Below are 55,446 nucleotides of genomic sequence, written 5' to 3'. Positions count from 1 at the left end.
CTCCCAGCCGACGGGCGATCGCCTCCGCCTCCCGCGCCGCCCGAAGTCCACGGTCGGTGGGGACGCCGCGCAGTTCCAGGGCGAGGGTGCTCAGCAGACGGCTGCGCTGTGCCGCCTGGCTCTCGGGCAGGGCGGTCAGCGTGCGTTCGATCGCATGGACGATCTGCCGGGCGAGGTCCTCGTCGTCGTTGCGGGTCCAGATCGCGGGCACGTCGAAGGCGCTGATCACCTCGGCGGTCAGCTGCGGGTCGCCGAGTTCCTCGGCTGTGGTGATCGCCTCCGCGCGGTACTGCCTGGCGCTTTCCAGGGAGCCGGTCACGGCCAGTGCCCGCACCATGCCCATGACCGCCTCCAGCCGGCTGCGCACGTCACCCTCCGCTGCCCGGTCGTGGGCGGCGAGGGCCTGCCGCCACAGCCGTGCCGCCTCGTGCGGGGCGAATCCTCGCTCGGCCCGCAGCGCCGCCGCGCGGGCGTAGCGGGCGGCTCGGGCGGCCGTGGACCGGCTCTCGGCGTGGCCGAAGTGGTGGGCGAGTGAGGTGATGTCGTCCGGGTGCAGCCGTTCGATCGTCTCGGCGACGGCGGCGTGCCAGCGAGCCCGGCGTGGCCCGGAGATGTCGTCGTAAAGCGTGTCGCGCACCAGGGCGTGGGCGAACCGCAGCCGGCCCGGTTCCCGCTCGGTCAAAAAGCCCGCGAGCAGTGCGGACTCCAGAGCGTCGACCACGAGGTCCTCGTCTGCCGCGAGGGCGATCAGCACGTCCACGTCGATGTCTCGGCCGATCACGGCCGCCTGCCGCAGCACCGCCCGTGCCGGTTGCGGCAGCCCCTCCAGGCGGTGGCGGATGACGTCCCGCACGCCCGCGGGAACGGCGTCGAGCGCCGCGGGGCCCTCGGTGTTGACCAGCCGCGCGAGCTCGCGGACGAAGAACGGGTTGCCGCCGCTGCGCCGGTGGATCACCTGCGCGGTCCGTGCGTCCACGTCCCGCTGGACGACGGCACGGACGAGTTCGCCCGTGGCCGCCTCGGACAGGCCGCCCACGTACACCCGGGCCGGCTCCACGCGGGCGAACCCGGCGAGTGCGTCGGTCAGGGCGGGGGAGATCTCGGTGGCCCGGTAGGTCCCGACGAGCAGTATCGGCCCGGCGGCAGGTTCCGTGACCAGGGTGGCCAGCAGGTCCAGGGTCTCCGCCGCCGCCCGGTGCAGGTCGTCGAAGACCACCATCACCGGTGCTCGCCGCGCTACCGCGGCCAGATAGGAGGCGGCCGCGTGGTGCATGCGAAACCGGGCCGCGGACGGTGTGGTCGCCGTGCCCTCCGGCACAGGAACCAGGGCCGGGGCGGGCTCGGCCCCGGCGGCGGCCAGGTTCTCGACGATCTGTGTCCACGGCCAGGTGCCGGGCGCCCCGTCGTGCTCGGGGCTGCGGCCCCACGCCGTGGTCCAGCCCCGTGCCGTCAGCGTACCCGTGAGCGCCTCGGCGAGCGCGGTCTTTCCCGCGCCGGCGTCGCCGGAGACCAGGGCCAGGGCGGGCCTGCCCTGCCGCACGGCGGCTGCGGCGGCCTCTTCCAGCTGATCCAGCTCCCGCGCGCGTCCGACGAACGGCCGTCCGGCGGGATCAGCGGGCGCCGGGTACGACACCGCCGCCTCCCGCGGTGACAGCATGACGCCGGTGTCGCCGCCGGCCTTGGCGGGGGCGGCGAGGTGGGGGGCCTGGGCGAGGATGTCGGCCTCCAGCCCTCGCAGCCCAGGGCCGGGATCCACGCCCAGTTCCCCGACCAGCACCTCCCGGGCCCGGCGCAGGACGGCCAGGGCGTCGCCCTGCCGGCCCGACCGGTACAGCGACAGCGCCAGCAGCCTCCAGGCGTCCTCGCGCAGCGAATGACCCGCGGCGTGGGCCTCCAGGTCAGGCACCGCCTCGGCGGCCCGCCCCAGCTCCAGCAGGGCCTCCGCACGCCGCTCCACGGCCAGCAGCCGCAGGCCGTCCAGGCGGGTGATCTCTCCGCGTGCCCATGGCTCCTCCGCGAACTCCGCGTACGCCGGCCCCCGCCACAGGGCCAGCGTCTCCTCCAGGCCGGCCAACGCCTCCCCGGCCCGCCCCGCCGCCAGCAGCGAGCCGGCCGCACCCGCCGCCGCCTCGAACCGCCAGGCGTCCACCGACCGCCGCTCCGCCCGTAGCGCGTAGCCGGGGGAGGCCGTCACCAGCAGCCGGGCGGGCTGCCGGGGAGGACGGTCGGGTTCCAGAGCGCGGCGCAGCGCGGAGACGAACGTCTGGATCACCCCGACCGCCCCGTCCGGGGGCCGCTCCCACAGATCGTCGACGAGGCGGCCGACCGGGACGACCCCGCCCCTGGCGATCAGCAGCCGCGCCAGTACCGCTCGGTGCCGGGGACCTTTCAGCGGAAGCGGACCGTGCTCGTCCGAAGCCTCCAGCGGACCCAGCACACCGAAGGTCACCGCTCGTGCCGTCGCCTCGCTGGTCATGTCACCCAATGTTATCCGGCCGCCTCGCGTGGGTCCTTGCCGGCAGAGCCGCTCAGCCGCCGCTGACCGGCTGCTGACCGGCTGCTGAGCGCCGACGGGCAGGCTGGTCGCAGTCACCCGACAAGAACAGACATGCCTAGCGGAAAGGGTCCTCACCGTGGAACCCAGGATCACCGGATTCGACTACCAGCGCGTCACCGTCACCGAAGGCGTGTCACTCAACGTCGCCGTAGGCGGCTCCGGCAGCCCCGTCGTGCTGCTGCACGGATTCCCCCAGACCCACCTGATGTGGCGGCACGTCGCCGCCGACCTGGCCTCCGATCACACCGTCATCTGTCCCGACCTGCGCGGCTACGGTGACAGCGACAAGCCGGCCGACACCGATGGGCACACCTACTCCAAGCGCACCATGGCCGCCGACATCGTCGCCCTCGCGCGCGCCTTCGGCCACGAGCGCTTCGCCCTGGCGGGCCACGACCGGGGTGCCCTGGTCGCGATCCGTGCCGGCCTGGACCATCCCGATGTGGTCACTCATCTCGCCTCGCTCGACGTCCTGCCGACGCTGGACATGTGGGACGTGATGCACGGCGCCTCCGCCGCCATCGGCTTTCATCTCTACCTGATGGCCCAGCCGCCCGGCCTGCCCGAACAGATGATCAGCGCCAGCGCGGACGTCTTCTTCGGCTACTTCCTGGACATCTGGACCCGGAATCCGGAGGCGATTCCCGCCGACATCCGCGCCGCCTACCTGAAGGCCTCCCGCCAGGCCGTCCCCTCCATCGTCGCCGACTACCGGGCATCGGCCGCCATCGATATCGAGCACGACCAGGCAGACCGCCAGGCCGGGAACCTGTTGCGCATGCCGGTGGCCGTCCTGCAGCAGGACTGGGGGGCGGCCCTCGGCTTCGACGCCGCCGCCCTGTGGGAGGCATGGGCACCCCACCAGGAACATGCCACCGTCTCCTGCGGCCACTTCATGGCCGAAGAGGCCCCCGCCGATGTCGTCAAGGCGCTGCGCGACCTTCTGGCCAGGTAAGCCATCGCCGTGGAGGCGGGGATCATCGTGGACGGCCACTGTGGTGATGTGCGCCCGCACCTGTCAAGGGATTCAGAAGGAAACCGGCTTTGGGCACATCGCAACACGAAGAGTAAATGCCGGATTTGATTTACTTCGTAAAGGAAGCGGGGTGGTGAACAAAACAGTCACAACCGCCCAGGACACCAAAACCGCAGCCAGCGTCGGCCCGGCAGGTGGCCCTGAGCACGGAGCCGGTCAGGGGGCCGCTCATCGTCGTCCTGATCGGAGGTCCGTGGTCGCCGACCCGCCGCATGGGGCCACGGCGGTGTACGGCCCCAGGTGACGATCTGTGCCGGTGGGTTGCTCACTGCCATAACCGTGACGATGATCGTGTGGATGGTACCTCAGCAATGGCACCACGCCGCCCCAGCGACAGATCGCTGATAAGGAGCACCCCCCATGGCTCTTGCCGGAACCCTCCTGCCCATCGCGTTGGCGATCATCATGTTCGGCCTCGGGCTGAGCCTGACGATCTCCGACTTCCGTCGTGTCGTCGTCTATCCGAAGGCCACCGTCGTGGCGCTCGGCTGCCAGATCCTGGTACTGCCCGCGATCTGCTTCGGTCTGGTGGTCGTCTTCGACCTGCCGCCGGCGCTCGCCGTCGGCATGATGCTGCTGGCCGCCTCACCCGGCGGCACGACGGCCAACCTCTACAGTCATCTGTTCGGCGGTGATGTCGCGCTCAACGTGACGCTGACCGCGATCAACTCGGTGCTGGCGGTCGTGACGCTGCCGCTGGTGACCAACCTGTCGCTGTCCTACTTCGAGGTCGGCTCGGGCACGCTCGGCCTGCAGTTCGACAAGAGCCTGCAGGTGATGGCGGTCGTGCTGGTTCCGGTCGCCATCGGCATGGCGGTCCGCGCCGTGGCACGGCGCTTCGCCGAACGGATGAACACGCCCGTGAAGATCGCCTCGGCGGTCATCCTGGCACTGGTGATCGCCGGTGCCCTGCTTCAGGAACTCGACAACCTCAGCGGCTACATCCGGTCGGTGGGCCTGATCACGCTGGTTTTCAGCGTGATCAGCCTGGCCGTCGGCTACTGGGCGCCGCGCCTGGCCGGAGTGAAGCGCGGCCAGGCCGTCGCCTCCTGCATGGAGATCGGGATCCACAACGCCACGCTGTCGATCGCGGTGGCACTCTCCCTGCTGAACAGCTCCCAGATGGCCGTCCCGGCCGCCACCTACGGCGTGCTGATGTTCTTCACCGCGGCAGGAGCCGGATTCCTGCTCAGATCTCGCACGGCAGAGCCGATGCCTTCGGACCGGTGACCGCCGCGATCGTCCTGGCGGTCACCGTCGCTCCGCTCGCCCGTGCCCGGGCAGGTGAGGTGGACGTGGCCCTGGGCGATCCGGACCGTCTCAGCGGAGAGTCATGGCGGTACGGCACCGGGAACCGGTGCCGTACCGCCGTGAGCATGGGCGCCGATCGGGTGTGACCGGTCACGCCATGTCCCAGAGCAGGCGGTAGTAGGCGATGCGTTCCGGGTCTGGGGCGATCCCGTATGCGTCGTACACGATGCCGTCGTACCCCGGGCCGTGGTTCCACTCCATGCTCCACGCGGCCACCGCGAGGTCCGCCCACCGGTCGGCCACCCCGAGCGAGCCCAGGTCGACGTGCGCGGCGAACGTGCCATCGTCGTGCAGCAGGGTGTTGGGGGCGCACGCGTCCCCGTGGCAGACGACGAGGCGGTCGATCGCGGGCGGCTCGCCGATTCGCGCCCGGGCTTCGGCGAGTTCCAGATGCCGGTGCTCGGGGAACCGGTCGGCCGGCCCCTCTCCGTCGGTTATGCGCTCGTCGGCGCGGGCGAGCCGTCGATCGATGGCCCAGTCGAACGGGCACTGCTCCACGGGCAGGGCATCGTGGAGCAGGCGCAACCCTCGGCCGATCGCGGCCGCCGAGGTCGGCGGGTCGGCGATCCATCGGGGGTCCACCGCCGAGCGGCCGGGGACCGCCGCCGTGACCAGCCACGTGCCGTCGGTGTCCGTACCGTGTTCGATGACCCGCGGGACGGTCACCCAGCGCCGCGCCCAGGCCAGGCGTTCCGCCTCGCCGGGGAGATCGATCTCCGGAGTGCCGGCGGCGACCCACTTGACGTACCTGACGCCGTCACGCCCGTCTTCGAGGCGGAAGGTCAGGCCGCCGAGTTCGTTGCGCCACACCGGGGTGACGGTGTCGCCGTCGGCGAGCGCCGCGACGACGGCGGGGACGGTCACCGGACCGATCGGGACCTCGGAGATGACAGGGCGGCTCATGAAGACAGGATTCTCCCGAGGAAGCGGCGCCGACGACAAATGGATTTCCGAGCACGAAGCCGCGTCGTCTCGACGGCCGGAGGTCTGGTGCGCCTCGTCGGACGAGTGTTCAGCCGCGCTCGAACAGCCGCACCACGCGTGGGAAGAACGCGACGAGAACGGTCGCGGACCGATGCGCCTGTCTTCCCCCTCCTCGGCGAAACCGGCACCACCGTGGAGATCGTCGAACTGCCGGCCAGGACCCGGGACTGACGGGCGCCGGCCGAGTGGGGCCAGGCGGGAACGAGGAACGATCCCGGTAGGGCAGTGCCTTTTGCCGGGGAGTCCCGACCGGCCTACTCGTACGGCTCGTCGGGGGGCTCGATCCTCGCGAGACCCTTGCCGGTGAGCTGGGGGTAGACGACCCCGGCGGGCATCTTCTTGAACGTCTGCGGGATCCAGGTGCCCGTGACCTCGACCCACGTGTCGGTGGGCGGTGCCTGCAGCCCCCTGACGGCGACCTTCAGTGGGAACGCGTCCGCGGCGCAGCAGGCGATCTGCATGCGGGTGACGTACCACTGCCCCTTTTTCTTCGCGGGGACGACGAAACCGGTCAGTCTGACCTCGCGACCGGTGAGGGACCTCCTGTCGTCGTCCCAGGCTCGGCCGATGAACTCGCCGATCGGCATGTCCACTGGACCGTCGTCGGCCAGCGGGGGGAAGGCGCTCAGGGGCTGGTCGAGGGGCGGCGGGGTGTCGTCCCGGGACGCGGCGAACGAGCCCAGTGCAGGGGGAGCGATCAGGAAGATCGCGAACACCGGCAGGCACAGCAGCCACGCGACCCGGGGGCCGCCGTGCGGGTGCCCGTGCACGTTTTCGTCGGACCGGCCGTGCTCGTTCGAGTTCTCGCCGGGCCTGCCCTTCGTGTCCTTCGTCGTCCTCGCCGCGTGGAACAGCCCGATGACCCCGAGGATCACCAGCGCCGTACCGGCGCCGATGAGGAAGGGCTGGAAGCCGGGTTTGACATAGTTGAGATAGGTCGTGGAGAACGCCGAGATCCGGAGCACAGCGCAGCCCAGCAGGGTCAGGACGAGGTTCTGGGTGACGCGGTTCATCGGAGTTCGTGAGTTCCCTTCGTCGGCTTGAGCCTGGGCCGACGATCCTTCGAAGACCGGGAGGACATCACAGCAGCAACCATCCGAAAAGCGTACTGACCAGGACGGCGAGTGCGAAGGTCAGCGGGACGAACCGGGCTGTGAAAGCGCCACCGAACGTGCCGGCCTGCAGCGCGATCAGTTTCAGGTCGACCATCGGCCCGACCACCAGGAAGGCCAGCTTCGCGGTAGGGGAGAACGCGGTCATCGAGGCCGCCACGAACGCGTCGGCCTCCGAGCAGATCGACAGCAACACCGCCAGCAGCGCCATGACCAGGATGGCCAGCCAGGGCACCTCGGCGATCGTGGTCAGCCACTCGCGGGGAACGGCGACGTTCAGTGTGGCCGCGGCCAGCCCGCCGACGATGAGGAACCCGCCCGCGTGCAGCAGGTCGTGCCGCATCGCCTCGCCGAACCGCACCCATTTGCGGCCGTCGCCGTGCGGGTGGGAGGGAATCCGCAGCCACTGGCTGCGGCCGAACCTCAGCCAGAGCCAGCCGACGAGCACCGCCACGGTCAGCGAGGCCCCGAACCTGGCCAGCACCATCAGCGGCTGCCCGGGAAAGGCGACGGCGGTCGCGACCAGCACGATCGGGTTGATCGCGGGAGAGGCGAGCAGGAACGCCAGCGCGGCGGCCGGGGCCACCCCTCGGGCCATGAGTCCCGAGGCGACCGGGACGGACGCGCACTCGCACCCCGGTAGCACCGCCCCCGCCACCCCGGCGACCGGCACGGCCACGGCGGGGTTACCGGGCAGCGCCCTGGTCCAGAACGACGCCGGGACGAACGCGGTGATCGCCGCTGACAGCGCCACCCCGAAGACCAGAAACGGCAGCGCCTGCACACAGATCGCCACGAAGATCGTGGACCAGGTCTGCAGTGCGGGCGCCGTCAGGTGTGGCGTCAACGTGAACCGGCCCACCACCAGCAGCACGATGACGAGTGTGAACCCCCACGGCAGAGCGCCTCTCGCGGAGCTCGCGCGTCCCCAGGAGTCAGGGGGGAGCGGGCTGTCGTCGTCGGTCCACACGCTCCGCGGACCGGTTCGAAGCTCAGACATGCGCCCTATCGTGTCAGGCCGTCCCAGTGCTCCCGACGGAATCCTGTCCTGGGCGGCCGGGTCACATCCAGCGGCGTGACCAGCCGCCAAGCAGGAAGGACTTGAAGCCGATCGAACGCGGCGGTCAGGGTAGCCGGGCCACCTACTTGGTCAGGGGTGAAAGCTGTGAGTTGTCCGAACGGCCGTGAGCGGTGCGGTCAGTCATGCTGCTCCCCGCCGAGGCCGAGTTCTTGGGCGACGCCTTCCATGTTCTCGTAGGTGCGATCGGGCAGCGACCGGATGGCCGAGAGCACCTCGTCGGGTGCCGACTGGGCGCGCGCCCGCTTCAGTAAAGTCTCGCGGTCGGCCGGAAACGCGTGCGTGCCGCTGATCCAGGTGGCCAGGTCGCTGCGGCTGTCCATCTCCTGCGCGCTCAACCCTTCGGGTGATCCTGGCTGGTGCGCATGATCGATGCCCAGACTTTGCCTGGTGTTGTCGTCGTCCCGTGCCATCCGCTCTTCCTTTCGTGCGTTGTGGCAGGGGCATACCCGTCTTACGGTGGGCAAACATCTCCGCACCTCGAAGCTCCTTCGCGACTTCGCAAGCTGGACTCGTGGGACGGGAGCGGCTCGTGTTTCCCCCTGGCCGCCCTGGCCCGAACCGGGTCAGCGGGGCGGACCGAACGAGTTGTGCGAGTCGATAAGGGATCGTTCATGAGAGTTGGGGAGCGTCGCCGGGGCGTGTGCTGTTCTCCTTCGTCTCGCCACTTGCGAAAGCAACGTGCATGGGAAGGAGGTTCGGGCGTTTGGCTGTGCGGCCGTCGCCGGAGGAGCGGCCGCGCAGGCGCCTGCCGAGCCAGGGGCCGAGGAAGGAGGCGGCCCATCGTAGTTCGCCGGCCGCGGTGCGCCAGCCGGCGGGGACGGCTGCTCGCGGGTCGGCCAGCGGGTGGGTCCAGGAGTCGTCGCTGTCGGGCAGGTCGAGGGCGTGGGCGATGGCGGCGGCGATCCGTTCGTGGCCGAGCGGGCTGGCGTGCAGCCGGTCCGGGCACCACAGCCGGGGGTCGGTGACCACCGGATGGTGGGAGGTCTCGGCGACGACGACGTGGTGCCGATGTGCCGCCTGCCGGATGCGGTGGTTCAGGGCGGTGACGCGGGAGCTGATCGGGCGGGCGAGCGGGGTGATCTGTGCGACGTCGGGGAAGGTGAGGGTCGCGACGCGGGCGCCTTGGGCGGTGAGCGCCGCGAACATCGCCTCCAGGTGGCCGGCGACCTCGTCGGCGTTGAACCGGGGTCGCAGCAGGTCGTTGACTCCGGCGACGACGGTGGCCAGGTCGGGGCGTAGCGCGAGGGCGGGGGCGAGCTGTTCCTCGTGAACCTGCGCGGCGAGGCGGCCGCGTACGGCCAGGTTGGCGTACTGGATGCCGGCGTTGTGCAGCGCGAGCCGTTCGGCGAGCCGGTCGGCCCACCCCCGCAGGCCCACGGTGTCGTCGCCGTCGCCGAGCCCCTCGGTCTGGCTGTCGCCCAGGGCTACGAAGCGCAGGTGGTCATCGCCGGGCATGGGCCGCCAGCCTCTCTCGCAGGATCGCCACGGCGCGTTCGCACCAGTCCCGGTTGCCCCGTTCGAAGTCCAGGCCGCGCAGGCAGGTCAGATAGGGGCCGATCCGCTCGCCGTGGCGCAGGAAATCCTCCTCGCTGCGGTCGCCGCGGATCTTCCGCAACAGTGCGTCGAACAGCCCGATCTTGGCCTCGGCGAAGGCGGCCCGTTCGGTGAGCTGCGCGATCAGTGTCTCGGTGTCGACGTGGTCGGCGGTCTGGACCTTGACGAGCAGGTCGTCCCGGATGAAGGAGGGCTTGGGGGTGCTCGCCGCGAACTGTTCCAGCTCGGCCAGCCCGGCGTCGGTGACCCGGAACAGGCGCTTGTTGGGCCGGGTGTCCTGGACCACCTCGCGGCCGGTGATCAGCTCTTCCTTCTCCAGCCTGGTCAGCTCGGCGTACAGCTGCTGTGGCAGTGCGTGCCAGAAGTTCGCCACCCCCAGGTCAAACGCCTTGGCCAGCTGGTATCCGCTCAGCTCCTCGTCGAGAAGCGCCGCCAGCACGGCGTGCCGTAAAGCCATCAGGCCGCCTCTTTTCCACCTCTGTCCACGGAACTCACGCCCATGATAGTAAAGAAACTGACTAATCACATCCATGACTATCCGGGAGAAGCCATGGCCACCGCGGACCGCTTCCGCGCCGCTGTCGACAGCCGCGACCTCACCGCTCTGGACGACCTGTTCACCGAGGACGTCCGGCTCTACAGCCCGGTGAAGTTCAGTCCCTTCGAGGGCAGGCCGATGGTGTTGGGGCTCTTCGGAGTCCTCCTGCGTACCTTCGAGGACTTCCGCTACATCGGGCACTTCGACGGCACCGCCGAGACCTGCGCCGACGGTACCGAGGCCCCGTCGGTGGTCCTGCTCTTCCGGGCCACCGTGAACGGCAAGCAGATTCACGGCATCGACCTGTTGCATCTCGACCACGAAGAGCGGATCAAGGAGTTCACCGTGATGGTCCGTCCGCAGTCCGCGGTGCAGGCCCTGGGCGAGGCGGTCCTCGCCGGTCTGGTCGCCGACGGTCTCGTGGAGGCCCCGGCCGATCACTAGCTCCGCAACCGGCTCCGCACCAGCCCGGCGGCCGGCGGTCAGGTCAGGTCAGGTCCGCGAAGGCCGATCGGTGTGGTTGGCGGAGATCCTGCGACACGGATCGGGTCCGTCCGCGAGCAGGGTGGTCAGGACTCGGACGGCATTCTCGCTCCCGCTGACGGGACTACCGGTTACGGATGAGGTCCAGCAGCGCGGTGTGGGTCTCCCGGTCGGCCGCCACGATGAGCCCGCCCGTGCCGGTATGCGGCGGCCGGCCGTCAAGGCCGGTCAGCACACAGCCGGCGGCCAGGCACAACGCGATCCCGGCGGCGAAGTGCACGTTGTCATGGAGTCGGCCGTCGGTGACATAGGCGGCTCGCCGGCCGGCGGCGACCCAGGCCACCGCCAGGGTGGTGGAGACGACGCGCGGGCGGAACCGCTCGGTGAACCCCGGATCGGCGAGCAGGGTGGTGGCACGGAAGGCGGGTGAGTTCGGGAACGGTGGGTCGAGGTTGACGTCCACCAGCCGCGAATCCGGCGACGGTTTGAGCGGCTCGTCCACACCGCCGCGGCGGATGTAGGCGCGGACGCCGTCGGTCCAGAACACCTCGTCGGCGAACGGGTCGGCCGAGGCCGCCGCCGTGAGGTCCGAGCCCACGCGCAGGGCGACGTTCACCGCCACCAGCATGGTGTGCGCGGCGTAGTTCAGCGTGCCGCACAGAGGGTCGACCAGCCACATGCGCTCCGTCTCGGCCGCGCCCGTACGTCCGCTCTCCTCGCCGGTCACGGCATCACCGGGCCGGGCGGTGCGAATGACATCAAGGATGGTCCGCTCCGCTGCCACGTCGGCGGCCGTGGCGAAGTCACCACCGGATTTCTCCAGGCGCGTCAGCGATGCGCCGAACATGGTGCGCACGACGGCTGCTCCCGTCTGCGCCGCCGTACGGGCCAGCTCAACGTCAGTGATCGGCATGAGCCGCAGGATAGCTCAGGCGGCCTTTGGGGAGGATCGGTGCGGATTTTGACGGTGCCGCCAGACGGCAAGGTCAGTAGAGGCTGATTGTTGCGAACTCGAACGACGGCGTGACGACGCGGCTCAGCCAAGCAGGTTCTTCGCGAAGTTCCAGCCCAAGCCGTCCTCACCGGCGATGTCGAGGTGTTCAGCCCGTACCAGGCCGGCACGCACTGTCACCCGTTGAGAGGCGGTGTTGGCCGGGCGCACACGGGCGATGACCCGTTCAACCACCGCGGTTGTGGCCTCGCCGGTCACTTGTTAGGATACGACTGTATCCATTCGGGAGATGAGGTCACCATGCGAATGCCTGACCGGCCGTCCGCCTTCACCAGCGACTCTGCCCGTGACAAGTACTACGCCGTCTATGACCGAGTGCTCGGCGAGCTGTGGCCGGTGCCGGTGGACGCCATCGACGTGGAGACCCGCGCCGGCATTGTGCGGGTCCACCGGGCCGGGCCCGCCGAGGGGGATCCCGTGGTGCTCCTGGCCGGTGCCGGCGGGAACGCGTTGGCCTGGTACCGCTACATCGAGCCGCTGGCGCGCACGCGCCGGGTCCTTGCCGTCGACCCTCTCGGCGAGCCAGGCCGCTCGGTTCAGAGGCGGCCGCTCGCGACCGGTGCCGAGGTCGGTGGCTGGGTCACCGACGTACTGGCCGCAGTCGGAGCCGAGCACGCACACGTGGCGGGTTTCTCTGCCGGCGGCTGGGCCGCAGTGGAACAGCAACTCGGCGGGGGCGGCCGGGTCGCGGCGCTGACGCTGGTGGACCCGGGCGGCTTCGCGCCGCTGCCCAGGCGGTTCATCCGCTGGGCCCTTGCCGGCGCCATCGCCTCCATGCTTCCTCGTACGTTGCGACACCGCATGGCCGGCGTAGTGGACAACGGGGTGCTGCGCGAGGATGGGCTGGTGGAGCTGATGCGGGCCGGATGGTCCTTCCGCCGGCGCGTGCCCATCCCGCCCGCCTACACCGACGAGCAGATACGCGAGGTGCCCGTGCCCGTGCAGGTGCTGCTGGGCGCCCGCAGCGCACTGCTCGACGCGCAGGCGCTGGCCGCGCGGCTGGCCGACATCGCGCCGTCCTGGCGTGTGGAGATCGTGCCCGGCACCGGACATTCGCTGCCCGTCGAAGCTCCGGACCTGGTCGCCGAGCGAATCCTCACCTTTCCCGGCCAGGCGCGGTCCAGGACCGCAATGCCGAAGCACAGCACGAACAACAGGTAGGAAACGGGCATGCCCCGACAGGTGGATCATGATGAGCGGCGGCGCCAGTTGACCGAGGCGCTGCTGCGCATCGCCAGCACCCGCGGCCTGCAGGCAGTGTCGATGCGTGAGATCGCCGCCGAGGCCGGGGTCTCGCTGCGCGTCGTCCAGTACTACTTCACGAACAAGCAGGCCCTGCTCGAGTCCGGCCTCACCGAGCTGGGTGCCCGCATGGACCGCCGGGTCAAGCAGCGGGCCGCCGTTGCGGCGGGCGAGCTGACACCGCGAGGCGTTTTCGCCGCTGTCCTCGGCGCGATCCTGCCCTTCGACGAGCAGAGCAAACTGGACTCCATGGCCTGGACCGCCTACTACACCGCCGCCCTCACTGACCCGGCGCTCGCCGCGGTCGGGGTCACCCTGCCCAACGCACTGGAAAACTTCCTCACAGTACGGTTGACCGCCGCGCAGCAGGCCGGGGACATCGCCCCCGATCGTGACCCGCGTATCGAAGTCGCCGGCCTTCTGGCTCTCGCCAACGGCCTGACCTCCAGTGTCCTCAGCCGACAGCGCAGCCACGAGGCCGCCATCAAGATCATCGACTACCATCTGGACCGCCTGTTCGGACCGGCGGCGGCTTGACCCAGCAGGACCGCGTCGCTGGTTGGCGGCTGAGGACACGTTCGTGAACTATCAGGAAAGGCGCCAATCGCGTACCGGCCCCATCAGGTGTCGATCGGGGCCGTCGCTGCCGTGGCGGCCTGCCGGAGTGCGTGGCGGCATGCCCTGATGGCGGGGTGCCGGCTGCGACCTCGGCGTACCGCGGTGAAGATGCGGCGTGTCCGCTGGCCGCGGGGAAGTCGCAGCAGTGTGACGGTCGGGGACTGTCCGATCCATACGAGGTCGGGAAGCAGGGCGACGGCGTGGCCCTGTTCGACGAGGCGAAGGTGGATCAGAAGGTCGGCGGTCTCGAACCGTACGTCGGGTTCGAAACCGGCGTTCCGGCACAGGGTCATGGCCCAGTGGCGAGCGGTCGTACCCTCGGGTTCCATTGCCCACGGACGGTCGGCGAGTGAACGCAGCGACGCCGTGGGACCGTCCGCGTCATCGGCCGGTTCGGGCAGCGCGAGGCGGAGGGAGTCGTCGAGCAGGTCTTCCTGCTCCAGTTCGGCGGGCCGGGGGTTGGGGTTGCCCGGGTATTCCTCGGCGATGACCAGGTCGAAGTCGCGGGCCTGAAGCGCGGGCAGGGCCGTTTCCGGTGGCATCTGTGTGACGTGGGTCCGAAGGCCGGGGTGGAGATCGCGCAGGATGCTCAGTGCGCCGGGTATCAGGGCGAGGGTGGCGGTCTGGAACGAGGCGATGCGCAGGGTCCCGGTCAGATCGGTCAGGGAGGCGGCGATGTCCGCCTCGGCGCGCTCCAGGCGTTTCAGCACCGCTTCGGTATGGGCGACGAGGATCTCTGCCTGTTCGGTCAGCCGCACGCGCCGCCCGATCGGCTCCAGTAGCCGGACGCCGACCTCTGCCTCCAGCTGGGAGAGCTGCTGGGAGACGGTGGAAGGGCTGTAGGAGAGGGCGGCGGCGACGGCCGCGAGGGTGCCGCGATGTTTGAGTTCGCGCAGCAGGCGTAGTCGGTGCAGGTCGAACATCGCAGACCGTTCTCTTCGTCGTCGCGGCGAGCCTTCGACTAGTTGGTTCCTCTGACGAATATAGGTCGGAAACATCCGCTGGACCGATTGGAGTGTGTGTCGCACACTGGCTGCGATGTCTGAGACCGCTTCTTCCGTCCGTACGCTGCCGTGGTTCGCACGGCCCGCCGCCAGGTCCTGGACCTGTGCGCCCGCCCCCGCTGAGGTGCGGGACTTCCACGCCTCCCTGTTCGAGTACGCCCCTACCTCGCTGATCGAACTTCCCTGGCTTGCCGACGAGCTGGGGGTTGGGCGGGTCTTCGTCAAGGATGAGTCGTCTCGTCTGGGGCTGCCCGCTTTCAAGGTGCTGGGCGCATCCTGGGCGGTGCACCGTGCCCTTGCCGAGCGGGCAGGACGCGGTGGGGCGGGTCCGGTCACGTTGGTGACCGCCACCGACGGCAACCATGGCCGCGCTGTGGCTCATATGGCACGTCTGCTCGGCCAGCGCGCCCGCGTTTTCATCCCGTGGGGTGTTCATCCGAGGGCTGTGGCGGCCATCGCCGCCGAGCAGGCCGAGGTCGTTCAGGTCGCGGGCTCGTATGACGAGGCGGTGCGTCGGGCGGCCGGGGCTGCTGTCGCGCCGGATACGGTTCTGGTCCAGGACACCGCCTGGCCGGGCTATGAGCAGATCCCTGGTTGGATCGTCGAGGGCTATTCCACCCTCTGTGTCGAAATCGACGAGCAGTTGGCGGCCGCTGGAGTCGAAATGCCCGATCTTGTCGCCATCCCGGTGGGCGTGGGCTCGCTGGCCCAGGCCGTCGTCACCCACTACCGCAGTCGTCCGGCGGGGCCGGCCCCGGCGTTGTTGTCGGTGGAACCCGTGGCCGCCCCCTGTGTCATCGAGAGCCTCATACGTGGCGAACCGGTCAGCGTCACCACCGGTGAGACCATCATGGCCGGTCTGAACTGCGGCACACCCTCCGCCATCGCCTGGCCTTACCTGCGTGGTGGGCTGGATGCCGCTGTGGCCGTCGCCGATGCCGACAGCGCCCGCGCGGCCGGCGACCTCGCCGCCCTCGGTGTTTCCTGTGGTCCCTGTGGCGCGGCCTCGCTCGCCGGCGCCCGCGCCGTGCTCACCGGCGACGGCGCCGGCGAGCGCCGTACCGCGCTGGGTCTTGGCTCTGCCTCGACGGTGGTGTTGCTGTGCACCGAGGGCAGTGCGGCCAACCCGCATGTGGCTCCGGGTGTCTGAAGCTCAGGGCGGGTGGCTGACCGGGGGCCACCTCACCGACTGTGGCGCCGCAAGCGCCAGTCGCCGTGGCCAGGTCACGCCGCGGATCAGTCGATCTGCATGACGACGGCCTTCGGCTCGGTGAAGAACTCGCGGCTGAAGGTGCCGCCCTCGCGCCCGACCCCTGAGTCGCCCGCCCCGCCGAACGGGGCACGCAGGTCGCGGACGAAGAAACAGTTGACCCAGACGGTCCCGGCCCGCAGGCGGGCGGAGACGCGGTGCGCCCGGGACAGATTCTCGGTGAACAACATCGCGTTGAGCCCGTAGCGCGTGTCGTTCATCAGCGCCACGACCTCGTCCTCGGTGTCGAACGGTGTCACCGTGACGACCGGGCCGAAGATCTCCTCACGCTGGTGGCGGCCGGTGGCGGGCATGCCGGTGATCACCGTGGGGCGGACGAACCAGCCGTCGCCGAGGCCGCCGGAGCGGACGGAGCCGCCCTCCTCGGGGACGGTCTCGACGTAGCCGCGCACCTTTCGGTAGTGGGTCTCCGAGGCCAGCGGGCCGAGTTGGGTGGAGTCCAGCTTGGGGTCGCCCAGGCACATCGCCTCGGCCGCTGCGGTGAAGCGGGCGATGAACTCGTCGAACACCGGACGCTGGACGTACAGGCGCGAACCCGCCAGGCACACCTGCCCGGCGTTGGTGAAGATCGCTTTGATGGACCAGCTCACCGCGTTGCCGAGGTCGGCGTCGGCGAAGACCGCGTTGCCGCCTTTGCCGCCGAGCTCCAGGCTGACCGGCACGAGGTGCGCCGCCGCCGCGGCCGAGATGACCCGGCCGGTCGCGGACTCGCCGGTGAACGTGATCCGGTCGATCCCGGGGTGCTCGGTGAGCGCCTGCCCGGCGGAGTCCGGGCCGTAGCCGTGGACGACGTTGAGCACCCCGGGCGGCAGGCCCGCCTCCAGTGCGAGCCTGGCGAGGATGGTGGCGGAGGCGGGGGTGTCCTCGGCGGGCTTGAGCACGACCGTGTTGCCCCAGGCCAGTGCGGGCGCGATCTTCCAGGTCTCCAGCATCAGCGGGAAGTTCCACGGGGCGATGGCGGCGGCGACACCGACGGGCTCGTAGCGGGTGTAGGCGTGGTGGCCGGAGTCCATCGGCAGCGTCTCGGCCGTGGTCAGCCGGGCGTGGTCGGCGAAGAAGCGGAAGTTGTCGGCGGCGCGGGGCACATCGTTGCCGCTGCTCTGGGTGATCGGCTTGCCCATGTCGCGAGTGTCGGCCAGGCCGAGCTCGCCGGCGTGCTCAAGGATGAGGTCGGCGAGGCGATGCAGCAGCCTGCCGCGCTCGGCGCGGCCCATGCGCGGCCACGGCCCCTCGTCGAATGCCCGCCGCGCCGCCGCCACGGCCCGCTCCACCTCGGCCGCGCCGCCGAGCGCGACCTCTGCCCACGGCTCGCGGGTGTAGGGGTCGACGCTGGTGAACGTCTCGCCGCCGGAGGACTTCACCTCATTGCCGTCGATCACGTGTCCGAAGAATTCCATGTCAATCACCTTTGTTGATCTCGTCGCGTTCGGCGAGCGTCTGGTCTCCGGCCGCCCAGTGGGCGCGCGGCACCTCGCGTACGATCACCCGGATGCTCTGAGCGGGGGCGCCGAGCGAGCGTTCGACGGCGGCGTGCACCTCGTGGATGAGCGCCCGGATCGCGCCGGGTTCGCGGCCCTCGGTCAAAGTCACCTCGATCAGTGGCATGTCGCACCCCCGCCGCGGAGCCGGCGCGATCCGCGCTGGCAGGCGGTGGCCAGGACCGGCCCCGGCCGTTCTTCGATGACGGGGCCGTGGTCGGCGCGGTTCCGCTCGGCCTCCGGTGGCACCTCGGCGGTGCGTTCCATGGTCCGTTCACTCATGCGATCGATCACTTCCTGTGGCCGTCGTTTCGGCCGGGTGAGGCGCGGGGGAGAGGGCTCAGCTCTGGCCGAGAGGGCGGCGGATCTGGGGTTGGGTGTGGACGCGGCGTGTGGGGCCCTGCCACATGTCGATCGAGCCGGGCTCGGCCGGGTCGAAGTAGCGGGGCCGCCAGGCGTCCTCGTCGGTGATGAGCCGCACGCCCCAGGAATACTCGTAGGTGATCCCCTCCGGTCCCTTGAAGTAGACGAACACCGCCGTCGACTGCGGATGGCGACCGGGGCCCATCTCGATCTCGACCCCGTTGGCCTCCAGGAAGTGATGGTTGCGCATCAACGCGTCGAGCGAGTCGATTTGGAAGTTGATGTGGCACAGTCCCGGCTGGCTGCCCTGGAACACGGCCAGCTTGTGGTGGACCTGGTCGATGCGCATGAGGCAGGCCCAGTCGCCGATCCAGTCCGACACGCGGGCGTTGAACAGGCCGGACCAGAAGCGGTACGCCTCGCGCACGTCCGGGGCGTCCAGGCACAGGTGCCCGAACTCGGTGATGCCGGCCTCGCGTCCGTAGCGGACCGGTGCGGTCAGCGTCACCTGGTCGATCACCAGGTCGATGCGGTTGCCGAACGGGTCGTCGAACGACAGGAAGTCCCGGACCCGGCGTGAGTGGGCCTCCTTGGCGTCACCCCGTACGACGGTGACGCCGGCCTTCTCCAATTCGGTCTCGGCGGCGGCAAGCGCGTCCTCGTCCCGGACGGTGAACCCGGAGCTGATGACCCCGGACTCCCCTTCGACCAGGGCAAGGCAGTGGTGGCGCTGGTCGGCGCGCAGGTAGGCGACGCCGCCCTCCTGAGCGGTGAGCTCCAGGCCGACGATGTCCACGGCGAACCGTAGGGCGGCGTCCAGGTCGGCGGCGCCGGACCGGACGTAGGCGATGTCTTCGAGCTCGATCATGACAACTCCCGGAGATAGGACCAGATGCGGTTGGACAATTCGGATCGCACGGCCCGCCACGACTCCTGCTCGGCGGGCGTGAGGGGGGTGGGGGTGCCGGAGGCGGCGGCGGTGGCGTTCAGGCGGGCGGAGGCCTCCAGCACCCACATGAGGGCGACGGCCTGGCCGACGCTTTCACCGACGGTCACGGCACCGTTGCCCCGCATGATCAGGGCGGGCGCCGCACCCAGACGCTCGGCCAGCGCCCGCCCGCGCGCGCGGTCGCGTACCAGCGTCGCGTCGTCGAACACGGGCACCTCGGGCCCGAGGAACGCCCCTTGCCCGTGCAGCGGCAGGATCGGCACCCCCGCCGAGGCCAGAGCCGTGGCAGTGGGCGGCTGTGCCCGGCAGACCGCCCGCACGCCGGGTCGCGCCCGGGCGATCTCCAGATGGATCCACGCCTCGCGCGGCGTGCCAGCGGGCAGGTCGGTGGCATCCAGCGGGACCTCGGTGTGCTGCGTGTCAGGCCCGAGCGTCCCGAGCGGCACCGGCGGGGTCATCAGCAGCCGATCGTCCCCGACTCGCAACGACACGTGCCCGAACGCGGTGACCAGCCCGGCCGCTGCCAGCGCCCGGCCGGCGTCCGCCAGCTCTGCGTTCACACCAGTACCTCTCTGCCCATGCGCATCTGCAAAAACAGGCAGGACAATACAGGTATATTCGTACATGTTCTAGGGCAAGTAGGACGCCCCTATGCTGGAGGCATGTCGCTTCAGCACGCACTGCTCGGCGTCCTGGAGGCGCGCCCGATGAATGGGTACGAACTGACCCGCTTCTTCGATGCCGCCCCGCGCTGGGTGTGGTCCGCGCCGCAGAGCCAGATCTATCCGACGCTCCGTCAGATGGAGCAGGCCGGGCTCATCGAAGGTCAGAAGGAGATCCGTGGCACGCGGCTGAAGCGGACGGTGTACTCGATCACCGAGCGCGGGGTTGAGGAGCTGAGGACCTGGCTGGGCACCAGCCACGCCCCGGCCCCGATGCGCGACTCGTTCTCCCTGCAGGCACTCTTCTTCGACATGATCGACGCGGATCGGGCCGCGCCCGTGCTCAAGGCGTACATCGCCGAGCAGGAGCAGTTGATCACGGAGTGGCGTGCGCACCGGGAAGCGTTGCTGGCCAAGGACACCGACCTGCTCAAGGAGCGGCTGAAGAACCGTCCGCCGGCCGAGCACGACCGCATCGCCGGGTTGAAGGCGAACGTCTTCGCGGGCCAGGTCGCCGTCGCCCAGGCCCGCGCCGACTGGGCCCGGGAAAGCCTCCGCCTCCTTACGGAAGGCGTCTGACCGAGCGAGGGACGCCCAGGCGGCCACAGCGGAGCCGGAAGACTGCCGGCACCAGGTACGCGCGTTGACGTCTGCGCAGGTAAGCGCAGCCACGTGGCGGGTACCCGTCCGGATCGGCGCCGGTTTCGGCCTGCCGACACCCGACGCGTTCTGGTACGGCCCGACCGTCTTCGATCTTCCCGATCACGGCGGATCGCCCGGCCTCGCCTTCGGCATAGAGGGTGCGGTCGGGCGATACGGCGATCCTTACGGCCTTTTGGCATCTAGACTTCTAAAGTAATAGTTGGCTAGGTAAATGGAGGAGCAGTGATCGAGTTCCATCTGGACGGCCGGTCCGGTGTCTCGCCGTACCTGCAACTGGTCCAGCAGGTACGGCACGCGCTGCGGCTGGGCATGCTGCGGGAAGGTGACCGGCTTCCGACGGTCAAGGAGGTGGTGGCGCGGCTGGCGATCAACCCCAACACGGTGCTCAAGGCCTATCGGGAACTCGAGCACGAGGGCCTGGCGGCCGCCAGGCCGGGGGTCGGGACGTTCGTGACGAAGACACTGACCAATGCCTCTCTGGCCGCGCACGGCCCGCTGCGTCAGGACCTACGGCGCTGGCTGGCCAAGGCCCATCTGGCCGGCCTCGACGACGAAAGCATCGAGGCCCTGTTCATGACCACCTTTCGGAACGCCTCTCAGGAGGACATAGCGTGACCGAGCGAAGCGAGGGCACCCACAGGCACCGCACCCCGGTCATGAGAGCTCCGAAGGAGCTCTCATGACCGGGGTGCGGCAGAACCGGGCAAGAGGTACGGCAAGCGACGGGCGCTGAGAGACCGCACCATCGACATCCCGGCCCGGCACGAGGTCGACAAGCTCCTGGCCACCCATCACCGGCTCACCGGCCCGCGCCGCGACCCCGATCGGCTCCCCGCCGACCAGCAGAGCGCCCTCGTCGTCCGCACAGATGCCCCGATCCACGATCCTGCCTGGACGGTCAGCCGGCTCAGCCTGGAAGACCTGGTCCTGGCCCAGTGCTGGACCCGCGCGGCAACGGCGGCGTCCCGGGCGAGCTGTCCGCGGCCCGCTCCGTAGAGATCACCCGCACGTACGGCCGAGCCTTCTTCGACCTGCACCTGCGTGCCGACCCCTGCTGGACAAACCGTCGCCACGCTACCTGGAGGTCGAGCTCCGCGCTCCGGACAGAAAAACCTGCGAGTAGCAGACCGCCACCAGGTCCTCCACCACCAGGTGCGCGCCGGCCGCGAGCAGCCGCGCCCGGTTGCCGGTCCGGTCCACGCCGACGACCAGGCCGAAGCCGCCACGTGCACCGGCCCGTACGCCTGCCTCCGCGTCCTCTACGATCACCGAGCACGCGGGATCGACCCGCAGCCGGCGCGCCGCCTCCAGGAACATGGCCGGGTCGGGCTTGCCGGCCAGCGAGAGCCGTACGGCGTCGCTGCCGTCGACCCGGGCGTCGAACAGATCACCGACGTTCGCCGCCGTGAGCACCGCCTCGCTGTTGCGGCTGGAGGTGACCAACGCGGTCAGCAGACCGTCGGCACGTAGCCGCCGTAGCAGCGCCACCGTGCCGGGGAAGGCGGTGACCCCGCCTTCGGCCAGTCGCCCGGCGAACAGTTCCTGCTTGTGAGCCGCCAACCCGTGCACGGTGCGCCGTCCGGGCGGATCTTCGGGACTCCCGTCGGGCAGTGCGATCCCGCGCGCGGCCAGGAACGACCGCACGCCGTCCTCCCGGGTACGGCCGTCAACGTAGCGGCGGTAGTCCTCTTCGACGTCGAATCCGGGAACCGGCGACTCGGTCAGGTCCGGCAGCACCTCGTCGAACAGCGCCTTCCACGCCGCGGCATGTACGGCCGCGGTGTCGGTGACCACGCCGTCCAAATCGAAGATCACCGCCTTGTAGGCCGGAGGAGTGAAGCCTGCCCCGCCCTGATCCGTGAGGTGTTCGACGTTCACGACTCTCTCCGTTCTGTGTGCGGCCGTGACCTGTGTCGATTCCGCAGTCCGGCCGGAAGACCGCCCGAGAGCCCGGCGACCGCATCACGATCGGGATGGAGAACAGGTGATCAAGACCGGGTCTCATCTTCCTCCGGCGGCTCGTTCGGCTCCTTCCCCTCACGCTGGTCGTACGCACCCGGCGGGCATAGGGCCGCTCGGCACACAGGGCAGGGACCAACGTCTCCGAACCTTGGCCGGCCTGGACCGGAACGACCGTTGATCAAGCCCGGAGCCGGCGGGTGATGGTGGCGTCGGCGGTCCGCGTGAGCAACCGCGCCCGCAACGCTGCCGTCCGCCCTTCGGCCTCACCCCGCCCGAAGGGGGAGGTGGGCTTGTTCCGGACGTCAAGGCCCACGTCGGAGTGGTACACGCCTACGGTCGTGTCGCCACCCCCGAACCGTGGTCGACGTGCGCCTGCTCATCGGATCGAGGGCGGCGTGCCGGTTGCGGCGTTGGCGTAGCGGCCGGCCAGGCGCGCGAAGGCGTCCTTGAGCTCGGCCGGGCCGACGACCTCGATGTCGGCGTCGAACCCGCCGATGGCGGCGGCCAGACCAGGCCATGACCACGAGCCCAGCACGAGCCGGCAGCGGTTCGGGCCGAGTTCCTCGACGACTCCGTCGCGGGTGTGGCGGGACACGACGGCGGCGGGTAGGTCGAGGATCACCTCGCCGTGGCAGGGCCAGTCGCCGGAGCCCTCGGAGCCCCGGAATCTGCCGACCATGAAGGCGCCCACCTCGCCTCCGGGCAGTTCGCGCGGGGTGAAGCGAGGCCCCGTAGGGGTGCGGGGGGTGATCCGATCGGCACGGAAGGTGCGCCAGTCCTCGCGGTCGAGATCCCAGGCGAGGAGGTACCAGCGCCCGCCCCAGGCGACGAGGTGATGGGGCTGCACCCGGCGAGGCGGCGTCTGTGCGCCGTTGTCGTCCGCCCCCGGTGGGGAGGCGGGGGTGTAGTCGAAGCGCAGCACCTCGCGGGCGTGGACGGCGGCGCTGAGTGCCATGAGCACGCCGCTGTCGACCTGTGGGCGCGGTCGGAGGGCGGGCCGCTCGACGGCGGTGACCTGGAGGGCGTCGATCCGGTGGCGCAGTCGTGCGGGCATGACCTGCCGGACGGTGTTCAGCGCGCGCGCCGCGGCCTCCTCGATGCCGGCACCGGTGGTGGTGGCGGCGATCTGGAGTGCGATGGCCAGAGCGACGGCCTGCTCGTCGTCGAACAGCAACGGGGGCAGCTCCGTGCCGGCGTCGAGCCGGTACCCGCCGTCGGGCCCCTTGAAGGCCACTATGGGATAGCCGAGCTCGCGCAGGCGGTCGACATCACGGCGCACGGTGCGCGGGCTGATGTCCAGCCGCTCGGCCAGCAGCGCCCCCGGCCAGTCCCGGCGCGCCTGGAGCAGCGAGAGTAGCGACAGCAGCCGCGCTGAAGTCTTCGGCATACTCCCCATATTGCCCTGAGAAGCGGCCACTCCCTGACCGCTTCCCCTGCGACTGTTCTCTCGGGTCGAACAACGAGAACGACCGGAAGGACCCGATCACCGAGACCGCCCCACGCCACCCGGCGTGATTCCGACTCCGCGGTCGACAGTTCGGTCCGGGCGCTTCACGGCGTCCAGAAACGACAATCGAAGGTTGGGAACCGAAAATGTCCGTCAAGTCAGTGACTCATTTGAACTTTCGGGGCGATGCCCGCGCGGCGCTCGAGTTCTACCAGTCCGTGTTCGATGGTGACATCGCCGCCGTCACCTACGAGGACGCTGGGAACACGCAGGACCCCGCCGAGGCGGACCAGGTGATGTGGGGCCAGGTGGTCGCGGACAACGGCTTCCACGTGATGGCTTACGACGTGCCCTCGCGGACGCCGTGGGACCGGGGTGAGAACTCGTTCTTCGTCTCCCTCCGCGGCGAGACCACGGAGGAGGTCACCGCGTACTGGGAGAAGCTCTCCGTCGGAGCGACCATCGTGCAGCCGCTGGCATCCGCGCAGTGGGCTCCGCTCTACGGGATGCTCAGGGACCGCTTCGGCGTCGTCTGGGTCGTGGACGTCGTGAGCGAATACAACGGGTGAGCGCGTGGTACGCGCCTCCCGCACCAGGCTCCTGAAAGACCCCTGTGAAGGGGGGCGTCATGGCACCAGACCACAGGCTGCGACAGGGCGGCCGGATCCAGGCCGGCGTCCGGAGACCAGCGTCGGCTCACCGGATATCGAAGGGAACAACCACAATGAGGATGCGGCCTCTGGGGCGGACCGGAATGCCCGACATCGGCCCGCCTGGCATGTCCTGTGACCTGCCGGTCATCACCCGAGCGGCGCTACGCCGGCGAGCGCGCCACGGCATGAGCCGATGACCGTTCTCGACAGCCGGGCGCTCAACCGCGCGACGCTCGCCCGGCAGTTGCTGCTCGATCACGCCGATGTGCCGGTCCTCGACGCCGTCGCGCACCTGTGCGGCCTGCAGGCGCAGGAACCGCAGGAACCGTTCGTCGGGCTCTGGTCGCGGCTGCACGCGTTCGACCCGGCGGCGCTGGACGGCCTACTGACCGGGCGGAGCGTGGTGCGGACCCACCTCATGCGCCGCACCGTCCACCTCCTCACCGCCGACGACGCCCTGGCCTGGCGGGCCCGCCACGATGTCATGCTGCGCCAACGGGTACTCGGGAACTACCGCCGCGAGCTCGCCGGGGTAGACCTCGGCGAGCTCGCGGCGGCAGGCCGGGCGGTGATGGCCGACGACGAGCCCCGCTCGATGACCGAGCTCGCGCGGACGCTGGCTGAGCGCTGGCCGGTACCGGGCACACGGGCGCTGGGCGAAATGCTGATCGCCGCCCTCGTCCCGGTGGCGCAGCTGCCGCCGCGCGGGCTGTGGCGCACGAGGGCGGGAGTGCGCAACGTCCTGCTCTCCTCCTGGCTGGGGCGCGAGATCGACCCGCCGGCCCCGGACGGCTCCGATCCGGTCGGCGAAGCGCTGGTACGGCGCTATCTGGCCGCGTTCGGCCCCGCCGCCGCGGCCGACCTGCGCGCCTGGTGCGGCCTCGCCGGACTGCCGGCCGCGGTGGCCGCGATACGTGAGGAGCTGGTCACCTTCCGCGATGAGCGAGGCCGGGAGCTGTTGGACCTCCCCGACGCGCCGCGCCCCGACCCCGACACACCCGCGCCGGTGCGGTTCCTGCCGGCGTTCGACAACGCGATCCTCGGTTACCACGACCGCAGCCGGATCATCGACGACGTCCACCGTGGCCTGTCGGTCGCCGGCGCTCGCGTTGTCCTGGTCGACGGCCGGGTCGCCGCGACCTGGAGCGTCAAGGCCGGCGCCGTGACTGTCATCCCGCTGCGCCGCTTCTCTCGAGCCGACCGCACCACCGTGGCCGAGCAGGGGCGGGCGCTGGCGTCGTTCCTCTCCGACAACGACAGCCACCGCGTACAGATCACCGAGTCCCCCCGCTGAGCGACGCACCCGCGAGTCGCCTCCCTGAGTACGGGATCGGGTGGTGCGCTCAAGGGGGCCTCACAACGGCGACCCGCGCGCCACCCAACCGGCGCCGTCGGCGTGGTGGTGCCCACTGCGGAGTTCCCGCGCTGCGGGCACGCCCCACTGCCACCCCTTCTCGTGGATGCGGCAGCCGGCGATGTCCTGGTAGAGCACATCTGGACACCGCCGGCCGCTCTGCGGGCTTATAGCCGGTCGAGAAGCTTCCGCATCTGCTCGATCTCGGCCTGCTGGGCGGTCTCGATGGCTCTGGCGAGTTCCTTGGCCTTGGGATCGGCCCCGTCGCGCTGCTCGGTCTTGGCCATCGTGAGCGCCCCCCTGTGATGGGCGACCATGAGTTCCGTGAACATCCGGTCGAACCGGGCGCCCTTTGCCTTCCGGAGCTCGACCATCTCCTTCCCGGTCATCATGCCGGGCATGACATGCCCGGCGTGGCCCTCCTCCGCGGCGGGAGCCTTCCAGAGGGACAACCAGCCGGTCATGGTGGCGATCTCCGGTCCCTGCGCGGCCTCGATCTTCGCCGCCAATTCCTTCACCTCCGGGTCGGAGGCGCGGGTCTCGGCCAGCCTGGCCATCTCCACGGCCTGCTCGTGATGCGGGATCATCATCTGCGCGAAGGCGACGTCAACGTCGTTGAAGGCGGTTCCCGGCTCCTGGCTCGCGGTAGTGGCGGGAGCGTGAGTACTGCCGGTGGTGCCGGGGTGGCCGGCCATCGCGTCGTCACCGCCTCCGCAGGCGGTGAGCAGCGCGAGGGCGCCGGCCCCCGCTGTGGCGGTCAGCGCGAGCCTGCGAAGGGTGGAGCGGTTGGCGAACATTCCCATGGTCTCTTTCCGGTCGGTCGTGGCTGTGTGTCGATCGTCGGCGGGCGGATCTTCGATGCCGTCCGCGGTGGAGATCGGCCTATAGCCGCAAAACCGAGAGACACGCCAGGCGTAGGGCCGTCCTGCGCGGGGGCGGGCGGGCGACGAGCAGCATCGGTGAGGCCTCGGCCATTCGGGCCTGCGAGATGCGCCGCGCCCACATGGACGCCGCACCGATGAGGAGGAGAAGAAGGAAGGAGGTGAGTACGGCCAGGCAGACGGAGCTCGGATCTGGGGTGAGAGGAGTGTCACCAAGCCTTGAGATCAGTTGCCCGGCCGGGGGCATCAGGGCGGGAAGGAGCACGGAGTGTGCTTGTGGCGCTCCATGCCCAGAGACAGAGGCATGCGCGAGGGCGGCAGGCGTACCGCCGTGCCCCCGCCGATGCTCCAGATGCCCCAGTGTGTGCATTCCGGCGACGCCCAAAACCAGAGCGATCAGAAGAAGCCGGTGTGACACCCGCAACGCGAACCGGCGGGTTGAGCCGCCCATCGTCCCCCCGCAGTCACGGTCTGGTCCCCTTCGAGCCTCCCCGTTATCCAGGATAGTGGGGGGCGGCACCGGCCCCCCGTATCGGAGGGCTGGATGGCGGTAACGCAGCGCGTGCCGGCCTTCCCGTGGAACAGGTCGGCGTTGGCCGGGTTCCGGTTCTCCACTGCCCGCAGGCCTTCGTGGATCTCCCGGGTGTCGGTGACGTCGAGCCGGAGCGTCAGCACCCTGTCGCCGTAAGGCTCGGCCCAGTCGCGTAGTTCTTCGGGCCTGCGGGCGGTCAGGGCGACGCGGTCGCCGGACTCCAGGGCGGCGTCGGCGAAGGCCATGCCGAACCCGCCGGGGGTGCCTCCGGTGATGAACCAGGTCTTGTTCATGGCTCGATGACCAGGTGCCGGATGAGGCCGTCGCCCAGGGTGAAGCGGAAGCGCAGGTTCACGGTGCCCCCGGGGAAGTCACCGGCCAGGTGCTGGGTGACGGTGTAGTCGCCCTCGCCGGACTGCTCGGCGGCGATCGGCGTGATCGTGTACGTGTAGGCGCCGGCGGAACGCTTCATCCATGCGGTGATGGCGATGGTCCCGGCGTGGGTATGGCCTTCGTCGACCACTGTGGCGTCGGCTGCGAACAGGCCGAGCTGAGCCGCGATGTCGCGGTCGCGGTGGGCTGCCAGGTAGGTGGTGATGGCGCCGGGCAGCGCGCCAAAGGCGATTGCCTGGTTTTGGGGCATGGCATGTTCCTCGCACGTCGATGGTGGGTGTCGCACACGCGCATCAGTTACTGCTAAAATGAAACTGACTCACTTCGATAATAGCAGTGACTGTGGGAGGGGTGTCCATGCAGGCCCGGGTCAGGCAAGAAGACCGCGAGTGCCCGCTGTCCGACGCGATCGAGCACATCGGAGAGTGGTGGACCTTGCTGCTCCTGCATGACGCGTTCGACGGCTACACTCGCTTCGACCAGTTTCAGGAGAACCTGCGCATCTCCTCCAGCATGCTCACCAGCCGGCTCAAGTCCCTGGTCGCCGACGGCCTCCTGGAGCGCCGCCCGTACCAGACGAACCCGGTGCGTCACGAGTACGTGCTGACCGAGCTGGGCCGTTCGTTGCGTCCGGTCATCGTCGCGATGGCCGCCTGGGGCAACGCCCGCCTGGCGCCCGAGGAGCGCAGCATGATCCTGGTCGACGCGGCCACCGGAGAGGAGGTCGAACCCGTCGTGATCGACGCCAGGACCGGCCGCCGCCTGGACGACAGCCGCGCGTTCGTCTTCACCGCCGGCCCGGCCGCCGGCCCCGCCATGCGCGCCCGCTACATCCCGCAGCATGACGGGCCCGCATAATGTGAAACCTCGCAGAGCAGCGAAGCCCCGTTGATCACTCATCTCCCCTGATGGGCGGAGAGGCCAAGCGTCAAGTCGGCCGGGTCGTCGCCGCCGTATTCGGCCGGGCCGCGGTCCGGTGAAACCATGCCTGCCCCGCGTTGTGTAGTGCCGGGCGCGCGATCCTGGTCACGTGGCCGGGTGACGGCGGCTCGATCCGCTCCTGGCGGCGCTGCTTGAGCAACTCCTCCCGCACCCGCTGGGTAGTCCGTCGTCGAGACGCGGGGGAGGCCGATTGTGATCAGCGGGTCAGCGTGAGAAGCGGCCGAGCAGCAACGCCAGCCGCCGCTCGTGGCCTTCGTGCCGGAGCCTGCCGCCCCGCATGAGCGTCATCAGTCCGTGCAGGCCGCCCCAGAGGGTCTCGGTGAGCAGGCCCAGGTCGTCCTCCCCGGCCAGCGGTCGCACGGCCTCGCGCAGCTCGCCGAAGGCCGCGTGCAGGGCGGCCGGCGCCTCGGGGCTGGCGAACGGCAGGTCGACGGTATGGGTGAACATCGCGTCGTACAACGCGGGTCGCTGCTCGGCGAACGCGGCGTAGGCGGCGCCGACGTCGGCGACGGCCTGGCGAGGGTCGGTCGCCGCCGTACGGGCCGCGCGCAGTTCGGCGGCCAGGTCGGCGAAGCCTTCCACCGCGACCGCCGCCATGATGGCGTCCTTGCCCTTGAAGTGGCTGTAGAGCACCGGCTGGCTGTACTCGACCCGTTCGGCGAGGCGACGGGTCGTCACCGCCTCCCAGCCCTCGGCCTCGACCAGTTCCCGGGCCGCCGCGATGATCAACCGCTCCCGCTCCGCCCGCTCACGCTCTCGGCGCGTTTGAATCGACATGAGGCGATTCTAGCATTACTAGCACTCCTATCAACGCTATGCTAGCTTCGATCGTGTTCCTAGCAATGACAGCAGCAGGAGAAGCTCATGCTTGCCCCCCTCGCCTACGGCCTGGCCGTCGTACTCAACCTCTTCGTCATCTTCATCGGTGTCCGGTTCCTCCTGGTGCCCCAGGCCGCGGCCGCCGGCTACGGCGTCCCCGCCAAGCACGACGGCGACGCCGCCTACCTGACCATCAAGGGACTGCGCGACACCGGCTACGGCATCCTCGGCCTGGCCCTGCTCGCCTTCGCCGGCGCTCACGCCGAGGCCTGGTACATGCTGGTCGTCGCCCTCCTGCCGCTCGGCGACACCGTCATCGTCCTGCGCCACGGCGGTACCAAGGCCGCCGCCTTCGGTATCCACTTCGCCACCGCCGTGGTGGTGTTCATCAACGCCGCTTTGCTCTTCGCCCTCTGAAGGTCAGAGACTGTCTTCGCACGGAAACGCTCGCCCCAGGCAAGGAGTCACAAAGATGTCGCTGATCACGCCGGACTTCAACGAGTCCGTGATCGTCCGTTCCGCCAAGGCCGAAGTGATCGGCCAGGCACCGACCACCATCCGGCTACTGGCCGACAGCAGTTCCACCGGTGGCGCGCTGTCCACCCAGCGGGTGACCCTGGCCGACGGTGCCGACGGCGCCAAGCCGCACCACCACTCCAACTCGGCCGAGCTGTTCTACATGCTGGACGGCACCGCCCAACTGCTGTCCGGCGAGCAGGTCGTGACCGCCCAGCGCGGCGACCTGGTCATCGTGCCGCCCGGTGTCGCACACGCCTTCGCCGCCGCACCGGGACAGGACGCAGACATCCTCATCGTCATCACCCCCGGCGTCGAACGGTTCGAATACTTCCGTCATCTGGAGCGCATCGCCTACGGGAAGGTGCCGCCGGAAAGCCTGCTGGAGGTCCAGGAGCTCTACGACACCTACTTCCTCAACAGCACGACCTGGAACCAGGCCAGAGCCTGAAACCACCGGCGAGCAACTGACAAGCTCAAGAAACGAGAGGCGACACGTCTTGGGTCGCTCGTCATGACCGTTCGCAACCTGTCCGAGCTGCGCGACGGGATACGCCGGCGCGCGTCCCCAAGGCCCGGCGCCGGCCTATGTGGAAGATCTCGAAGGGCCGAACGGGACGCGGTTGCGCCACTACCGGCCGTCGGGCAAGGAACGGCCGCTGGCGGTGTTCGCGCACGGTGGCACCTGGGTGATCGGTGATCTGGACACATATGACCGGACCTGCAGGCGCGTCGCCGACGCCTGCGACGTGGAGGTCCTGGCCGCCGCCATGGCTCAGCAGGACCGAGGGGCGGCCACAGATCAGCGTCACCCGCAGGGGGCGGCGGCCTTGCCCGCGGGCTCGGGCTCGCTCGCCTCAGCGGCTGTGTCCGAGGGGCGGTGCGCAGGAGTGCGGCGGACAGGACGTCGGCCTGTTCCATGGCGAGGACGCTGTGGGGGAACCCTCGAATCCAAGTGTCGGAAGAAGATCGGCGGTTGTGTCGATCCACGGCATTCCCGTTCGACCTAGGAGTGAGAGGATCCGCGAGAGGGTCCCGGACACCCCAGGGAGACAGAAGAATGAAGTACATGCTGATCATGCGCGCCACCGACGAGGCCTTCGCGGGGATGGCGGACATCGACTTCGGCAAGATGCTCGAGATCATCGGCAGGTACAACGACGAGATGATCCGGGCCGGTGTGCTGGTCGCCGCGGAGGGACTCGACGCCGCCGCCGAGGGTGTGGTCGTCGACTACTCCGCCGAGCCGCCCGTGGTCACCGACGGCCCGTACGGCGAGACCAAGGAGTTGTTCGGCGGGTTCTACATCCTCAACGTGGCGTCGAAGGAGGAGGCCGTCGAGTGGGCCAGGCGGTCGCCGATGACCGGCCCGGGCTTCAAGACCGAGATCCGCCGGATCACCACGATCGACGAGTTCCCGCAGGACAACGAGTGGGTCCAGAAGGAGCGGGCGTGGCGTGAGGCCACCGGCCAGCTCTGAGCGGATCGACAGGAGATGGCCGATCCCACCGGCCGTGAGGCCGTCGCCGCCGTCTGGCGGATCGAGTCCGCCCGGATCGTCGGTGCGCTCGCGCGCTACACCGGCGACTTCGCGCTGGCCGAGGACCTCGCCCAGGAGGCGCTGGCCGAGGCACTCGTGACCTGGCCGCGGGCCGGCGTACCCCGCAACCCCGCGGGGTGGCTGCTCACCGTCGGGCGGCGCCGCGCGATCGACGCGTTCCGCCGGCGCTCCGCTCTTGACGAGAGGTACGCCGCCCTCGCCCGCGACCTGGGCGAGGGTGACGTGGTCTCAGGGAGCGTACCCGCCGATCCGGTCCGGGAGGCCGAGGACGTGCTGTGGGATCCGGAGCAGATCGATGACGACGTGCTCGCGTTGATGTTCATCTCCTGCCACCCCGTGCTGTCGCGGGAGGCGAGGGTGGCGCTCACCCTGCGGGTGGTCGGCGGCCTGACGAGCGACGAGATCGCCAAGGCGTTTCTCGTTCCGGCCGCCACCGTGCAGGCCCGGATCACCCGGGCGAAGAAGACCCTCGGGGCGGCCCGGGTGCCGTTTGAGGTGCCGGCGGCCGAGGAGCGGGCCGAGCGGCTCGGCTCGGTGCTCAGCGTGGTCTACCTGATCTTCACCGAAGGGTCCTCGGCCAGCTCCGGTGACAGTCTGATCCGACTCGACCTGGCGAGCGAGGCACAGCGTCTCGCGCGGGTGCTGAGCCGTCTGGTGCCGGAGGAGCCCGAGGTCCACGGCCTGTTGGCGCTGCTTGAGCTGACCGCGGCGCGCTTCCCCTCCCGCACCGGGCCGGACGGCGAGCCGGTGCTGCTGGAGCACCAGGACCGCCGTCGCTGGGACCGCGCCGCGATCCGCCGGGGACGAGCCGCCCTGGCCCGCGCGGCGCGGGTCGGCCGGGGCCTGGGCGCCTACGGCCTGCAGGCGGCGATCGCCGAATGCCATGCCGTCGCTCCGTCGGTCGACGCGACGAACTGGGAGCGCGTCGTGCTCATCTACGAGGCGCTCGGCAGGCTCGCGCCGTCACCGGTGGTCGACCTCAACCGGGCGGTGGCGGTCTCCATGGCCCGGGGACCGGCCGCGGCGCTGCCGATCGTGGACGAGCTGGTGGCCGCCGAGGCACTGTCGAACTCGCACCTGCTGCCGAGCGTTCGCGGGGAACTGCTCACCCGTCTGGGCCGCACCGGCGAGGCGCGCACCGAACTGGAGCTCGCCATACGGCTGTGCGGCAACGAGCGCGAGCGGGCGGTGCTGGAGCGTAAACTCGCCGACCTCGGCCGACCGGCCAGGAAGCCCTTCCAGGGCGGACCTACGTATCCGTGAATTCGTGGCGCATCCGCCGCGAGCGAGAAGGGGCCGGATGGGGTGACGGCGACGGCGGTCAGGGTCAGCCTCCGTGCGCGGTGAGGATGTAGCCCTCGGGGCCGGTGAAGGTGAACGTGCGGCCGAAGGGACTGTCCTTGGGCGGGCTGATGATGGGCACCCCGGCAGCGGCGAGCCGGTCGTGCAACTCCTGGGCGTCCGTGGTACGGAACCACAGGGCCACCCCGAGACCGGGCCGCGTGACGTTGTCGAGATCCACGCCCGGCAGCGGCTCGCGGACGGCGAACGGGATCGGTGCGGTGGTGAACACCACCGCACCGGGAGGCGAGGCCGGTGCCCGCCGCAGTCCGAGGTGCTTTTCGCAGAAGGCGGCCGCTGCCTCGACATCGCGTACCTGCAGAGCGATGAAGTCAGGGCCGTCGACGGTGGCGGTCATGGGTCCTCCCGGAATTCCTTGATGTCAGGACTTTGACATAAGCGGAATGTACTCGCGGCGGCCCACCTATGTCAAAATACTGACATGGAAGACCGGAAGCCCGTGGACCCGCCCCACCCCGCTCGGGACGTCACCGAACACGTGGGATACCGCCTCAAACGCACCGCCGCGGCGCTGCGCGGCGCTATGGACAAAGCGCTGCGCGAGCACGGGCTGACGGTGCCGCAGTACGCATGCCTCGAACTCCTCGACCAGCAGCCCGGCCTGTCCAACGCCGAGCTCGCCCGCGGCGCATTCGTCACGCGGCAATCCATGAACGTCGTCCTTCGCGGCCTTCAGGACGCAGGCCTGATCTTCCGGCCTGCCAGCGCCGACCACGGCCGAGCCCTTCCCGCGCACCTCACCGCAGAGGGCCGCAGTCGTCTCGACGCGGCCCGGTCCGTCGTCTATGCCATCGAACGGCACATGGTCGACACGGTCCCGCAGCGACGCCTGGCCGCCCTTCTCGCCGACCTCGACCGTATGGCGGCAGCCCTTGGCGGTTGACCCGCTGAGCCGCCGCAGCCGGCCGCGCGCTCGGGCGCCTGGCCGACCCTCTGGAGCTGCACGTACGGTGATTCACATCAATGGCCGTTTATGTGAAAGCCGACAGTAGCCATGACGACTCTCAGCCGCCGGGCGGCCGGGACATCTTCGGAGAAGGCAGCCCTCTCGGAGATGGCGGCGATGCTCGGCCGGACGGCCGAGCCGGCATCCGAACGGCTCGGAGTCCTCGATGGGTTGATCGTGGCCGGTATTCCGGCTGGGCCCGGAGCTGAGCCGGTTCACTCTCCGGCGGGGCCGATCGGTGTCGCGGGCTTGCGGGCCAGGCGGGCACGTGCCCAATCGAAGACCGATGGCCCACCCGCGAAGCACCACAGCGCCACAACCGGGTCGCAGACGGCGCAGCCGAAGGAGGAATGCTCGGCGAAGGGGAGGATGGGGTTCCCCTAGAGGTGGTGCAGGACGTCCCAGGCGGTGTGGAGCAGCCAGCCGATACCGATCCAGGTCCAGCTGCTGAGCCCTCGGTAGGCGACATAGGTCATGACGATCGGCAGGACGAACTCCCAGTATCCGAGTCCGCCTCCGCTGAGGTAGGCGGCGCCCGCACCGCCGACCAACACGGCGTTGACCTGGCGTCGATGCGGCTCGGGGATCAGGGATATGAGGGAAACGCAGTTCAGTCCGATGACGATCGGCATGACGATGGACATGGAGTGTGACAATCCGTTCCGAGGTAGGGGTGTTTCGGTTGACGCGGCCCAGCCTGGCCCGCTCCGCCACCTTGTCGGGGCGCCACGGGGCCGGCAGTCCGCCGATCCCCGGCAGCCGGGCCAGGGCGGCGGCCATGAGGGTGCGCTGCGGATCGCGGGCGGTGCCTTCGGCTCTCAGGGCATCCCCGCGGCGTGCGGCACCTCGATGGCATCTAAATGTGCATGCATCAGCACCGCTCCTTCTTCGCCCGCCCGGATCTCGCAGCGCAAGGCTAGAGCGGCCGTCCTCGGCTCCCCAGGGGCTGAATCGACAATCTCCAACGGGTTCTCGCCATCTGGCCCTGGCTGCGAAGACGGTCGCCTCAGACGCTTCACCTGCCTGTTCGTGGCCGGCGGGGTTCGCTGCTGGAGCCGGTGCTGTCGTGGATCGAGGACAACCTCGCCCAGGAGGTGACGTTGGCGGAGATGGCCATGCGCGGTGGGATGAGCGAGAGGACCTTCAGCCGCCGCTTCCGTGAGCAGACCGGCACCACCCCGCTGCAGTGGCTGCTGCGAGCACGCGTACGGCGTGCGCAGTTCCTGCTGGAGACCACCGGCCACGGCGTCGAGCGCATCGCCGCGCAGGCCGGTTTCGGCTCGGCCATCGCGTTCCGGGAGCGGTTCAAGCGCGTCGTCGGCGTCACGCCGCAGTCCTACCGCTCCTCCTTCCGGACGAACGCCTCTGAGCCGTGAACGGGCTTTCGGGGCCGGACCGGCCGGGTCCGTGACGGGCGTGCCCGCGTACTCGACGCACGACTCCTGCTGCACACAGCCCCGGCAAGACACCGGCGCCCGGCCCGCCGACTCCGATCGGTGGCACACCATCCCCGCCCGGCAGCCGTCGGTACGTAGCACGGGGCCTCAGGAGTTCAAGACCTTTCGCTATCATGTGGCCATGTCCAGTCCTGAGGCGTCAAGACGCTAGCCACCGGTCCTTCGGTGGCTTCTTGTGGTGTCACGCGGCAGCGCCATCGCTGAGGCCGCGTGTTTTTCGTCACCCTCGCCGCCGGATCACCGTCGTACGGACTGAGTCTTCCCGGTAGTTCCGTCACCTTCGTCGTACCGCTGGTGGCGCCAGGCCGGGTCTCCCTCACACAGTAGGCCCCCGTGTGCCCCAGCTGAACGCACGCTTCGTGCGGCCGGTTCGGGAGTGCCGCGGTGGTGTCCCGTGTCCTTCGTGATCCCTTTCGACGTGGCTGTGGAGTTCTCTGCTCATGCCCTTTGCCATTTACATCCTTGGACTGGCGGTATTCGCCCAGGGAACCTCTGAATTCATGTTGTCCGGGTTGGTTCCGGACATCGCCGACGAACTGAATGTGTCCGTATCGGCCGCCGGCGCGCTGACGTCGGCCTTCGCCGCAGGAATGATCGTCGGCGCCCCGCTGATGGCGGTCCTCAGTCTGCGCTGGCCGCGTCGGCGGGCGCTGCTCGTCTTCCTGGTCGCGTTCATGCTCGTGCATGTCGTCGGCGCGGTCGCCACCACCTTCTCTGTGCTCCTGGTGACCCGGGTCCTCGGGGCGCTGGCCAACGCCGGCTTCCTGGCTGTGGGGCTCGCGGCGGCGACCGGTATGGTCGCGCCGAACGCCAAGGGGCGGGCGACCTCCATTCTGCTGGGGGGCATCACGCTCGCGTGCGTCGCCGGTGTGCCCGCCGGTGCCGTGCTCGGTCAGGCGCTCGGCTGGCGCGCGGCGTTCTGGGCCGTTGCCCTGATCTCCCTGCCGGCCGTCTTCGCCGTGCTGCGCTCGGTGCCCGACACGGTTCAGGCGACCGGCGACCCGGACGAGGCCCGTCCCCGTGCTCGGCGCGAACTGCGGGCACTGCGCGGCCCGCGGCTGCTGGTCGTGCTGCTGCTGGCCGCGCTGGTGAACGCCGCCACCTTCTGCACCTTCACCTATCTGACCCCGCTGGTCATCAACGTCAGCGGACTCTCCGAGCGCTGGGTGCCGGCGATGCTGGCGCTGTTCGGTCTCGGATCGTTCGCCGGTGTGACCATCGGCGGTCGCCTGTCGGACACGCGGCCGATGCGGGTCCTGATCCCGGGCGGGATCGCCTTGCTCGCCGGATGGGGGATCTTCACCGCCGCAGCCGGTAGCCCGGCCGCCGCCTTCCTGCTCGTCTTCGTCCAGGGGGCCCTCTCGTTCGCCGTCGGTTCGACCTTGATCGCTCAGGTGCTGTACGCGGCGACGCAGGCCCCCTCACTCGGCGGCTCTTTCGCGACCGCGGCCCTCAACGTGGGGGCGGCCGTCGGACCCGCCATCGGCGGCCTCACCATCGCCGCCGGACTCGGCTACCGCTCGCCGCTGTGGGTCAGTGCCCTGATGGTGGCGGCGGCGCTCGTCACAGCGGGTCTCGCCCAGGTGATACAGCGCCTGCGGAGCACGCCGCGTGAGGAGACACCGCCGTTCCGCACGACGGTGTGACCACACCACTCGGCGCGCGTCCTCGGCGGTGACGCCGGCGAGGGCGGCGAGTGCGTCGGCGGGATGGGGACCCGCGCCGTGTTGGTCGATCACGGCGCGGGTCGCCTGGAAGACGTCGAGGTCGTGGGTCCACAGCGCAGGCCGGTTCGGAATGCCGCGGCGAGGTCCTCAACCTGGCGCCTCACGGTCAGCGCAGGCGGGACTCGATGGCCTCGATGATCCGTGGGCGCAGTTCCGCGGCGCGGATGACGGCGTCGACGGAGCCGACCTCGACCGCGCGCTGGATGTTGTGCACGCGGTCGAACTCCGTGGCCACCTCACCGAGCTTCTCCGCGCGGACCGACGAGCGGAGCTCGTCGAGCTCCGCGGTCAACGCGGCGCGGTCGGCGCCGGAGGCGGCCGTGACGCGGGCCTCCAGGTCCCGTACGCGCGGGTCGGCCGCGGTGCGGGCGTTGACGTCACCGGAGAACACCACCGCGGCGGCGGGGGCGCCGCCGAGCACCGAGGCGAACGAGCCTTCCAGCGCGAGCACGGTCATGTTCGGGTTCAGCGCCTTCGAGAACACCACGAACGCGCCGCCGTGGTACCGCGAGATCACGCAGAACACGATGGGTCCGCGGAAGTTCACGATCGCGCGGCCGATCTCGGCGCCGTACTCCAGCTGCAGCTTCCGCATCGACTCCGGCGAGCCGTCGAAGCCCGACAGGTTGGCCAGCACCACCAGCGGCCGGTTGCCGCTGGCCGCGTTGATCGCCCGCGCGGCCTTCTTCGACGACTGGGGGAACAGCGTACCCGCGGTGTAGGTGTCCGGGCCGTCGGTGGGCGGGAAGCCGCGCCGGGGTACCGCCCGTGACTCGATGCCGAGCAGGCAGACCGGCATGCCGCCGAGATGCACGTCCTGCACCGCCGCGGTCTCCGCGTCGGCCATGCCCGCCCAGCGTTCCAGCACCGGGTGGTCCTGGTCGGAGAGCGCCCGCATCACGGTCCGGATGTCGAACGGCTTCTTGCGGTCCGGGTTGGCCTCGGCGGAGAAGATCTCGCCGACGGTGGTGAAGTCGCTGTCGACCAGGACATGGGGGAAGTCGGAGATGTCGCGGTCGATGGGGTCGGTCGTCTCCGCCCGCCGCGGCGTCTTTTCACCGGGTGCGACGTAGGTGTGGTCGTAGTGCGACATCAGCACGTCCCGCGCGGCGGTCAGGTTCGGCGCCCAGTAGTGCGCCTGCCCGTTCGGGCCCATCACCCGGTCGTAGCCGCCGATGCCGAAGTTGTCCTCGGCCGACACGCCACCGGAGAAGTCGAGCGACTGCTTGCCGGTGAGCACCATCGCCGAGTCCGGCGTCATCACCAGGATGCCCTTGGTGTGCATGAGCATCGTCGCCTCGGCGTTCCAGTACGGCTGCGCGCCGACGTTGATGCCCGCGACCACGATGTTGATCTCCCCGCCGTCCTGGGTGAACTCGACGATCCGCTTGAGCGCCGCGGCCACCCAGTCCATGTTCTCCGTGCCCGACTCCATGGAGATCCGGGCGCCGGAGGACAGCGCGTACCACTCCAGCGGCACCCGCATCCGCTCGGCCAGGTCCAGCGCGGCGACCACGCGGCGGCACTCCGGCTCTGACAGCGCGCCGAGCGACTTGGTCGGGTCGCCGAGCAGCGCGACCCTGGTGAGGCCCTGCGGGTGCCTGCGGGTCGGCATGGTGACCACGCCCGCGACGATCGCCGCGGTGTTGTACCCCTTCGGCCGGTCGACCGGCACCAGCGCATGGTCGTCGCCGAGGTCGTACTCGACGAAGTCGCCGAGCAGGCCGGTCAGCTCGTACGGGTACACCGTGTTGCGGCTGCTCGCGCGCAGCACCTTCTGCCGGTAGTCGTCGAGCGGCTCGATCAGCTCGTCCGACGGCTCGCCGACGGTCAGCTCGGCGCCGCCGGTGGCGTCGAAGGAGATCCGCACGGCGATCTTGGCCAGCTCGCCGGTCTTCCGGTCGCGCTGCCGCGCGATGAACAGGATCTCCTCCAGTCCGGCACCCGCGGTCGTCGGCAGCACACGCCCGGCGATCATCTCCAGCTCCGCGCGGGTGAGCTCGCTCGGCGGCCAGATGTAGACCACGATCCGGTTGGTGTTGAAGCGTTTCTTCGACGGTCGCCGTGACCGCGCGCGGCGGATCGAGTCGAGGCAGGTGGCGACGGTGTCCTCGGCCGTGGGCAGCGCGACCAGCCTGCCGTCGTGCTCGCGCAGCTCGGTCAGGTCACGCACCTGGGCGAACGCGACGAGGCGGTCGTCCGACGGGTTCTCCCGCGCCACGCACTGGAAGAGGTAGACCTCCTCGTCCGACGACGACAGCCGGGTGAGGTCGAACTTGCTCAGCCGCTCCAGCTGCATCCGCTGCGCGATGTACGGGTGCAGGCCGCGGATCAGCCGCTCCTCGGCCATCCCGGTGGTCGACGGGCGGAACGTGAAGTGATGGTGCATCACCGCGCCGCCGCTGCCCGCGACGGTGGTGGTGAGCCTGCGGACCTGGTCCGGCAGCGGGTGCGCGCTGACGACCTCGTGCAGCGCGGCGGCCATCGCCTCGGAGTCCTCCGGCTGGTTCTCCCAGGCGAGATAGATGTCGGCGTCGATGGCGTTCTCGTCGCTCGCCAGCTCCGCGAGCCCGCGCAGCGCACCGCCCAGCGCTTCGAAGCTCACCGCGGAGGAGACCACGCACGAGCCCGCGCGCTCGGCGACCACGAACGTGCAGCCCGCGACCTCGCTGGTGCGGACGCCGGTGAGATCCTTGTTGCCGTAGTACCGTCGGGTCAGCACTTCCAGCATGATCGCGTTGTCCAGGTCGTCGCGGACAAGCCGCTGGCCGAGCAGCCGCACCAGCGGCTCGGTGCTGCGCACCATCTCGGCGATGCGCGTCGCGCGGTCCGGTGCGTCCGGGTACGCGTCCAGGTGGCGCAGGTGCCTGCGGACGCTCGCATAGACATGGGCGCGGTTGCGGCGCAGCAGCGGCTGGGCGAACCAGGCGAACACCACGCCGCGCGCGAGGTCGGAGACCACGGGGAAGCGGACCTGTGTCGCGGCGACCAGCCGCTCCAGCGCGAGACCGGCGGGCTCGCGCAGCGTCTCGTCCGGCGGCGGCTCCCGCAGCCACGCGCGCAGCAGCGTCGCGACGACCGTGGCGTCGGCGGACACGCGCTGCTGGGCGAGGAATATCCGGAACACCGCGGCCTCGAGCTCGGGGGAGCGCTCCAGCTCGGTGACACCGTAGTGTCCGAGCGCCTTGGCGAGCTTGGCCTGGAACGCCTCCGGCAGCCTGGCCCGCTCGACGTCGAGGCTCTGCAGGTAGGTGTGGAAGTACTCGCGGGCGCTGTACACGTGGCCGTCACCGCCGCCGTCCTCGCCCGCCGGCCGGTTACGGCTCAGCTCGGCGAGGTCGGCGAACACCTCGATGAGTTCGAGTTCCTCGGCCAGCGGCCGGTGACCGCCCTCCGTGGCCGCCCGGCGCGCGGCGAGGTAGTCGTCGAGCACCCGGCGTTCGTCGTGCGGGTCGAGGTCGAAGCCCAGCAGCAGGCTGCGCAGGTCCTCCTGGCCGCGCGTGGTGCGCTCCCACACGGGGATCTTCCCCGGCGTGGCGGGCAGGTCCAGCTCGACGGACTCGGTGGCCGAGGTGTCCTCGGCTTCGGCGTCGCCGTCGGCGAGCGGCTCCAGCCACAGTAGGGGTGCGCCGGTCTCCACCTGGCTGCCCACGGACACGACGCATTCCTTCAGCCGCGCCTTGAACGGCGCCCGCAGCACCGTCTCCATCTTCATGCTCTCCAGCACCAGTACCGGCGCGCCCGCCTCGACCTCGGCGCCGACCTTCAGCGGCGTGGCGACGACCAGCGCGGGCGCGGGCGAGCGGACGACGCCGCCCTCGTCGCGGCTGACCCGGTGCGTCACGCCGTCCACCTCGACCAGGTGGATCGGCCCGTGCGTGTCGGTGAGCAGGCGGTACCGGGTGCCGTTGACCACGATCCGCCCGGTGTGCCGGTCGAAGCGGTCGAGCTCGACGTCGGCGGTGCGGACGTCGCCACCCGCTTCGACGCCGACGCGGAACCGATGCGCGCCGACCCGCGCGACGCGCACGCGGTAGCCGACGCCACGAAGTTTGAGATCCAGTGGCCGGCCGCTCTCGTGCTGCACCTGCGGGCGTCCGCCGAACGCCGTCGACAGCAGCCGCTGCCGCTCGACGCGTTCCTCCTCCTCGTACGCCTCGATGGCGGCGGCCGCCAGTGCTACGGCGGAGTGCCGGTGCGAGACGAGCCTGCCCTCGCCGCGGACGCGGTCGATCCAGCCGGTGTCCGCGCTGGCGTCGATCACCTCGGGCTGGTCGAGCAGGTCGAGCACGAAGCTCTTGTTCGTCGCGCCGCCCTCGATGATCACCGTGGTCTGCGCCATCGCCCGGCGCAGCCTGCCGAGCGCCTCGTCGCGATCGCGGCCGTAGGCGATGATCTTCGCGATCATCGAGTCGAAGTCGGCGGGAATGATGTCGCCCTCGCTGACGCCGGTGTCCACCCGGATGCCCGGCCCGGCGGGCAGGTCCAGCCGCGCGATGCGGCCCGGGGAGGGGGCGAAGTCGCGGTCGGGGTCTTCGGCGTTCAGCCGGGCCTCGACGGCGTGCCCGCGCTCCACCGGCGGCTCGCCTTCGAGCCTGCCGCCGGATGCCACCCACAGTTGCGCCTTGACCAGGTCGAACCCGGTGGTGGACTCGGTGATCGGATGCTCGACCTGCAGGCGGGTGTTGACCTCCAGGAACGCGAACATCTTGTCGCCGGGGTGGTAGAGGAACTCGACGGTCGCCGCGCCGCGGTAACCGACCGCGACGGCCAGCCGTTCGGCCGACGCCTTGAGCTCGGCTGTCTGCACAGGGCTGAGCACCGGCGACGCCGACTCCTCGATGACCTTCTGGTTGCGCCGCTGCACCGAGCAGTCGCGGACGCCGAGCGCCCACGCGGTGCCCTCGCCGTCAGCGATCACCTGGACCTCGACGTGCCGGGCACCGGTGACCAGGCGCTCCAGGAACACGATGCCGCTGCCGAACGCCCGCGCGGCCTCCTGGCTGGTGCGCTCGTAGGCGTCGGCGAGCTCGGCCTCGTTCGTGATCACACGGATGCCGCGCCCGCCGCCGCCCGCGGTCGCCTTCAGCATCAGCGGATAACCGATCTCGGCCGCCGCCGCCAGGGCGGCGTCCAGGGTCTCGACCGCACCGCGACTCCACGGCGCGACCGGCACGCCGACCTCCTCGGCGATCAGCTTCGCGCCGATCTTGTCGCCGAGCTTGCGCATGGCCTCCGCGCTCGGTCCGACGAAGGTGACTCCGACCTTCTCGCACAGCTCCGCGAACGCCGGGTCCTCCGCGACGAAGCCCCAGCCCACCCATGCGGCGTCGGCCCCGGTCTCCACCAACGCGCGCTCCAGCACCTTCAGGTCGAGGTACGGGCGCGCGGACGCGGGACCGAGATCGTAGGACAGGTCCGCTTCGCGGACGAAGGTGGCCGTGCGGTCGACGTCGGTGTGCAGGGCGACGGTCTCGACCCGTGTCCCGCTCTCCGCGGCGATGTCCCGTACGGCGTGGATGAGCCGCATGGCGGCCTCACCACGATTGACGATGGCGACACGACTGAACACCCGACCGAGCCCTCCTGTAGATCAACGATGTGCGCGCCGCGACACGGCGGCCCTCCCGCAGTGTCCACCCTTCCGTCTACCGACCGGCAATGCCATGTCGCAGACAGCGCACACTACGCGGCTCCAGTTGTGGAAAACGACCAAAAGCCGTCGGCCGCTCACGCCTGACCAAGGCATGTGCGAACGGAGTAACGGCGCGCTTTGCCGAATTCCGACTGTGACACGAAGCGGGCTCGATGTGGATACCAGTACATGCCGGTTGAGCAGCGAGTCATTCTTCCACCCCGGCTCGGATCTGTCTTCTCCCGGGCGCACCCGCTCGGTGCCAGGGCCGAGAAGTTGACAACCTGGTGTGAGATAGTGTCAAACGTGCTCATCCTGGCTGGATGTCCCGTGCACGAATTGCTGGAACGCCAGGCGACCAGCCTGGCCAGGCAACTCGTGCACGTCTTCGTGGAAGAGATCCCCATCTACCGGAGGCTGCCCAGGGAGGAACTCGACGGTGACATCACCAGGATCACCGAGCACAACCTGCGGATGATCTGCGAGATGTTCCGCCACAGGCGCCCGCCCGCCTCCGCCGAACTGGCCCCGCTACGTGCCTCCGCCGCGCGCCGCGCCCAGGAACGGGTACCGCTTGAGGCTTTGCTGGCCGCCTACCACCTGGGTACCCGCTGGATCTGGGACCGCCTGATCGCCACCGCCACGCCGGCCGACTTCGCCGCGGTGATCGACCTGAACCGCCTCGTCCTCATCTACACCGAGGCGGTGACCTCCGCGGTGTGCGCCGCCTACCTGCAGGAGCGCGAGGGCATGCTCTGCAGGGAGCAGCACACCATGCACGCCGCGGTCTCCGCGTTGCTCGGCGGCGATCACACGGCCCTGGCCGCGATACGGCTGGCACCCGGCTACCTGGTCATGGCGATCACGGTGGGGGAGCACCCCGATGAGAAACAGGACGAGCCCGGCAGGTCAATCGCCGGGCGGCGCAAGCTGGCCAGGATCAGGGCCGCCGTGCAGCGTCACGCCACCGAGCAGGTTCTGTCCGTGCTCGATGCGACGGGCGGGCTCGTGCTGCTCCCGTACGGCGGTGAGGTGCCGATCGTGACCGAGGTCGTCGAGGCGATGTCCAGGGCGGCGGGGGTGCCGATCTGGGCGGCGGCCGAGCAGGCGACGCCCGCCGAGGTCCCGGCCGCCGCGGGAGTGGCTGAGGAGGTGCTGGAGGTGGCGCGGATCTTCGGGCACCCGCCGGGCGCCTACCGGCTGGCCGACGTACTGCTGGAGTACCAGCTCACCCGGCCGAGCCGGGCCACCTCCAGGCTCGCGGGTCTGCTCGACCCGCTGCTGAACAACCCCGACCTGCTGCGGACGCTCAAGGTATATCTGGAGACCGGGCTCGACCGCCGCCGCACGGCCGAGCTGTTGCACGTGCACCCGAACACCGTCGACTACCGGTTGCGGCGGGCGGTGAGCCTGACCGGGCTCGACCCGGCCAAGCCGGCGCAGCTCCAGCAGATCGGAGCCGCGCTGGCGGCCAGGAGGCTCACGCCCCGTTGACGGCGGCGATCACCGCGTCCGCGAAGCCGCGCATGCCACGCGCGTTGGGGTGGAAAGGCGCGGCCGGCGAGGCGGGGACGTAGGGCTCGATCCACCGCGTTCCTGCCGAGGTGCACGGGTCGTGGCCCTTACTCGGCGTCTGCAGGTCGATGAAGGCGACACCCGCTGCCGCCGCCTGCTCTGCCACCGCCTGGTTGAAGTACTGCAGGGTGGCGCGGACGTAGTTGGCGTCCTGCTTGATGATCGGTACCCGGGGGTAACAGCCGTTGGGCGGGGCGTAGGTCCCATAGCCCACCACGAAGATCCTGGCCTGCGGTGAGCGGGCCCGGATGTCGGAGACCAAAGTGGTCAGCTTCGGCCGCAACGCATCGGTCTTGACCCGCCAGGTGTCCTGCCCGTTCTCGATGTAGTCGTCGTTGCAGGCGTCGCCGACGGGCGGCGGCAGCAGGTTCAGGCAGTCCTCGATGAACCCGGTCAGGCCCACGTCGTTGGCACCGATCTGCACGGTGACCAGCGTGGTGTCCCCGCTGAGCGCGTCCAGTTGCGGCGGCACCGAGCCGAGGTCGGTGCCCTGCGCGGTGTACATGTCCTTGGTCTTGGCACCCGAGCAGGTGACGTCGCGGAACGTGGCGGCTCCGATGGCCTGCGCGGTGAGGTGGGCGTAGTTATGGTCGGAGCGCCAGCACCCGAGATCGGGTACCACCTGGTTGGGTACCAACGGCCCTGAGGCGGCCGAGTCCCCCAGGGCCACGTACACCTCACCGGCCGAGGCATGGGCGGCGGGGGTGACGGCGGCCACCAGGACGATCGCGGCGATCACTGATCGGATCATGCTGAACTCCTTTCGAGGGGCATCGGCTCTGTCGTGCGAGACCTGAGCAGGAATCCGGCTCCTGCCGCGGTGAAGAACATCAGCACCCCGTACGCGGCGGCAGGGATGGCCATCTGGGGGCTGTTCAGCAGGGAGAGTGCCGCCGCGATCGGCGGCGTGGCGTTGTGGATCCCGATCTCCATGCCGACGGCGACCGGGATCAGCACGACCGCCGTCACACGGCGGAAGTCGGAGATCGTCGGGCTCAGCCCGAGGCCGAACGTGATGATCGCCAACGCGACGGGCGGGAGGGTTCCGGCAAGAGCCATGGGGGGCTCCTTGAGGATCAGCGGCGGAAGGGGCCGGTGATCTCGTAGGTGATGCCGCCCGTTCCCGCCCGTTCGCCGCTGGTGCCGCGTTGGGAGGAGAAGTACAGGCGGGTGCCGTCGGGGGAGAAGGCGGGGCCGGTGATCTCGGACCCGCCCTGGCCGTCGAGCCGTATGATCGGCGCGACCACCCGGTCCGGGGTGATGATGTTGATCTCCATGTTGCCGCCGTCCTCGGCGACGTAGAGGTCACCGCCCCGAGTGCCGGTGATGTTGTCGATGCCGGTGAGCGTGCCGGTGCTGTCATAGATCGCGGTTATCGTCTGGCGGCCGGTGTCGTAGGCCCACACCGTGCGGTCGCCCTTGGCGGTGAAGTAGCAGGTGCCGTCCGCGTAGTGGCAGCCCTCGCCGCCGTCGAAGTGCCTGGCGGCGCCCACCTGATGCCTGGTCTGCCGCTGCAGGACACCGGGGGTCGGATCGGGCACCGGCCGCCAGAGGTCGTCGGTGCAGAAGACCTCGAGACGACCGCTGGACAGCTCGCCCCAGGCGTCGGGAACGAAGCGGTAGAAGCAGCCGTCATCCTCGTCCTCGGTCAGGTAGACGACCCGGTGATCGGGGTCGCAGGCGGCGGCCTCGTGTTTGAACCTGCCCATCGCCGGGCGCTGCTGGGCGCCGCGCACGCCGTAAGGGTCGGTCTCGTAGACCTTGCCACGGAAGATCTCCTCGCAGGACAGCCAGGTGTTCCAGGGCGTGCTCCCGCCCGCGCAGTTGAGATTGGTGCCCGACAGGATCCGGTAGGCCCGCTCGATCGAACCGTCGGCCCTGAACTTGATCGCCGAAGCGCCCCCGACCAGCGGAACCTCCGAGTTGGACACGTAGATCCAGCCGGTGCCGTCGGCGAAGCAGGCGCCGCCGTCCGGGGCCGGATGCCAGAGGGTGCCGCCGACGGAGTGGCCCGACCTGGCCACCACCCTGCTGCCGAACCCGGCCGGCAGCGCGACGCCGTTGCCGTCGGGCTCACCGAGCGGACCGTACGGGCTCTCGCCCGCGACCACCGAGGAGGCGAGCGCGGCGTTCTGCCACAGGGTGCCGGACAGGGCGACGGCCGAGAGGGACACGATGAAGGTGCGACGCTGCATGGGGGGCTCCGATGATCGCCTACAGGTCTCCTCCAAACCATGGGCTGGCAGCGCTCTTCTGGGAATTGGAGGGGGCGGTAAACCTGAGCGGTCAAATCTGTGACACGTCACAGTCGTACGAGCGCACGGATCGGGCTCTGAGCCTGGTCACCGACGGTGCGCGACTCTGGTGGGCCGCCACGCCGAACTCGCCGTCCTGACCTGTTGTGACCGTACGTCGGAGATCGCCAGGCCGGTGTCGCAGGGGTTCGAGCCAGCTCCCGGTCAGGTCGTTGGTGATCTCGGTGGTGAACCGAAGTGCGGGCCGGTGAACTCGGCGGCCGTCGCGCGCATCACGAGCTTCGGATCGGCCTCGATGTGGCCGGTTCCGGGTGGCGCCACACCCTGCTCTTCTGAGGCCCTGCCACGCCCTTTGCCGGCCTTCCTGTGCGCAAGGCGGGATCGTTTTCGCGGCATCAATGGACACGGAATCTGCCCCAAATTGCGACAAAACTCCCTGTAGTCTCTCGCCGTGACCACAAAGATCGCTGCCAGGCTGGGCAGACGTTCGTGGGCGGCTCTGATCGTGCTCGGCTTCGCCGGGCAGGTGGCATGGACCGTCGAGAACATGTACCTGAATGTGTTCCTCTACGACACCGTCAGCGACGACCCCGGCGCCATCGCCACCATGGTCGCCGCCAGCGCGGCGACCGCGACGGTGGCCACCCTGCTGGTCGGCGCGCTCTCCGACCGGGCGGGGCACCGCCGCTCCTTCATCGCCGCCGGATACGTGCTGTGGGGACTGGCCACGGCGGCCTTCGGCTTCGTCACCGTCGACGCGGTCGCTGCCGTCGCCCCGGCGGCCGGAGCCGTCACGGCCACGGTGGTCGCGGTCATCGCGCTGGACTGCGTGATGTCGTTCCTCGGCGCCGGGGCGAACGACGCGGCCTTCCAGGCGTGGGTGACCGACGTGACCCGCCCGGCGAACCGGGGCCGGGTGGAGTCGGTGCTGGCGATCATGCCGCTGGTGTCGATGCTGGCCGTCTTCGGCGGGTTCGACTCGCTGACCCGCGCGGGGGAGTGGCGGCTGTTCTTCGTGCTCATCGGGGCGATCATCGTCGTGGTCGGAGCCGTCTCCTGGCTGCTCGTGCGCGACCGCCCGGACCCGGTGCGTCAGGAGGGCGCCTACCTGGCCTCACTCGTGCACGGGTTGCGGCCGAGCGCGATCCGGGCCAACCCCGCCCTCTACCTGGCCCTGGCCGCGTGGACGATCTGGGGGATCTCCACCCAGGTCTTCCTGCCCTACCTGATCATCTACCTGCAGCGATACCTGAACATCGAGGGGTACGCGATCGTCCTGGCCGTGGTGCTGACCGGCTCCTCGGTGATCAGCGTCGCCTGCGGGCCGCTCATCGACCGGGTGGGCAAGGTGCGCTTCCTGCCGACCGCGATCGCCGTGTACGGCACGGGCCTGCTGCTGATGTCCGTCGCGACCGGGATGATCCCGGTGATCGCCGCCGGGCTCGTCATGATGTCCGGGTTCATGCTGGTGCTCGCGCCCATCGCGGCGATCGTCCGCGACCACTCACCGCCGGACCGCGCCGGTCACGTCCAGGGCCTGCGGATGGTCTTCGCGATTCTCATCCCCATGATCGTCGGCCCCTTCCTGGGCGCCGCCGTGATCGAAGGGGCCGACGCCTACTACGAGGAGCTCGGGGTGCTCAAACAAGTCCCCTCACCGGCCATCTTCCTGGCCGCCACGGCCGTGGTGGCGTTCGTGGCCGTACCGGTGTGGGCACTGCGCCGCAGGGGGACCGCATGACCCTGCTGACCCGCTGGGGCGCGGCCCTCGACCCCGAGGCCGTGCTGCCGGAGTACCCCAGGCCACAGCTCGTCCGCGACAGCTACCTCAACCTCAACGGCCGCTGGCGGTACGCCGTCTCCCCGGTCGAGCCCGAGGCCCCCGACGGCTACGACGGCGACATCGTCGTGCCGTTCTCCCCCGAGGCTCCGCTGTCCGGCGTCGGGCGGCAGCTCCTGCCCGGGCAGACGCTGTGGTACCGGCGCACGCTCACCCTGCCCGACCACTTCGCCGTCCCGGGCGGGCGGGTGCTGCTGCACTTCGGCGCGGTCGACCAGACCTGCCGGGTTCTGCTCAACGGGGTCGAGGTGGGCACGCACACCGGCGGCTACCTGCCGTTCGCCTGCGACATCACCGACGCCCTGCGCGAGGGACCCAACACGCTGGTCGTGGCCGTGCGGGACGACTCCGACACCGGGCACCACTCGCGCGGCAAGCAGAAGCTGCGCCGGGGCGGCATCTGGTACACCGCCCAGTCGGGCATCTGGCAGACCGTGTGGGCCGAGTGCGTGCCCGCCGTACACGTGGAGCGGCTCACGCTCGTCCCGCACCTGGACGCCTCGTGCGTCGAGGTGACGGTGCACGCCGCCTCGGGACGGGCCGCCGTCGAGATCCTCGCCGACGGCGAGACGGTCGCTTCCGTCGAGGCGGACGCGGGCGTGCCGGTGCGGATCCCGATCCCGGACGTCCGCCCGTGGAGTCCCGAGGATCCGTACCTGTACGACGTGTCGGTGCGTCTGGGGGCCGACAGCGTACGCGGTTACGTCGGCATGCGCTCCTTCGGCGTCGGGCGCGACGCGGACGGCGTGCCCAGGCTGCTGCTCAACGGACGCCCCTACTTCCACGTCGGAGTCCTGGACCAGGGCTACTGGCCCGACGGCCTGTACACGCCGCCCTCCGACGAGGCCATGGTCTGCGACATCGAGACCATGAAGCGGCTCGGCTTCAACATGCTGCGTAAGCACATCAAGATCGAGCCGATGCGCTGGTACCACCACTGCGACCGGCTCGGCATGCTCGTCTGGCAGGACATGGTGAACGGCGGCGGCCGCTATCACCCACTGGTGATCACCGCGCCGGTGCTGACACCGCTGCGCCTCGACGACCGTCGCCACCGATGGTTCGGGCGCGGCGACGCCGAGGGCCGCGAGCGGTTCGCAGCCGAGCTGCGGGAGACCGTCGAACTGCTGCGCAACGTGGTGGGCCTGGCCGTGTGGGTGCCGTTCAACGAGGGCTGGGGCCAGTTCGACGCGGCGGGCGCCGCCAGGGAACTCGCCGAGCTCGACCCCACCCGGACGGTCGACCACGCGAGCGGGTGGCACGACCAGGGCGCGGGCGACCTGCGGAGCCTGCACGTGTACTTCCGCCGTTTTCGCCCGCCCGCCGGGCGCGACGGGCGGGCGTTGGTGCTGTCGGAGTACGGCGGCTACTCGCTGCGCGTCGAGGGCCACACCTTCAACGACCGCGAGTTCGGCTACCGCAGATGCCGTACGGCGGCGCAGTTCGGTGGCGCGTTCGCCCGGCTGCACTACCGGCAGATCGTGCCCGCCGTGCCGCGCGGCCTGAGCGCGACCGTCTACACCCAGCTCTCCGACGTCGAGGACGAGCTTAACGGCCTGCTCACCTACGACCGCGAGGTGCTCAAACTCCCCGCCGAACTGGTGCGGACCGTCAACGGGCGGCTCCGGCTGGGCTGAACCCCGCCGGAGCCGGACGGCCGTCCCGTCCGGTCCCATCGGGCGGAAGCCGTCGGCACCGGGCGGGCGGCATGGCCGGGCCGGTCCTCACCAGCGCTGGCGGGCCTCCTCGGCCCAACCGACCAGGCCGTCGAGGTCGACCCATTCGCCCTCGTCGGTCCGGGCGCGACCGGAGAAGTGACCGAAGCACTGGTGGGTCTCGCTGCCCACCACACCCAGCTCGGTGCGCGAGATCTTCTCGTGGAATGGGTGGAAGACCACCTCCACCCCGGGACCGGTCATCCGCCAGGGCCGCATCCAGTCGCGCCGGTCGTACACCCAGGCCAGCTCGTCGCCGATCTTGTGCATCCGCCCGCCGACGAACAGCGCGTTCTCCGTCGAGTGGGTGCCGTCGGTCCACTTGCCGCCGAGCTGGATCGCCCGCCCCGGCGCGCTGCCCGCCGCCCAGTTCCAGGTGATCGAGTACGGCCAGCGGCCCCGTCCGTGGTCGAGCACCGCGAAGGAGGTCGACTCGTCGAGGACGTGCCGGGTCTCCCCGACGGTCAGTGTGCCGCGCACCGGCCTGCCGACGTCCTTGACCGTGTACTGGAACCTCCGGGCGCTCCACGGGACGACCACGCCGAGCGACTCGTGTCCCTCCGGCAGTGGCACCTCCACGTCGAGCCGCACCCCGGGCACGACGGCCCGCAGCGAGGTGCCCTCGGGGCGCTGGTCGATGTCGATGCGCAGGCCCGGGCCCCGTACCGACGCCGGGCCCGCTCCGCTGCGGTCCGGCAGCACCGTGCCCCGCGCCAGCGGCACGACCACGTCCTTGGTGATCTCCGCGCCGGTCGCGCGGTCGAGCACGTAGACGCCGTGCACGCCCGCGTAGTCGAGCGACGAGGCCACCAGTCCGACGATGTGGTCGGGGGTGACGATGCCCCAGTACTCCCAGCGTTTGGTCCTGCCCCAGCCGCGCAGGTTCGCGCGGTGCAGCGGGTGCCTGCTCCAGCCGACCGCGTCGGGGTTGAGGCGCCCGTCGGGCAGGCATAGATCGACGGGGGAGGTGATCTCCCGCTCGTGGGTCGGCATAGCCAGAGGGTAGTGGCGCACGGCCGGGATTCCCACCCCGGGGTGAACGTATGCCGCTTCGGAGCGGGGACGCGAGACACGCGGCACGCCTTGCCAACCGGGCTGCTGATGTGCCGCCGGGCGGCACGGGCCGGGACCGGCCGGGACGTCGAGATGTGGCTGAGGATCCTGTACGACGGCGGCCCGCGCAACAAGGTGCGAGCCCCGGTGAACTCTGGAAGATCACCGGGGCCGGTCGGCTGGCTGTCATGGATCCACGGGACAGCCCCTATCGTGAGGCCATGGGCGGCGACATCGACTTCAACGCCATCGCGCGGCTGGTCCGCCTCGGAGACCTTCCGGCCCTCGCTGAGATCGCCGAAGCGGGATGGGACATCGACCAGCACGACTACTGGACCGGGACGACCCCTCTCCTGGTCGCCTGCGAGTCCGGGCAGGTCGAGGCTGCGCGTCTGCTCCTGGCACACGGCGCCGACCCCAACCGGATCCACAACGACGGCTGGAACTGCTACGACAGTGCGGCCCTGCCCGCCATCCGGGAACTTCTCGTCGCCCATGGATTCGACCTCCAGTTCTACCAGCCGTCATGGGCGCGGGGCCTGCAATGCCTGCGCGTGTTGTCCTCCGCACGGCCGGTACACGAGAACTGGGCGGCCTCCATCGTGGCCACCGAGCCCGTCCTTGAGTATCGTGCCCTCCCGTTCCCGCCGCTGTCGGGCAGTGTGAGCGTGAGTGTCACGGACGCGGCGGGCATACGGTCGTTCACCATTGACGGCCCAGGCCACCACGTCGCCCACCTCCCTGCCACCGCCGAGCCCGCCACAACCACGATCAACATCGCACTGGAGGGGATGCGGGGCGAGTTCCGGGCGCGGATCTTCTGCGAAGCCGTCATCCGCAGCAACGACGGCCCGCGCGACTTCTGGATTCCGGACTGGGCGGTGTCCTAGAGCCTGTACGGATTCGGAGCGTGCTCCCCTCCGCTCACCTCTGAGGGGGCTGACTCCCGCTACGGTCAGGCGAGTAGTCGGTCTGCCTCGGCGGCGAGGTCCGGGTGGTGTTCCGTGGCCAGGGCGATGCCGGTGACCAGGGTGAGCAGGTTGGCGATGGTCACGCTCGGCATCCGGCAACGTCCAATGCTCGACAAGCCCATCCAGATCAGGTGATCGGGCCATGGCCGTCGCGGCCCCGGTCAGGTGCCGATGTAGGCCGCGAGGTGTTCGCCGGTGAGGGTGGAACGGGCGGCGACGAGGTCGGCGGGCGTGCCCTCGAAGACGATCCGGCCGCCGTCGTGGCCCGCGCCGGGACCGAGATCGATGATCCAGTCGGCGTGCGCCATGACCGCCTGGTGGTGCTCGATGACGATCACCGACTTGCCGGAGTCGACGAGCCGGTCGAGCAGGCCCAGCAACTGCTCGACGTCGGCGAGGTGCAGGCCGCTGGTCGGCTCGTCGAGGACGTAGAGACCGCCCTTGTCGGCCATGTGGGTGGCCAGCTTGAGCCGCTGCCGCTCGCCGCCGGACAGTGTGGTGAGCGGCTGGCCGAGGCTGAGGTAGCCGAGCCCGACATCGGCGAGCCGGTCGAGGATGGCGTGCGCGGCCGGCGTGCGCGCCTGGCCGGTGCCGAAGAACTCCCCGGCCTCGGTCACCGACATCGCGAGTACCTCGCTGATGTCGCGGCCGCCGAGATGGTGGCCCAGCACCGATGCCTGAAACCGCTTGCCCTCGCACTCCTCGCAGGTGGTGGCGACGCCGGCCATCATCGCCAGGTCGGTGTAGATGACACCGGCGCCGTTGCAGTTGGGGCAGGCACCCTCGGAGTTGGCGCTGAACAGCGCCGGCTTCACGCCGTTGGCCTTCGCGAACGCCTTGCGGATCGGGTCGAGCAGTCCGGTGTAGGTCGCCGGGCTGCTCCGCCGCGAGCCGCGGATCGCGCCCTGGTCGACCGAGACGACACCCGCACCGGCGGGGATCGATCCGTGGATCAGCGAGCTTTTGCCGGAGCCGGCGACGCCGGTGACGACACACAGGACGCCGAGCGGGATGTCGACGTCGACGTCGCGCAGGTTGTGGCGGGTGGCGCCGCGGATCTCCAGCGTGCCGGTGGGGGTACGCACCGTCTTCTTGAGGGCGGCCCGGTCCTCGAGATGACGGCCGGTGAGGGTGGCGCCGGCTCGAAGCCCCTCGACGGTGCCCTCGAAGCAGACGGTGCCGCCCGCCGTACCGGCGCCGGGGCCGAGGTCGATGACATGGTCGGCGATCATGATCGTCTCCGGCTTGTGCTCCACGACGAGCACCGTGTTGCCCTTGTCCCGCAGTCGCAGCAGCAGGCCGTTCATCCGCTGGATGTCATGGGGGTGCAGGCCGATGGTGGGCTCGTCGAAGACGTAGGTGACGTCGGTGAGCGAGGAGCCGAGGTGGCGGATCATCTTGACGCGCTGTGCCTCGCCGCCCGACAGCGTGCCCGACGGCCGCTCGAGTGACAGGTAGCCCAGCCCGATCTCCACGAACGAGTCGAGGGACTGCCGCAGCGCGGCGAGCAGCGGCGCCACCGACGGCTCGTCGAGGCCGCGGACCCATTCGGCAAGGTCGTTGATCTGCATCGCGCAGGCGTCGGCGATGCTGATCCCTTTGATCTTGGAGGATCGGGCCACCTCGCTGAGCCGGGTACCGCCGCACTCGGGACAGGTGGTGAACGTCACCGCCCGCTCCACAAAGGCCCGAATGTGCGACTGCAGCGCCTCCTTCTCCTTGGACAGCATCGACTTCTGGATCTTGGGGACCAGGCCCTCGTACGTCAGGTTGATGCCGTCGACCTTGATCTTGGTCGGCTCCCTGTAGAGCAGGTCGTGAAGCTCGGCCTTGGTGTACTTGCGGATCGGCTTGTCGGGGTCGAAGAAGCCGCAGCCGCTGAAGATCCGGCCGTACCAGCCGTCCATGCTGTAGCCGGGGATCGTGAGCGCACCCTCGTTGAGCGACTTGGAGTCGTCGTAGAGCTGGGACAGGTCGATGTCGGTGACCCGGCCCATGCCCTCGCAGCACGGGCACATGCCGCCGGTGATGCTGAAGTCGCGCCGCTCCTTCACGCTCTTCCCGCCGCGCTCGAACGAGACCGCACCCGTTCCGCTGATGGAGGCGACGTTGAAGGAGAAGGCCTGGGGCGAGCCGATATGCGGCCGGCCGAGCCGGCTGAAGAGGATGCGCAGCATCGCGTTGGCGTCGGTGACGGTGCCGACCGTGGAGCGGGGGTTGGCCCCCATTCGCTCCTGGTCGACGAGGATCGCGGTCGTCAGCCCTTCGAGGACGTCGACCTCGGGCCGCGCCAGCGTCGGCATGAAGCCCTGTACGAAGGCGCTGTAGGTCTCGTTGATCAGCCGCTGCGACTCCGCGGCGATCGTGCCGAACACCAGCGAGCTCTTGCCCGAGCCGGAGACGCCGGTGAACACCGTCAGCCGGCGCTTCGGGATCTCGACGCTGACGTCCTTGAGGTTGTTCACGCGCGCGCCGTGCACGCGGAGCAGATCGTGGCTGTCGGCAGCGGGTAGCGCAGGCGACTGCGTGTCCGTCCGGGGGGCCGTGCTCATCGTGTCTCCATCTGTTAGGCGAGGCCGTCTTCACGGTTTTCACCGGCGTGGCCTCGCTCGATCTAACCAGCTTCGAGCAGTAGGTCTGGTTTCTCCTTCACCGGCGCGGTCACGGCAACAGCCCACCTGGTCGGCACTGTCGGCCGGGGGCGGACATCGATGCCGTAGGTGAGCCGATGCCCGGTGTCGCGACGACGCCGGGCGGGGGAGCGGGGGCGGCACTCATCGGTCGTGAAGCAGTTCGGGGACGTTGCCGTCAGGGTCGGCGGCCACCAGGCGGCTGCCGGTCGGCGTCGTGCTCGGGCTCCCTCGCGATGCCGTCTGTGCAGGTCATGGTTGCGATCGCCGGACGGCTCAGCGTAGTTCCTGGATGCGGGCCCCGAAGCCGAGGGTGTCGAGGTAGAAGGCCAGGGCGGCCTCCGGGTCGTCGTGCGGGAGGAAGCCCGTGTGAATGATGATGTCCATGGCGGTCACGCTAGGTGCGGCTCGGGGGCCGGCGCTTCTCGATTCCTGATCGGTCTGGCCACCTGTTTCGCCACGCAGGACGGTATCCCCGCCGTCGCGTGCGCCGCCCTCCGCTTCACCGGCCCGCGCGAACCTGTCATCCGTTACGCCGACCTGGGCGCGCTGGCGCTCCTGGCCGAGGTATCTCAGGACGCCTCGCGCGACAACGTCGACGTGGCCGGGATCGCCCGAATGGCCGACAGCCCGGAAGGTCCGGAGACTCTGGACGCCTACGGTGTTACCGGCTCCCTGCGCCGCGCCGCCGACCTTCTCCACCTGCACCACAGCGGCGTCGCCCGTCGCATCGAACAGATCGGCAAGACCCTGGACGTCGAACTTTCCGAGCCCACCTGACCGACACGGGCCAGGCTCGCCCTCAGCGCATGGCGGCTACTGGGCCACTGGGGAGGATCCGCCTCGTCCCGTTCGTCTCCGCTGAGTTGCCCACTCGGCCAGAACGGAACAGTGGCGATGAGCGGTTCCGGCGACATCGAAGCTCAAGTCGCCGTCAGGTGGCCGCCGACCGGGCCCTCCCCGATGCGCTGCGCGGCCACTTCGCCTTCACCGTCACCCTACTGCGGCCCGTCAGTGAGCCCCTGCCCAGCCTCGTCCTGCCGAGCATCGAGGAAACCTGCGCGTTCTTCGCCGACGCCGAGGCCGACCTGTCCGCGCTCGTACGGCACCGGGATCGCCGCTTCGACGATGGTGGCACGGGTGCGGATCGTCGAGCCTTTGGCAACTGGTGCACAAGCGATGGTACTGATCGGTTCGATCTGCTGCTAGTGCCGTGACCGCATTGGTTCGCCGGGTTTGTCAGGCTGCGGCCTTGAGAGGGCGTCCGCCCCAGCGGATGCCCTTCTCGCCGCGGATGCGTACG

The 55,446-nt window shown here is 70.1% G+C and carries 55 protein-coding genes and 1 pseudogene (1 of these 56 only partly in view); 26 read left to right on the top strand and 30 right to left on the bottom strand.

Translation table 11 applies throughout. The annotated features are described in order from the left end of the window. Positions 1-2,476 carry the 5' portion of an ATP-binding protein gene (locus IG98_RS0120345; RefSeq protein WP_051752523.1) on the bottom strand. The gene continues 896 nt to the left of window position 1, outside the view, so the window shows 2,476 of its 3,372 coding nt (coding positions 1-2,476); the start codon lies at positions 2,474-2,476; its stop codon lies off the left edge, out of view. Between the two features lie 157 nt (positions 2,477-2,633). On the opposite strand from IG98_RS0120345, the gene IG98_RS0120340 reads away from it, so the two are divergent. The 3 genes from IG98_RS0120340 (at position 2,634) to IG98_RS50650 (ending at position 4,990) form a co-directional block, all read left to right on the top strand. Further along, complete coding sequence (locus IG98_RS0120340; RefSeq protein WP_030914136.1) at positions 2,634-3,512, top strand: alpha/beta fold hydrolase; 879 nt, start codon at positions 2,634-2,636, stop codon at positions 3,510-3,512. Positions 3,513-3,953: 441 nt separating this feature from the next. Beyond that, on the top strand, positions 3,954-4,823 hold the full coding sequence (locus tag IG98_RS0120335; protein ID WP_030914134.1) for a bile acid:sodium symporter family protein: 870 nt from the start codon (positions 3,954-3,956) through the stop codon (positions 4,821-4,823). Continuing rightward, positions 4,820-4,990 (top strand): hypothetical protein, encoded by a 171-nt coding sequence (locus tag IG98_RS50650; protein ID WP_157594426.1) that lies wholly within the window; start codon positions 4,820-4,822, stop codon positions 4,988-4,990. Before IG98_RS0120335 ends, IG98_RS50650 begins: the two co-directional genes overlap by 4 nt. Before the next feature lie 4 nt (positions 4,991-4,994). Here the strand turns inward: IG98_RS50650 and IG98_RS0120325 are convergent, their stop codons facing one another. The 6 genes from IG98_RS0120325 to IG98_RS0120300 form a co-directional block, all read right to left on the bottom strand. Next, positions 4,995-5,807: an aminoglycoside 3'-phosphotransferase gene (locus IG98_RS0120325; protein ID WP_030914131.1), complete on the bottom strand. Its 813-nt coding sequence runs from the start codon at positions 5,805-5,807 to the stop codon at positions 4,995-4,997. A gap of 335 nt (positions 5,808-6,142) precedes the next feature. Next, positions 6,143-6,901: a TIGR03943 family putative permease subunit gene (locus IG98_RS0120320; protein WP_030914129.1), complete on the bottom strand. Its 759-nt coding sequence runs from the start codon at positions 6,899-6,901 to the stop codon at positions 6,143-6,145. Positions 6,902-6,968: 67 nt separating this feature from the next. After that, a complete protein-coding gene (locus IG98_RS0120315; protein ID WP_030914126.1) occupies positions 6,969-8,000 on the bottom strand; it encodes a permease in 1,032 nt (343 codons plus the stop codon). A 197-nt stretch (positions 8,001-8,197) separates the two neighbouring features. Further along, positions 8,198-8,491 (bottom strand): DUF2795 domain-containing protein, encoded by a 294-nt coding sequence (locus tag IG98_RS0120310; protein ID WP_051752522.1) that lies wholly within the window; start codon positions 8,489-8,491, stop codon positions 8,198-8,200. 199 nt (positions 8,492-8,690) lie between these two features. After that, complete coding sequence (locus IG98_RS0120305; protein WP_051752520.1) at positions 8,691-9,536, bottom strand: SGNH/GDSL hydrolase family protein; 846 nt, start codon at positions 9,534-9,536, stop codon at positions 8,691-8,693. Beyond that, a complete protein-coding gene (locus tag IG98_RS0120300) occupies positions 9,523-10,092 on the bottom strand; it encodes a PadR family transcriptional regulator (protein ID WP_030914117.1) in 570 nt (189 codons plus the stop codon). Before IG98_RS0120300 ends, IG98_RS0120305 begins: the two co-directional genes overlap by 14 nt. A 93-nt stretch (positions 10,093-10,185) precedes the next feature. Between IG98_RS0120300 and IG98_RS0120295 the strand changes: the two genes are divergently transcribed. Then, entirely contained in the window at positions 10,186-10,617 is a 432-nt protein-coding gene (locus IG98_RS0120295) for a nuclear transport factor 2 family protein (protein ID WP_030914116.1), read from the top strand. Between the two features lie 163 nt (positions 10,618-10,780). Here the strand turns inward: IG98_RS0120295 and IG98_RS0120290 are convergent, their stop codons facing one another. After that, positions 10,781-11,569: an inositol monophosphatase family protein gene (locus IG98_RS0120290; protein ID WP_030914115.1), complete on the bottom strand. Its 789-nt coding sequence runs from the start codon at positions 11,567-11,569 to the stop codon at positions 10,781-10,783. 123 nt (positions 11,570-11,692) lie between these two features. Next, positions 11,693-11,866, bottom strand: a complete 174-nt coding sequence (locus tag IG98_RS48880; RefSeq protein ID WP_211264037.1) for a GNAT family protein — start codon at positions 11,864-11,866, stop codon at positions 11,693-11,695. 42 nt (positions 11,867-11,908) lie between these two features. On the opposite strand from IG98_RS48880, the gene IG98_RS0120280 reads away from it, so the two are divergent. Together IG98_RS0120280 and IG98_RS0120275 are read left to right on the top strand one after the other, a co-directional pair. After that, the gene (locus tag IG98_RS0120280; RefSeq protein WP_030914113.1) at positions 11,909-12,829 is read left to right on the top strand and encodes an alpha/beta fold hydrolase; all 921 of its coding nucleotides are present in this window, start codon (positions 11,909-11,911) and stop codon (positions 12,827-12,829) included. A 9-nt stretch (positions 12,830-12,838) separates the two neighbouring features. Further along, positions 12,839-13,447, top strand: a complete 609-nt coding sequence (locus IG98_RS0120275) for a TetR/AcrR family transcriptional regulator (protein ID WP_030914112.1) — start codon at positions 12,839-12,841, stop codon at positions 13,445-13,447. Positions 13,448-13,530: 83 nt separating this feature from the next. Here IG98_RS0120275 and IG98_RS0120270 read toward each other — a convergent pair whose 3' ends face one another. Then, positions 13,531-14,451, bottom strand: coding sequence for a LysR family transcriptional regulator (locus tag IG98_RS0120270; protein ID WP_030914110.1), 921 nt, complete (start codon positions 14,449-14,451; stop codon positions 13,531-13,533). Positions 14,452-14,566: 115 nt separating this feature from the next. Between IG98_RS0120270 and IG98_RS0120265 the strand changes: the two genes are divergently transcribed. Further along, positions 14,567-15,682, top strand: a complete 1,116-nt coding sequence (locus tag IG98_RS0120265; RefSeq protein WP_030914106.1) for a diaminopropionate ammonia-lyase — start codon at positions 14,567-14,569, stop codon at positions 15,680-15,682. Positions 15,683-15,768: 86 nt separating this feature from the next. On the opposite strand, the gene IG98_RS0120260 is transcribed toward IG98_RS0120265, so the two are convergent. The 5 genes from IG98_RS0120260 to IG98_RS0120240 are packed head-to-tail and all read right to left on the bottom strand — an operon-like array spanning position 15,769 to position 19,152. Then, positions 15,769-17,199 (bottom strand): aldehyde dehydrogenase, encoded by a 1,431-nt coding sequence (locus IG98_RS0120260; RefSeq protein ID WP_030914103.1) that lies wholly within the window; start codon positions 17,197-17,199, stop codon positions 15,769-15,771. A 1-nt stretch (position 17,200) separates the two neighbouring features. Next, on the bottom strand, positions 17,201-17,407 hold the full coding sequence (locus IG98_RS0120255; protein WP_030914100.1) for a tautomerase family protein: 207 nt from the start codon (positions 17,405-17,407) through the stop codon (positions 17,201-17,203). Continuing rightward, positions 17,398-17,562: a hypothetical protein gene (locus IG98_RS50645; protein WP_157594425.1), complete on the bottom strand. Its 165-nt coding sequence runs from the start codon at positions 17,560-17,562 to the stop codon at positions 17,398-17,400. The genes IG98_RS0120255 and IG98_RS50645 overlap by 10 nt, the downstream gene beginning before the upstream one ends. A 58-nt stretch (positions 17,563-17,620) precedes the next feature. Then, on the bottom strand, positions 17,621-18,511 hold the full coding sequence (locus IG98_RS0120245) for a VOC family protein (RefSeq protein WP_030914097.1): 891 nt from the start codon (positions 18,509-18,511) through the stop codon (positions 17,621-17,623). After that, positions 18,508-19,152: a class II aldolase/adducin family protein gene (locus IG98_RS0120240; protein WP_030914095.1), complete on the bottom strand. Its 645-nt coding sequence runs from the start codon at positions 19,150-19,152 to the stop codon at positions 18,508-18,510. Before IG98_RS0120240 ends, IG98_RS0120245 begins: the two co-directional genes overlap by 4 nt. Positions 19,153-19,254: 102 nt before the next feature. Between IG98_RS0120240 and IG98_RS0120235 the strand changes: the two genes are divergently transcribed. Beyond that, complete coding sequence (locus tag IG98_RS0120235; protein ID WP_030914091.1) at positions 19,255-19,833, top strand: PadR family transcriptional regulator; 579 nt, start codon at positions 19,255-19,257, stop codon at positions 19,831-19,833. A 306-nt stretch (positions 19,834-20,139) separates the two neighbouring features. Continuing rightward, on the top strand, positions 20,140-20,532 hold the full coding sequence (locus IG98_RS0120230) for a GntR family transcriptional regulator (RefSeq protein WP_030914087.1): 393 nt from the start codon (positions 20,140-20,142) through the stop codon (positions 20,530-20,532). Positions 20,533-20,991: 459 nt separating this feature from the next. Here the strand turns inward: IG98_RS0120230 and IG98_RS0120220 are convergent, their stop codons facing one another. Further along, complete coding sequence (locus IG98_RS0120220; RefSeq protein ID WP_051752518.1) at positions 20,992-21,795, bottom strand: HAD family hydrolase; 804 nt, start codon at positions 21,793-21,795, stop codon at positions 20,992-20,994. Positions 21,796-22,255: 460 nt separating this feature from the next. Continuing rightward, the gene (locus IG98_RS0120210) at positions 22,256-23,266 is read right to left on the bottom strand and encodes a helix-turn-helix transcriptional regulator (protein WP_030914078.1); all 1,011 of its coding nucleotides are present in this window, start codon (positions 23,264-23,266) and stop codon (positions 22,256-22,258) included. Positions 23,267-23,472: 206 nt separating this feature from the next. On the opposite strand from IG98_RS0120210, the gene IG98_RS0120205 reads away from it, so the two are divergent. Next, positions 23,473-23,895, top strand: a complete 423-nt coding sequence (locus IG98_RS0120205; RefSeq protein ID WP_030914075.1) for a VOC family protein — start codon at positions 23,473-23,475, stop codon at positions 23,893-23,895. 277 nt (positions 23,896-24,172) lie between these two features. Further along, positions 24,173-25,273, top strand: a complete 1,101-nt coding sequence (locus tag IG98_RS0120200; protein WP_030914072.1) for a winged helix DNA-binding domain-containing protein — start codon at positions 24,173-24,175, stop codon at positions 25,271-25,273. A 60-nt stretch (positions 25,274-25,333) separates the two neighbouring features. Here the strand turns inward: IG98_RS0120200 and IG98_RS50640 are convergent, their stop codons facing one another. From IG98_RS50640 to IG98_RS0120180, 4 genes are all read right to left on the bottom strand, one after another. Beyond that, entirely contained in the window at positions 25,334-25,471 is a 138-nt protein-coding gene (locus tag IG98_RS50640) for a hypothetical protein (protein ID WP_157594424.1), read from the bottom strand. A gap of 29 nt (positions 25,472-25,500) precedes the next feature. Further along, entirely contained in the window at positions 25,501-26,136 is a 636-nt protein-coding gene (locus IG98_RS0120195) for a DUF305 domain-containing protein (protein WP_245651638.1), read from the bottom strand. A gap of 474 nt (positions 26,137-26,610) precedes the next feature. Further along, positions 26,611-27,039 carry an SDR family NAD(P)-dependent oxidoreductase gene (locus IG98_RS0120185; RefSeq protein WP_030914064.1) on the bottom strand — a complete coding sequence of 143 codons (429 nt, stop codon included), beginning with the start codon at positions 27,037-27,039 and terminating at the stop codon, positions 26,611-26,613. Continuing rightward, positions 27,036-27,389, bottom strand: a complete 354-nt coding sequence (locus IG98_RS0120180; RefSeq protein WP_030914061.1) for a nuclear transport factor 2-like protein — start codon at positions 27,387-27,389, stop codon at positions 27,036-27,038. The genes IG98_RS0120185 and IG98_RS0120180 overlap by 4 nt, the downstream gene beginning before the upstream one ends. A gap of 107 nt (positions 27,390-27,496) precedes the next feature. Here IG98_RS0120180 and IG98_RS0120175 point away from each other — a divergent pair, with 107 nt between their 5' ends. Beyond that, positions 27,497-27,997: a winged helix-turn-helix transcriptional regulator gene (locus IG98_RS0120175; protein WP_030914057.1), complete on the top strand. Its 501-nt coding sequence runs from the start codon at positions 27,497-27,499 to the stop codon at positions 27,995-27,997. A 288-nt stretch (positions 27,998-28,285) separates the two neighbouring features. Here the strand turns inward: IG98_RS0120175 and IG98_RS0120170 are convergent, their stop codons facing one another. Continuing rightward, positions 28,286-28,858 (bottom strand): TetR/AcrR family transcriptional regulator, encoded by a 573-nt coding sequence (locus IG98_RS0120170; RefSeq protein WP_030914053.1) that lies wholly within the window; start codon positions 28,856-28,858, stop codon positions 28,286-28,288. A gap of 87 nt (positions 28,859-28,945) precedes the next feature. Between IG98_RS0120170 and IG98_RS0120165 the strand changes: the two genes are divergently transcribed. From IG98_RS0120165 to IG98_RS0120150, 5 genes are all read left to right on the top strand, one after another. Continuing rightward, complete coding sequence (locus IG98_RS0120165; RefSeq protein ID WP_030914051.1) at positions 28,946-29,317, top strand: DUF4267 domain-containing protein; 372 nt, start codon at positions 28,946-28,948, stop codon at positions 29,315-29,317. Between the two features lie 55 nt (positions 29,318-29,372). Then, complete coding sequence (locus IG98_RS0120160) at positions 29,373-29,867, top strand: cupin domain-containing protein (RefSeq protein WP_030914049.1); 495 nt, start codon at positions 29,373-29,375, stop codon at positions 29,865-29,867. A gap of 139 nt (positions 29,868-30,006) precedes the next feature. Beyond that, positions 30,007-30,426, top strand: a complete 420-nt coding sequence (locus tag IG98_RS54875) for an alpha/beta hydrolase fold domain-containing protein (protein ID WP_084195519.1) — start codon at positions 30,007-30,009, stop codon at positions 30,424-30,426. A 50-nt stretch (positions 30,427-30,476) separates the two neighbouring features. After that, positions 30,477-30,896: a YciI family protein gene (locus IG98_RS0120155; protein WP_030914046.1), complete on the top strand. Its 420-nt coding sequence runs from the start codon at positions 30,477-30,479 to the stop codon at positions 30,894-30,896. Positions 30,897-30,911: 15 nt separating this feature from the next. Then, a complete protein-coding gene (locus IG98_RS0120150; RefSeq protein ID WP_051752516.1) occupies positions 30,912-32,240 on the top strand; it encodes an RNA polymerase sigma factor in 1,329 nt (442 codons plus the stop codon). Positions 32,241-32,304: 64 nt separating this feature from the next. Here IG98_RS0120150 and IG98_RS0120145 read toward each other — a convergent pair whose 3' ends face one another. After that, a complete protein-coding gene (locus IG98_RS0120145; protein WP_030914042.1) occupies positions 32,305-32,676 on the bottom strand; it encodes a VOC family protein in 372 nt (123 codons plus the stop codon). 84 nt (positions 32,677-32,760) lie between these two features. Here IG98_RS0120145 and IG98_RS0120140 point away from each other — a divergent pair, with 84 nt between their 5' ends. Then, entirely contained in the window at positions 32,761-33,222 is a 462-nt protein-coding gene (locus tag IG98_RS0120140; protein ID WP_030914039.1) for a MarR family winged helix-turn-helix transcriptional regulator, read from the top strand. Between the two features lie 278 nt (positions 33,223-33,500). Here the strand turns inward: IG98_RS0120140 and IG98_RS53405 are convergent. Then, a pseudogene (locus IG98_RS53405) lies at positions 33,501-33,917 on the bottom strand (DUF6010 family protein). Between the two features lie 426 nt (positions 33,918-34,343). Between IG98_RS53405 and IG98_RS0120130 the strand changes: the two are divergent. Both IG98_RS0120130 and IG98_RS0120125 read left to right on the top strand, forming a co-directional pair. Further along, the gene (locus IG98_RS0120130) at positions 34,344-34,661 is read left to right on the top strand and encodes a helix-turn-helix domain-containing protein (protein WP_245651637.1); all 318 of its coding nucleotides are present in this window, start codon (positions 34,344-34,346) and stop codon (positions 34,659-34,661) included. Positions 34,662-35,182: 521 nt separating this feature from the next. After that, on the top strand, positions 35,183-36,388 hold the full coding sequence (locus tag IG98_RS0120125; RefSeq protein ID WP_030914033.1) for a Cmx/CmrA family chloramphenicol efflux MFS transporter: 1,206 nt from the start codon (positions 35,183-35,185) through the stop codon (positions 36,386-36,388). A 187-nt stretch (positions 36,389-36,575) separates the two neighbouring features. Here IG98_RS0120125 and IG98_RS0120120 read toward each other — a convergent pair whose 3' ends face one another. Continuing rightward, positions 36,576-42,041 (bottom strand): ATP-binding protein, encoded by a 5,466-nt coding sequence (locus tag IG98_RS0120120; RefSeq protein WP_030914030.1) that lies wholly within the window; start codon positions 42,039-42,041, stop codon positions 36,576-36,578. Between the two features lie 393 nt (positions 42,042-42,434). On the opposite strand from IG98_RS0120120, the gene IG98_RS0120115 reads away from it, so the two are divergent. Beyond that, positions 42,435-43,598: a PucR family transcriptional regulator gene (locus IG98_RS0120115; protein WP_084195517.1), complete on the top strand. Its 1,164-nt coding sequence runs from the start codon at positions 42,435-42,437 to the stop codon at positions 43,596-43,598. Here IG98_RS0120115 and IG98_RS0120110 read toward each other — a convergent pair. The 3 genes from IG98_RS0120110 to IG98_RS0120100 are packed head-to-tail and all read right to left on the bottom strand — an operon-like array spanning position 43,585 to position 45,874. Beyond that, a complete protein-coding gene (locus tag IG98_RS0120110) occupies positions 43,585-44,430 on the bottom strand; it encodes an SGNH/GDSL hydrolase family protein (RefSeq protein WP_030914025.1) in 846 nt (281 codons plus the stop codon). The genes IG98_RS0120115 and IG98_RS0120110 overlap by 14 nt on opposite strands. Next, positions 44,427-44,738 carry a hypothetical protein gene (locus IG98_RS52585; protein ID WP_030914022.1) on the bottom strand — a complete coding sequence of 104 codons (312 nt, stop codon included), beginning with the start codon at positions 44,736-44,738 and terminating at the stop codon, positions 44,427-44,429. The genes IG98_RS0120110 and IG98_RS52585 overlap by 4 nt, the downstream gene beginning before the upstream one ends. A 17-nt stretch (positions 44,739-44,755) precedes the next feature. Continuing rightward, on the bottom strand, positions 44,756-45,874 hold the full coding sequence (locus tag IG98_RS0120100; protein ID WP_030914019.1) for an alkaline phosphatase PhoX: 1,119 nt from the start codon (positions 45,872-45,874) through the stop codon (positions 44,756-44,758). Between the two features lie 511 nt (positions 45,875-46,385). On the opposite strand from IG98_RS0120100, the gene IG98_RS0120090 reads away from it, so the two are divergent. Beyond that, positions 46,386-47,675 carry an MFS transporter gene (locus IG98_RS0120090; protein WP_030914016.1) on the top strand — a complete coding sequence of 430 codons (1,290 nt, stop codon included), beginning with the start codon at positions 46,386-46,388 and terminating at the stop codon, positions 47,673-47,675. Next, the gene (locus IG98_RS0120085) at positions 47,672-49,411 is read left to right on the top strand and encodes a glycoside hydrolase family 2 protein (protein ID WP_030914014.1); all 1,740 of its coding nucleotides are present in this window, start codon (positions 47,672-47,674) and stop codon (positions 49,409-49,411) included. Before IG98_RS0120090 ends, IG98_RS0120085 begins: the two co-directional genes overlap by 4 nt. An 87-nt stretch (positions 49,412-49,498) precedes the next feature. On the opposite strand, the gene IG98_RS0120080 is transcribed toward IG98_RS0120085, so the two are convergent. After that, complete coding sequence (locus tag IG98_RS0120080) at positions 49,499-50,482, bottom strand: DUF2804 domain-containing protein (protein ID WP_030914011.1); 984 nt, start codon at positions 50,480-50,482, stop codon at positions 49,499-49,501. 248 nt (positions 50,483-50,730) lie between these two features. Between IG98_RS0120080 and IG98_RS47090 the strand changes: the two genes are divergently transcribed. Beyond that, a complete protein-coding gene (locus tag IG98_RS47090; RefSeq protein WP_169750154.1) occupies positions 50,731-51,432 on the top strand; it encodes an ankyrin repeat domain-containing protein in 702 nt (233 codons plus the stop codon). Positions 51,433-51,674: 242 nt separating this feature from the next. On the opposite strand, the gene IG98_RS0120060 is transcribed toward IG98_RS47090, so the two are convergent. Further along, complete coding sequence (locus IG98_RS0120060) at positions 51,675-54,065, bottom strand: ATP-binding cassette domain-containing protein (protein WP_030914009.1); 2,391 nt, start codon at positions 54,063-54,065, stop codon at positions 51,675-51,677. A 447-nt stretch (positions 54,066-54,512) separates the two neighbouring features. Between IG98_RS0120060 and IG98_RS0120050 the strand changes: the two genes are divergently transcribed. Continuing rightward, on the top strand, positions 54,513-54,923 hold the full coding sequence (locus IG98_RS0120050) for a helix-turn-helix domain-containing protein (RefSeq protein ID WP_030914005.1): 411 nt from the start codon (positions 54,513-54,515) through the stop codon (positions 54,921-54,923). A gap of 158 nt (positions 54,924-55,081) precedes the next feature. Continuing rightward, entirely contained in the window at positions 55,082-55,360 is a 279-nt protein-coding gene (locus IG98_RS0120045; RefSeq protein WP_030914002.1) for a hypothetical protein, read from the top strand. Positions 55,361-55,446 lie beyond the last annotated feature (86 nt).

Origin of the sequence: Streptosporangium amethystogenes (assembly GCF_000721075.1) — a bacterium.
Taxonomy (GTDB): domain Bacteria; phylum Actinomycetota; class Actinomycetes; order Streptosporangiales; family Streptosporangiaceae; genus Streptosporangium; species Streptosporangium amethystogenes.
The sequence above is the reverse complement of the archived record's forward strand: the minus strand, read 5'-3'. Positions and strand labels throughout refer to the sequence as shown.

Bases quoted from the DNA above. Each gene is read 5' to 3' on its own strand.
- IG98_RS0120110 (WP_030914025.1), bottom strand. From the start codon at position 44,430: ATGATCCGATCAGTGATCGCCGCGATCGTCCTGGTGGCCGCCGTCACC.
- IG98_RS0120265 (WP_030914106.1), top strand. From the start codon at position 14,567: ATGTCTGAGACCGCTTCTTCCGTCCGTACGCTGCCGTGGTTCGCACGG.
- IG98_RS0120060 (WP_030914009.1), bottom strand. From the start codon at position 54,065: ATGAGCACGGCCCCCCGGACGGACACGCAGTCGCCTGCGCTACCCGCT.
- IG98_RS0120275 (WP_030914112.1), top strand. From the start codon at position 12,839: ATGCCCCGACAGGTGGATCATGATGAGCGGCGGCGCCAGTTGACCGAG.
- IG98_RS0120155 (WP_030914046.1), top strand. From the start codon at position 30,477: ATGAAGTACATGCTGATCATGCGCGCCACCGACGAGGCCTTCGCGGGG.
- IG98_RS0120180 (WP_030914061.1), bottom strand. From the start codon at position 27,389: ATGCCCCAAAACCAGGCAATCGCCTTTGGCGCGCTGCCCGGCGCCATC.
- IG98_RS47090 (WP_169750154.1), top strand. From the start codon at position 50,731: ATGGATCCACGGGACAGCCCCTATCGTGAGGCCATGGGCGGCGACATC.
- IG98_RS0120165 (WP_030914051.1), top strand. From the start codon at position 28,946: ATGCTTGCCCCCCTCGCCTACGGCCTGGCCGTCGTACTCAACCTCTTC.
- IG98_RS0120260 (WP_030914103.1), bottom strand. From the start codon at position 17,199: ATGGAATTCTTCGGACACGTGATCGACGGCAATGAGGTGAAGTCCTCC.
- IG98_RS0120185 (WP_030914064.1), bottom strand. From the start codon at position 27,039: ATGAACAAGACCTGGTTCATCACCGGAGGCACCCCCGGCGGGTTCGGC.
- IG98_RS0120270 (WP_030914110.1), bottom strand. From the start codon at position 14,451: ATGTTCGACCTGCACCGACTACGCCTGCTGCGCGAACTCAAACATCGC.
- IG98_RS0120245 (WP_030914097.1), bottom strand. From the start codon at position 18,511: ATGATCGAGCTCGAAGACATCGCCTACGTCCGGTCCGGCGCCGCCGAC.
- IG98_RS52585 (WP_030914022.1), bottom strand. From the start codon at position 44,738: ATGGCTCTTGCCGGAACCCTCCCGCCCGTCGCGTTGGCGATCATCACG.
- IG98_RS0120175 (WP_030914057.1), top strand. From the start codon at position 27,497: ATGCAGGCCCGGGTCAGGCAAGAAGACCGCGAGTGCCCGCTGTCCGAC.
- IG98_RS0120125 (WP_030914033.1), top strand. From the start codon at position 35,183: ATGCCCTTTGCCATTTACATCCTTGGACTGGCGGTATTCGCCCAGGGA.
- IG98_RS0120085 (WP_030914014.1), top strand. From the start codon at position 47,672: ATGACCCTGCTGACCCGCTGGGGCGCGGCCCTCGACCCCGAGGCCGTG.
- IG98_RS0120200 (WP_030914072.1), top strand. From the start codon at position 24,173: ATGACCGTTCTCGACAGCCGGGCGCTCAACCGCGCGACGCTCGCCCGG.
- IG98_RS0120235 (WP_030914091.1), top strand. From the start codon at position 19,255: ATGTCGCTTCAGCACGCACTGCTCGGCGTCCTGGAGGCGCGCCCGATG.
- IG98_RS0120315 (WP_030914126.1), bottom strand. From the start codon at position 8,000: ATGTCTGAGCTTCGAACCGGTCCGCGGAGCGTGTGGACCGACGACGAC.
- IG98_RS0120080 (WP_030914011.1), bottom strand. From the start codon at position 50,482: ATGCCGACCCACGAGCGGGAGATCACCTCCCCCGTCGATCTATGCCTG.
- IG98_RS0120160 (WP_030914049.1), top strand. From the start codon at position 29,373: ATGTCGCTGATCACGCCGGACTTCAACGAGTCCGTGATCGTCCGTTCC.
- IG98_RS0120170 (WP_030914053.1), bottom strand. From the start codon at position 28,858: ATGTCGATTCAAACGCGCCGAGAGCGTGAGCGGGCGGAGCGGGAGCGG.
- IG98_RS0120280 (WP_030914113.1), top strand. From the start codon at position 11,909: ATGCGAATGCCTGACCGGCCGTCCGCCTTCACCAGCGACTCTGCCCGT.
- IG98_RS50645 (WP_157594425.1), bottom strand. From the start codon at position 17,562: ATGAGTGAACGGACCATGGAACGCACCGCCGAGGTGCCACCGGAGGCC.
- IG98_RS0120325 (WP_030914131.1), bottom strand. From the start codon at position 5,807: ATGAGCCGCCCTGTCATCTCCGAGGTCCCGATCGGTCCGGTGACCGTC.
- IG98_RS0120300 (WP_030914117.1), bottom strand. From the start codon at position 10,092: ATGGCTTTACGGCACGCCGTGCTGGCGGCGCTTCTCGACGAGGAGCTG.
- IG98_RS0120295 (WP_030914116.1), top strand. From the start codon at position 10,186: ATGGCCACCGCGGACCGCTTCCGCGCCGCTGTCGACAGCCGCGACCTC.
- IG98_RS0120210 (WP_030914078.1), bottom strand. From the start codon at position 23,266: ATGCCGAAGACTTCAGCGCGGCTGCTGTCGCTACTCTCGCTGCTCCAG.
- IG98_RS0120195 (WP_245651638.1), bottom strand. From the start codon at position 26,136: ATGGGAATGTTCGCCAACCGCTCCACCCTTCGCAGGCTCGCGCTGACC.
- IG98_RS0120290 (WP_030914115.1), bottom strand. From the start codon at position 11,569: ATGCCGATCACTGACGTTGAGCTGGCCCGTACGGCGGCGCAGACGGGA.
- IG98_RS0120150 (WP_051752516.1), top strand. From the start codon at position 30,912: ATGGCCGATCCCACCGGCCGTGAGGCCGTCGCCGCCGTCTGGCGGATC.
- IG98_RS0120305 (WP_051752520.1), bottom strand. From the start codon at position 9,536: ATGCCCGGCGATGACCACCTGCGCTTCGTAGCCCTGGGCGACAGCCAG.
- IG98_RS0120205 (WP_030914075.1), top strand. From the start codon at position 23,473: ATGTCCGTCAAGTCAGTGACTCATTTGAACTTTCGGGGCGATGCCCGC.
- IG98_RS0120335 (WP_030914134.1), top strand. From the start codon at position 3,954: ATGGCTCTTGCCGGAACCCTCCTGCCCATCGCGTTGGCGATCATCATG.
- IG98_RS0120255 (WP_030914100.1), bottom strand. From the start codon at position 17,407: ATGCCACTGATCGAGGTGACTTTGACCGAGGGCCGCGAACCCGGCGCG.
- IG98_RS0120140 (WP_030914039.1), top strand. From the start codon at position 32,761: ATGGAAGACCGGAAGCCCGTGGACCCGCCCCACCCCGCTCGGGACGTC.
- IG98_RS0120310 (WP_051752522.1), bottom strand. From the start codon at position 8,491: ATGGCACGGGACGACGACAACACCAGGCAAAGTCTGGGCATCGATCAT.
- IG98_RS0120145 (WP_030914042.1), bottom strand. From the start codon at position 32,676: ATGACCGCCACCGTCGACGGCCCTGACTTCATCGCTCTGCAGGTACGC.
- IG98_RS0120320 (WP_030914129.1), bottom strand. From the start codon at position 6,901: ATGAACCGCGTCACCCAGAACCTCGTCCTGACCCTGCTGGGCTGCGCT.
- IG98_RS0120100 (WP_030914019.1), bottom strand. From the start codon at position 45,874: ATGCAGCGTCGCACCTTCATCGTGTCCCTCTCGGCCGTCGCCCTGTCC.